This window comes from Melghiribacillus thermohalophilus, from assembly GCF_004342905.1.
Taxonomy (GTDB): domain Bacteria; phylum Bacillota; class Bacilli; order Bacillales; family Alkalibacillaceae; genus Melghiribacillus; species Melghiribacillus thermohalophilus.
The window spans coordinates 1-55,112 of sequence record NZ_SMAN01000022.1 but is presented as its reverse complement, the minus strand read 5'-3'; the positions used below and the strand labels follow the sequence as shown (position 1 = coordinate 55,112).

Sequence of the window (55,112 nt, the reverse complement as noted above, 5' to 3'; positions counted from 1 at the left end):
ATGCGTATTCGCATGGAATGTCAGCAACCAGCCTAGCATTTGAAAGCAATCATACGATAGAGGAAGAATCAAGCACATTTTGTTGCGGAGAACCATAAAATTGTTTAAAAGCCAGCTCATTCCAGGCAGCTGGCTTTTTTTTCAGTTAAAAAACATTTGAAAAAACTTAAAACCAAGGTATATCCCGACAATCCCTGCAACTCCAGCCAGTGCGGGGGGAGCAGGAATAGGCAGTCTTAAAAGTGCAAACAAAAAGCCTACAAACAGTCCTGAAAACAAGGATAAAATAACTTCTTTCATATAGTTGTCCTCCTGAGTGGTATCCGAATATATTCTAGATCCAGTCATAAATCTCATTCCAGATCATATCATACCGCATTCTTCCCGGATCAGCCAGTTTTTAGGTAAGGCCGATGCGCCGAAAATCCGAAAAATGGCTGGAAGACCTGCGAGGAGGCTGCTTTCGCTGCAGAGGACCGATACAGCCAGGGTACTGTGCGCTGCAGCAGAATCCATAGGAGATGATACAGATCCGCTCATGTTTAAAAGTTCCGAATCAAGACAAATATCCCCTGCTTTAATAGCAGGGGGCATAGGTAGTGTACTATTCGTTCCTGGTTCTGATCAGCCATTTAATCGGATAAGCTTCGGTTTCCCAGTATACATACAGCTGAAACGGGCTTCATATCTTTTGACTTGATATCGATATTTTCAAACCCGGCTTCCTCCATATGTTTTTTTATCTGTGCAGCCATTTGTTTTGCGGTTTGATCAGTAGCTCCCTTTTCCCTCGGCTGGATGGTCGAGGCGAGCAGGCCGCCGGGGTTCATGATATGGTTTAAATGTCTGAGGGCTCGTACCGGTTCATTCCAAAAATGAATGGAATTAACCGAGTAAATCTTATCAAATTTCACTGAAAAGGCAGGGAGTTCACTAACATCGCCAATCCGGAGTTCGAGAAGATGATTTTCAATGGCTTTTCTGTTTCTTTTTTTCGCCTCTTTAAAGGAGACTTCAGACAAATCTAACCCACACACAAATCCATCGGGAACAAAACGAACCACCTGTTCAATGCCTATCCCCGGTCCATAGCCAATTTCTAGTACATGGTCATCTGACTTTAAATTGAGCAGTGAGATCGTCCATTCATTCAGTTCCCGGTTAGAACGGGCCATGATTTTACTAGCCATCACCCCAAGAAAACCACGGGGGTTTTTAAATTGCTCAAAAAATTTTTTCACCTTTCTTCCTCCCTCAAACCAGAATACCTGTTAAAAACGTGAATCAACAGCTCCCGATCCTCAGGATAAGATAGATTTAACGTTTCCGTTTCATCTTTCGTCTTCCAGTCCCTTGATGAATTAATTCATCCGGATCCTGAATGACGGATTTTCCGCCGATGACTTCTGCCCAGAAATAATGAACGATAACCTGTATGTGTTCGGTGTATGTCCTTTTTACACACAGTTTTTTCAGGATGTTTACCCGATAGCCTGTTTCTTCAAACACTTCTCTCTCGCAGCATTTCTCCGGGCTTTCTCCAACCTTCATTCCTCCCGAGGGGATGGACCACGTTTTTTCTTCATCTGGCTTTCCCTGAAGAACCATCAGTCATTTTCCTTCATCGTTGATACATACCGCCGCCGCACCTTCCCATTTGTCCATTATCCCATTTCCATCTCCCCATTCCCATCAAGTTCAACAGACGAGAATTGTTCTTCCTGGATGATCTGATAACGCGGGTCAAGAACAGATTGAAATGCCTTCCACAATTCCTTTATTTCTTGATCTTCATTGACCAGCCTTTGTCCTTTTTCATAGCTTTCCTGATTTGGATAATACTGAATTTCCAGCCACCTTGATGGGTTTTTTTCGTCGTGGAGAAAATGAACCCTATATTGGACATACTTTGTATAAAGGGAATGGGCTTTTTTTTGAACAGCCCAAAATTGTTCAGTTTTTTCAGGATGAATATAATATTGATACATTTTTACAAACATGACCCTTCTCCTCCTTTCTAAACAACAGATGCCATTAGACACCGTTTTAAAGGGCGAATATTTCCCGGGAAATTGTCGATTCACCTATAATATGGGTGACAGAAGCCTGGATATCGATTCCTTAAAGCGGATCTTAAGGGGGCGCTGTCTGAATGATTCGAGTGTCAGTTCTCTGGCCAGTTCCATATCCTGATGAAAAATATCCGTTAGTTTTCTAGCCGTCTCCTTATGATAAATAAAGGCATTGACTTCAAAATTCAGTCGAAAGCTGCGGACATCAATATTCGCTGTTCCTACGGATGCGACTTGATCATCCACAACAATCATTTTTGAATGGATAAAACCATTATCATAAATATATATTTTAGCACCTGTCTTTAACAGCTCGCCTGCATAAGAAAGGGTCGCCCAGTACACAAACATATGATCAGGCTTATTTGGAATCATCACTCTTACATCAACCCCGGATAAAGAGGCAATTCTCAGGGCATCCAGGACACTTGCATCAGGGATAAAATAAGGAGTCTGGATATAGATTGATGTTTTGGCAGATGCAATCATTTTGATATACCCATGTTTGATCTGCTCCCACTCCTCATCAGGTCCGCTTGTGACAATCTGCATAGAAACATTGCCCGCTGGACGGCTTTCTGGAAAATAACGCTCCGCAAACCCCATTTTTCTTTCATCCGCTGCCTGGTTCCAGTCTAGAATAAATCGGGTTTGCATTGTATGAACGGCCCTTCCTTTTATCCGAAGATGGGTATCACGCCAGTATCCGAATTTCGATTTCAACCCGAGATATTCATCCCCGACATTAAAACCACCTACATAGCCAATCTGCCCGTCAATAATCACCAGTTTACGGTGATTTCGGTAATTCAGACGCAAATTGACCAGAGGAATCGGTGACGGGAAGAAGGCGGCAATTTCCCCCCCGGCCTGAATCAGTTGTTTAAATGCTCTTTTGGTAAGGGTTCTCGAACCCATATCATCATATAAAACCCGTACCCGGACGCCCGCTTTCGCCTTGTCCGTCAAAAGGGATATTAATTGCTTTCCCAGGTTGTCATTGCGGAAAATATAGTACTGCAAATGAATATGATCCTTTGCCTGTCTGATATCCTGAAATAGCTGATCAAACTTTTCATTGCCGTCCGTGAAAATTTGTATTTCATTATCCTGGGTCAATAGAGCATCATTGTTGATGAGATGCATGTATATTAAACTTCTGTAAGCTTCTACATTTTGGTCAATAAAACTAAAGTAACGGTATTTCAGTGCGTCTATTTGCTTTGAAATCATATGATCAATACCGATTTTATGGATGTCATCCCACTCAAAAAGCCGTTTTCGGCTTAAGTTTTGACCGAAAACAAGGTACAGGATAAACCCGAGCAATGGTACAAAAAACAAGACCAAAATCCATGCCCAGGTTGCGCTGGCATCCCTTCTTTCCATGAATATAACAATCCCTGCAAAAAAGAAATTTAAAATAAAAAATATGCTCAATAAGATCGTTAATACATTCATATATTGTCCCTTCCCTAACATGATGGTTAGCAAATTGCATGCAATAATGATAAGATGGATTGGTTATCATCCATACACAACCTATTTTCAAATCTAAAAGATCTTGGTCAGGAAATCTTTTCCCTGATATTATACCATTCGGCAAATTTTGAGGTAATTCCTGTTGCTTCATTCTGAAAAACCAAGAACATTCTTTTGACTGGAAAAGCACCATCTTTTTCCTGGATGTATATCATGTTACAAAGATATATGTCTAAGGAGGAGTATTCATGCCTGTAGCACAGGGAACCTTTTTTATTTATACCGTACGGCCTGGAGACACTCTATACTCCATTGCTCAGAGACTGGGAAGCGATGTTCAGAGAATCGAACAGCTCAATGCCCTTTATCCGCCATTTACAGACCCCGGTTTGATTTTCCCGGGACAGGATTTCATCGTGCCATACCTTTATAATCCTGCAAATCAGGTATTTTATTTTATCAAGCCAGGTGATACTCTTTACGAAATTGCTACCCGTTTTGGTTCAAATATCCAGCAGATATTAAGGTTAAACCCTCAGATCTCTAACCCTGATGTCATTTATTCCAATACACCTGTTGAGCTGCCAGTCCGCATATATGTCGTTTCATCAGGTGACAGTCTCGCTTCTATTGCCGTCCAATTCGGTCTGTCCATACAACAAATTATCGAGGTTAACCGGAGGCGTCCAGGTTTTTCCCCGGATGTTCTCTATCCCGGTTATGGTCTGATTATTCCTGTAAAGTCTTAATCGGTTGTTGTCATCAATCCTCAGGGACAAATTAGATCCACATAACATATAACATGTTTTCACATACCACCAAAAATCTATGGCTGAATGAAAACAAATCCGTTCAGCCTTTTTTAATGGAAAAGTGCAAATAGAAAACGTGTAAATTTTGTGAATTTTGATCAGAATAATCGTTCATGGTTAAAAAAGATATTATAATGAAATTGTAATAAATGACGTCCTCTGGGAGGTGTTGATAATGAAAGCAAATGTCGGAAATGCCGATCGGGTTATTCGCATCCTGATTGCTATTGTGCTTTTCTCACTCTATTTCATCCTTGAAGGAAACTTAAAGTATATAGGACTGATTGGATTCATACCGCTTTTAACTGCATTTTTCCGGTTCTGTCCCCTGTATGTACCTTTTAAAATCAACACGGATAAAGTCCAGAAGTAATGTCATCCCTGAAAACTAAATGTACCTTTATCTGCTGCTCTTATGTTGATCAGGGAGAAAAAACTGCCGATGATAATCGGCAGTTTTTTTATTATATCAGGCAAATTCGGATTGGTGGTCAAAAACATCATAAGAAATCGATATAGCCAGGTTCGAGATCGGGAACCAAATACAGGTTGGGTTTTCCAATAAATCAGTAAAAGAAATAAACCATCCGTCCTCTGTTACATTTCTCCTTTTATGCCAGCAAAATTTTCAGCCAGAAACAGACACCTTCACATATTTTCCTAGAAGGTTTTCATCCTAAATAAAAAGGAGGGATACTGGATGGCTGAAAGTTGTTTTTACTGTGGAAACGCCTTGAACCAGAACGATGCTGTCCATTATGTGTCGTTTATTCGGGAAAATAACGAGGAGGAACAAACCCTTTGTGATGCTTGTTACCACGAATGGCTTGAGGGAATAAAAGGATAGGAAGGAAAATGAGGACCCAATTTCGGGTCCTTTTTACCACTCGCAAACTGGTTAAAATTCAACATTTTTTAACAATTTTCCCCACCGTATAGGTAAATGATCCCTTAAAATAGAAATATAGGGATCAGGGGGGATGTCAAATGAAAGGTTTACGTGTGTCACTTCATGAACAGGAAAGAACGTTTCTTGCTGTAGTCGGGGTGGGTCTGTCCTTTTTTCTCTTCTTTTTTTATTTAAAAGATTCCATATTTTTCGCGATTGAAACCCGTCATTATTTGTCTTTACATACGATTTTAGAATTCATCAGCATTGCGATTGCCATATCGATCGCCATTCAGGGATGGATGATTTTTCCCCATCAATCCTCCAGATACCGGATTTTCATTGCTTCCACCTTCTTAGCCGTGGGGATACTTGATCTGTTACATACCCTTTTTTATAATGGGATGCCTGGTTTGTTCACCTTTGAAAGTTCTGTCCAAAAGGCCACCTGGTTCTGGATTACAGCCCGGTTAACCCAGGCCGTCTTTTTATTTATCATCATAGCACTGCCTAATAAAAACGTTAGCCGACCTTTTAAACCCGTGCTTTTTATGCTGTCTCTCCTTTATATTCTGGGCTGGTCTATTCTGATCATTCAATATGAGCATCAGCTTCCTATTTTAGTTCATGAAGGTGCTGGAACAACTCCTCTAAAAAACACCCTTGAATATGCCGTCAATATTCTGCACCTTTTGACCATTGTGGTTTTATTTCAACATTATCGGACCAGCAGAAAAAAATCCCACCTTGACTTAATTCTCGCTTTATCCTTTTTATTTATTGGGGAGATTGTCTTTACGACTTATTTAAGTGTATATGATTTCCAGAACTTTTTGGGGCATTTATATAAAGTGATCGGCTATGTCTACTTTATGAAGGGAATTTATGTAGCAACAATTAAAGAACCATATGATATTCAGAAAAAAACCGAAGAAGCTCTGAGAAAAAACGAAAAACAACTGAAGACGATCACTGCCTCCCTTGGCGAAGGGGTTGTCGTCCTGGACCAGGAGTACCGGACCATCTTCATCAATCCAGAAGCCGAACGACTTCTCGGATATAACCGGGGAGAGCTGATGGGAAAACAACTGCACAATCAAATTTATCAACATATTAAGGGAAGCCAGATCAGTCTGGTAGCTGATGAATGTCCGATACACCAGACCATTAAACACAAAAAAGCTCACAGGATTGAAGATGATTATTTTATCAAAAAAGACGGAAGCAAATTGCCTGTTGCCTACGTAGTATCGCCGATGATTGAGCATGGCAATGTGTTAGGCACCGTCATTGTTTTTCAGGATATTACCGAACGAAAAAAATATCACGAAAAAATAACGTATCAGGCCAATCATGATGCCCTCACTGAACTCCCAAACCGCCGCTATTTTATTGAGCGCTTAAAAAAGGATCTGGTTCAGGTAAAATCCGAAAACAGCTCCCTGGGCATTTTCTATCTGGATATTGATAACTTTAAAAATATTAATGATTCCATGGGGCATCTCATTGGGGACAAACTGCTGCAGGAAGTAGCCAGAAGGCTTCAGGCTATTCATCCAGATCAGTTTGTCGCCCGTTTAAGCGGTGATGAATTCGCCATCCTGTATACAGGTAATCCTTCCAGGGTTAAGCATGAAGCCAGAAAGACCATAACAGCCTTCCAGAAGCCGTTTATTTTAGAGAAAAAGGAAGTTTATGTAACTACCAGTCTTGGGATCAGTTTGTATCCCTATGATGGTGATGATGAAATGACCTTAATCCGCCATGCAGATATGGCCATGTACCAGGCTAAAAACAAAGGCAAAAATCAATTTTCGATTTACACAACAAAACTGAAAGAAGAACGCCTGTGGAGTACTCGAATTGAACAGCTGCTTCACAATGCCGTTGAAAATCATGAAATCAAATTAAATTACCAGCCCATTATCAACCTAGAAACAGAGGAGATTGAAAGACTGGAAGCCCTCGCCAGATGGGATCATCCAGAGCTTGGATATATTCCTCCCGGAGAATTCATACCGATTGCCGAAGAAAATGGTTTAATTATTCCAATCGGTCAGCAGCTGTTTAAACAAGCCTGTGAACAACTGACAAATTTGCATCAGAAAGGATATACCAGCATTCAAATGAATCTTAATCTTTCGCTGTTACAGCTACAGCACCCGGACTTTATTTCTTTTGTAAAAGCATTACTGAAACAATATAAGCTTTGTTCGAAGGATTTTGAGCTGGAAATCACGGAAAATATAGCGTTAAGCAATGATGAAATGGTCATTCAAACGATTCAATCGTTAAAATCATTAGGTTTCCGCATTGCCATTGATGATTTTGGGAGGGGCTATTCATCTGTTGGATATTTAAGAACCATCACAGTCGATACACTCAAAATCGACAAATCCTATATTTGGGATGTCAACGACGATGAACAGACTGCCCGTCTTACAGCAGCAATTATCAGCCTTGCCCGGACCATGGGACTGGAAATTGTTGCGGAAGGCGTGGAGACTGAAGAGCATCTCGAATTCCTTAAAACCCATTCATGTCACTGGGCACAGGGCTATTATTATGCTCCACCTGTGGGGAAGGAATTGATCGAAACCCTCTTGGAAAGAGGAGTAACATGGAAAAAACAAATGGAATATTAGAACCTTAACTATGTGCCTCTGTATGCTTACAGGGGCTTTTTTCTTAAATATAAACGGTTGAGCTAACAAAATGGTACATGAAGGATGTTTTATGCGGTGTTCCTGTACGGGGCTATTGAACAAATTTCTTCAACGTTTGCGGAGCTGCGATAAAATTACCAGTACAGCTGTATATTAAAATGATGCTCTTTGTTTTAAATTAAAAAGATCCCGGTCATGCTCTCCGATTTTTTGGTCATAGAATTTCAGGTCTTCTTTAGTCACCATTCTTAATTTGATTGCTTCCATTTCCTTTTTCATATGAGCCAGTTCATGAACCATGGCATCATGCTGGCTTCTCTGTTCAAGCTGGTTATCCCGGACCGATTGAATCATTTTTGTATTTTCTTCAAGCTGAGATTGAATAAGGGGAAGTTCCTGCTCCATGCTGGTAACTCGGCGATCCAGTGAACGAACGTCTGTTTTTAACTTGCTGATGTCTGATTTTAGGATACTGACATCCGATTTAAGCTGACTGACATCTGATTTGAGATTGCTGACATCCGATTTAAGCTGACTGACATCTGATTTGAGATTGCTGACATCCGATTTAAGCTGACTGACATCCGATTTGAGATTGCTGACATCCGATTTAAGCTGACTGACATCCGATTTGAGATTGCTGATATCGGACTTTAATTGACTGATGTCCGATTTGATTTCACGAATATCACCTTTCATAGACTGAAGTTCTTCTAATATCTGTTTTGCAATGGGCTCGTCCATGTTTTCCACCCTCCTTTCAAAGAGTCGTTTGGAATGATCCTATTTTAACATAAATATATCAATTGTGAACGAATTGAAAATTGACTTTCTGCCAATCAACAGCATGCAAAATTTTGATTTATTTTCCTGTTTTTTTTAACTTTCGCCTGTGAATATCATGTAAAATCTCATTTTGTCATATTTATCATTCATATTTGACCATCTAAGAAACATAAGGTCCCGTCACCCCCGCATAAAATACCACATTACCTGCAGGGAAGGGCATGTGTTGTCAGGAACATGATAAAACTGAAAAAAGGCCCTGCATCCAGGCAGGGACCTTTTTTATGAGCAACAAAACTGTAACTGGCGTCTGGATGTATCACGCTGATCGGTTCACCCTTTTGAATTCGCTCCATTGTCCAGTAAACGTTGAACCAGCCGCTTCCCGAAAAATGGGGTCCCCCCTAAAACTAAAATTTTCTTCATACTAATCCCCTTTTCGCAAACCATTTATATAATGCCTGGGTTCCGCTGTCTTCTTCCCCCTGGTCAGCCAGCTCCTCATACAGCTGTTTTGCCAGCTTTAACCCGGGTGTATCGATTCCCATTTGTTCCGCTTCTTCAAGGGCTATGCCCATATCTTTAATAAAATGTTTCACATAAAATCCTGGCTCAAAGTCCCCTTTTAACATTCTGGGAGCCAGATTGCTGAGGGACCAGCTGCCCGCTGCTCCTGTACTGATGCTTTTAAGTACCATTTCCGGATCTAGTCCGGACTTTTTCGCGTAGACCAGAGCTTCACAGACCCCAACCATATTGGATGCAATTGTGATCTGATTGCACATTTTCGTATGCTGTCCTGCACCGGCCGGGCCCTGTAAAACAATATTGGATCCCAGTACTTCAAAAATCGGTTTCACCACTTCAAATGCGTCCCGATCTCCGCCAGCCATGATGGCAAGGGTACCGTTTTTGGCTCCCACATCGCCGCCCGAAACAGGGGCATCCAGCGCATGAATCCCTTTTTCCTTTGCCTTTTTATAAATGTTTTCAGCCAGAGATGGCCTGGAGGTCGTCATATCAATGACATATGTACCCGGCTCTGCTTGTTCCAAAATCCCATCTGGACCAAAATACACTTCTTCAACATCCTTCGGGTAACCAACCATGGTAATCACCACTTCTGATTTGTGTGCCAGTTCGCCGGGTGAATGGCACCATTGGACCCCTTCCTGCAAAAGCTCATCTGCCTTCGATTTCGTTCGGGTATACACATACACCGGATAACCTTCCTTGATCAGATTTCGGACCATGCTTTTTCCCATCACGCCTGTTCCAATAAAACCAATCTTTTGTTTGCCCGCATTCATGTCTACTTCCCCTTTCCTGTGTTTTCGTGAGACTGTATTATACCCTTTATCTGGTTCACTCTCTAACCTTCGATTTATGCTGGTGATTTTCCTGTTTCAAAACACGGCCAGATTCAAACATTGCAATGGCTTATCATTCATTATATACTAGACGGGGTATAAGGAGGGATAAAATATGAAAAAAATAGCCCGTGCACTCCTGGGACTCATTTTTGTTCTTGGCGCCTGCAGCACAGGTCATAACGATTATGAAACGATTACCATGGATGAAGCCAAAAAAATAATGGATCACGAAAATGTGCAGGTGATAGATGTACGTACACAGCCTGAATACGATGAGGGACATATTCCAGGAGCTGTGCTTATTCCATTGCAGGAACTTGAAAGCCGTTTGGACGAACTGGAGCAGGATAACCCATATATCATTGTCTGCCGCAGCGGAAACCGTTCCCAGGAAGCCTCACAAATGTTAGTGGAAAATGGGTTTACCAAAATATATAATACTTCCGGCGGAATGAAAGAATGGAAATATGATATTGAAAAATAAAAAGAATTCGTTCGTGTAATTGGATAGTCATCCTAGATCCATTGAAAACGAACCTTTTTTTAAATGTTTCGTCAGAACTCTGTACACGCCGATATATAAAGAAAAACGTTCATCTGTTCCCTTTTCCATTAGAAAAATCATGTCCTTCTCCACTAGTGGTGAAGGACATTTGATTTGCCGTAAATTCAGCGTAATCTACCATATTTCGTAGGATCACCCAATTGAACATTAAGAGCAATTATTTTCTATACACATTAATCATCAATTGGATGAACTTGCTTCGGCCAAGTAACAGGAAATCAGGAACTATTGTTAGAAGCAGAAGCTGCTGATATGGCTGCGATGGAAGCAATCATAGCGGCCTGTTGTGCAGCCTGGATCATCGTTTCAATCGCGGCTGTCAATCCGGTTTCCACAAGGTTTGACTCCTTGAGTTTTTCATGTACGATGAAATGAATAGCTAATTTGATACTGACATCCCTTTGACCAAAGTGTTTTCCTGCCTCCAGATCCCTGGCAAGCTGTGGAATACGTTTGATTTCTTCATCTGCTCCTGGAATGAGCGCCAGCATCCCTATATCCGAGTAATGCATCGTTTTTATGTTCATGCCTGACTGTTTCAACTTCCCATATATCGTATCTGTTCGCCGGACCAGCTCCTGCATGTCTCGTTCAGGATCAAGAGACAATACATGGCTTAGAAACTGCAAATCATTTCCTTTGCGAAATCCCTTTACATGCAACTGTCGGTAAAACCCTTCCATGTCAAGTAGAATTTTCTCTACACCCTCCTCCCGTTCGGCCAGTAAAACCGCCAGCGGGTAATCACTTGTGGAGGTTAAAAAATAATGCTCTTTTTTCATGCCTTTATATATCAAAAGAGCTTTTCGAATTCGATCGTCAACATGTTCTTGATTGTTTCCTGTCAACAGTGCCATAGCAGATAAATAGGTAAAACTTCCCCTGCTGAAACCACCATCAGTCATTTTTTTATATAGACGGAGCAATTGTTGGAATTGTTCTTCAGCGTTATCAAAATGAACATCCAGCATAGCTGCAATGAGAAAGCGCAGGTAAGAACGTAGCGGGGAAAAGAAGCCAGACTCTTTTTTGATCCGATCGCTTACCTGTAAAAATCTTTCCAACGAAAAGGGGCGATCATTCATGACATAGATAGAGGCAATGATCATGATTATCCTGCGGTCCGATAACTTCCATTTCAACTTTTCACGCAATTGCCGATAGATGTCGTGATAGTCCTGTATTTTTTCCCTTTGTTCTGCCATAGACATCACTACCTTTTCATCGTCTATAAACATATGTACGATTTGGACCTGCTGTTCGTTTCATTCTTAAAAAAAGCCAAAATCCCTGCCGTCAATGATGAGATGGCAGGGATTGATCCGATAACCTATTTCTGATGTATATTCATTGAACAATTTTCCCCCCTATAAAACATATTCTCCAGTCTAAAATGCAGCAAAGTTATTCTATAAAGCTTTTACCATTCCGCCATCCACAACGATGGACTGGCCGGTCACATACGTATTCGCAAAAGATCCTAAAAAGAGAGCCATTCGTGCAAATTCTTCCGGTTCCCCGTAACGCCCGATCGGAATGGAAGCCTCTGTTTTTGCCCTTAGTTCTTCAACTGAAATCCCAAGCTGATCAGCCCGGATCTGATCCAGCGAAGCCACCCGGTCCGTGGCAATCCTTCCTGGCCCAAGGGTATTGATCAAAATCTGATGAGAAGCAAGCTCCTGAGACAGACTTTTGGCAAGACCCACAATGCCGGCTCGGAAGGTGTTGGACAAAATTAAGTTATCGATCGTTTGCTTAATCGAGGATGAAGCAAAATTGACAATCCGTCCCCGCTGCTGTTTTTTCATATACGGAAGCACTTCGCGTATTGTCCGGATAAAACTTAACAAATTCAGCTCAAAGGCTTTTTGCCAGTCATGATCGCCAAAGGACTCAAAGGTGCCCGCCGGCGGCCCACCGGCGTTATTAATCAGCACATCGACACTACCGTTCCAGTCCACCGCCTTTTGAATGAGCCCTTTGATATCTTCCTGTTTGGTCAGATCACAGACAGCATAATCGACATGTGCGTTTCCGCTTTTTTTTCGGATTTCATCTGCTGCTCTTTTTAATTCCTCTTCATTCCGGCTGGATATGAATACACGGGCCCCTTCCCTGGCAAATTCAAGGGCTGTTGCTTTCCCAAGCCCTTTGCTGGATGCAGTGACCACAACTGACTTACCTTCTAATTGCAGGTCCATATACCTCACCCTTTCTTTTTCTTTAAATCTACAACAGGATTTTTCAGCGGCTCAAACCCCTGAATATGACATTCCACCAGATCCCCGTCCTTGATCACAGCCGCACCTGGTGTTCCGGTAGAAATAATGTCTCCGGGCAGCAGCGTCATCACCCTGGAATGGAAGGATACCAGGAAATATGGATCGAACATCATATGTTTCACTTTGTTTTTACGATGAACGCTGCCATTGATGATTGTTGCTACTTCTACTTCAAATAAATCATCCAGCTCATCCGTGGTCCAGAGATGGGGACCGAAGCTGAAAAAGGTATCGAAGCTTTTGGAACGGGTTAAATATCTTGGATTTTGCTGCAAAATGTCCTCTGCGGTCATATCAATGATTGTTGTGTAACCGGCAATGACATGGGGGGCTTCCTCTACGGAAACATTTTTGCATGTTTTCCCGATGATGACGCCCAATTCCGCTTCTGCTGTCGTTCTGCTGGACTGCAGGGGGATTTCAATTGGATCATGGCAGCCAATAATTGTCGTATCCGGCTTCATAAAACTGGCAGGCTCTGTATGGGGAACCATTTCATCCAGGTCCGATGCATGTTCCTTATAATTAAGTCCGATTCCCCAAATTTTTGAAGGATGCCGGTAAAGGGGAGCGTAATCCGCATGCCCAAACAGGATCAAATCTTTCTCAAACTGGCTGTGATTCGTCCTTACCCACTGATTGAGCTCATCCAGCTTTCCAGATTTCAATAACGAAAAAAGATCTTCGGGCCACTGATGATCCATCCTTTGATTGATGCTCCGGATCGTGAGTAAACCCTCCTCTGTAACAACAGCAGCCAGTTCCTCTCCAGAAAATCGGATCGTGGCAAGTTTCACCTGAACCCCTCCTTCTTCGCTTTATTGACTGACAGATGTATCGGAATCCATCCTGTTCTGTTTAAACGATAGGATGAGCAGCAAGCCTAAGATCAGTAAACCAATCATATCTGTCACCCACCCTGGATAAATTAATAGCAGCGCTCCGATTCCGGTAATCATCCGCAGTCCTGCGGACAACTCAGACTGAAAATACCCTTCCGCCGTGACCGACAACAAAAATACGCCGAGCAGGGATGTAACGAGAATCAGCAGAACATTGCCTGCCGTTGCATCGACCATTAGCATTTCATGGGAAAATACAAACATAAACGGGACGATGAAACCCGCCAGTGCCAGCTTCAATGCCTGAAAGCCGGTTTTGGTCGGATCCCCGCCGCTGATCCCTGCACCTGCAAAGGCAGCGAGGGCTACCGGCGGAGTAATATTGGCGAAAATTCCGAAATAGAACACAAACATATGCGCAACAAATACGGCCGTCTCCGAAGAACCCGCCAATTCCCTAAATAACGGCAGTTGCAGCAATATCGGTGCTGTCATCGTACTTGTGATAATATATGTCGGAATACTTGGAAGCCCCATTCCAAGAATGATGGATGTGACCATGGTGAGCACCAGGGTGATCAGCAGCTGAATCAGGGCACTGTCTATAATTGCACCCAGTCCAACAATACTGTTAGCTATTTCCAGTGCCACTCCGGTGAGCGTGGCTACCCCCACGATAATCCCAACCGCACCGCAGGCAATTGCCACAGGAACGGTTGTTTTTGCCCCGCTCTCCAGCGCGTCAACAAAATCGTTCAATCCGATTTCCTCTGACTGCAAGTTTGCCTTTTTCCGGATTAGGTTAATCACCAGAGGTATGAGAACGATCAACAGCAATTCCCACCAGTCACTTCGCACATGAACAGCACTGGAACTTCCCAGGGCGGACATGATCTGGGGCTGAAAAATCAAAAACAGGGATACAACTGTCATAACCACCAGCATCTGTCTCGTACTGGCTATAATGATCGAGGCGACAATAGACCAAAAAGCTGCAAAGAAAGGTGTTTTTCCGGTAAATAAAAGATACAAGAGAAAGATCATTGGCACAATCAAGTGCCCTCGTTCCAGCAAGACCTCTTTCACTGCAGGCAAATCCTTCCGATCCATTCCCTGAAGTCCCTTCCTTGATGCCCTTAAATGGACCTGAAGCAATATGCCGAAGTAAAATAACAGAGCAGGGATAATGCCGGCCAAAATGACCTTCGTATAGGGGATACCAAGATTTTCTGCCATAATAAAGGCGGCTGCTCCCATAATTGGAGGAAGAATTTGTCCCCCGACACTGGCCGCGGATTCTACCGCCCCTGCAAAGTTTTTGTGATAGCCGGTCTTTTTCATCAGCGGTATCGTAAATGCCCCTGTGGTGACCACATTGGCAATGGCCGATCCATTGATCGACCCCAGGAAACCGCTGGAGATGACCGCAACTTTGGCTGGCCCGCCTTTCGTATGCCCGGCAATTGCGAGGGCCAGGTCATTAAACAGTTGCCCCATGCCGGATTTCGTTAAAAACGCTCCAAACAAAATAAACAGTATGATATAACTGGCAGACACTCCGACGGCGGTTCCCAGAACACCTTCAGTAATAAATACCAGATGAGAGATGACCTGTTTGGAAACATTCAGGACAATATTGGTATTTAACATCGGGTAAACGGAAAGTTTGACATAAAGACCGTAAATGAGAAACCCGAGACCAAGCAAGGTGAGTCCCCAGCCTGTCACCCGCCGGGTAATATCCAACAGCAGAATTATCACCAGAATGCCTACAACAAAATCCATATGGTTAATCTGTCCGCCTGTTTCAATAATTCTACTGGATGTGGCCAGCATATAGATGCCCACAAAAAGAGACAATCCTGAGGTCACATAGTCAAATACCGGAATCCTATCTTTCTTTCCTTTTTTCCATAAAGGGTATAATAAAAAACCGAGTGCCAGCAAAGCGTAAAGGTGAACACTGCGCTGCTGAATGTCCACCAGGGAACCAGCATAGGACGTATAGAGATGAAATAAAGCTAAACCTGCTGCCAGAACGGTTATAAACCGTTTCAGCCATTTTGGAAAATGTGTTCGTGTATGACTTTCCCGATCCAGTTCCTCAATTTTCACCTGTGCTTTTTCTTCCATTATCTCACCTCACATGTTCTTGGAAATCGTGTGAAAAAGATAGGAGGCAAACGGGATACGTTCTCTGCAAATAACATAGGAATTTTGCTGGTAGGGTAAGGGAAACATTTGTCGCTGATAGATCAGACGGTGCCCTGTGGTCTTTCCGCTTCTTACTGTCAGTTCATCTCCTACATAACGGTTAATGTTGACCATGTACACCCATCCGTCACGTATAAAGGAATTCGTTCCGGCATTGTTTGGGACACCCGCTCCAAACGTTTTGAATCGGGTAGAATCCAGATTAATATTTTCTCCTTCAAATTGAAAAAACTCTTCCCATTCCTCTTTTTCAACGGAATGGGTCCATCTTATCGAAAAGGACTTCTCCTCATTCATCCGGATGGCATAAATCATGTCTTCACCGAGACGAACAGCAAGCACATCGATATTCACGGTCCACAGTAAAACGGCTGCAATTGTTAAAACGAGAACCATAACCTTTAAATGTTTCATATGTTTAAAAAGGGCATCCGTCGAGATGCCCTTTTTTATCCATCCTCCTAATCTAGCAATCCGTTTTCTTCATAGAATTTTTCAGCACCTGGATGGAGTGGGGCTACAAGTCCATTCCCCATCTGATCACGGTCAAATTCTGTCAATGCATTAATAGAAATTTCCTCCGAACCAAGGTAATCATAAAGACGTTTTGTGAGGTCGTATACCAGATCTTCACTCAGATCAGGGGATACAACGATCATATTCTGGATACCCACCGTTTCAACCGGCTGATCCAGGTTATATTTCACTTCATCGTTAGCTGGAATGGTATATGTTTTGTAGAAGGGATAAGAATCGAGCAGTTTATCTGCCACTTCCCCTTTTATTTCTACAAACACCACTTCTGTCTGCTGCATGATGTCTGTTATGTTACTGTTTGGAACACCGGAAGTAAAGAAAGCTGCATCCAGATTTCCGTTCTTCATTTCCTGTACACTGTCCGCATATCCAGTATGGGTTACTTTCGCCAGATCATCATAAGTCATGCCAATGGCTTCCAGAACTTTCTTGGCACTTTCTTCCACACCTGATCCTACTTTACCTACCCCGACTCGCTTTCCTTTCAGATCTGTTATATCCTCGATCCCGCTATCCTTCAGGGCGACAACCTGTACCACATTCTGATATAATCCCCCAACAGCCTGAATGTCGATCTGATTTCCGTCAAATTTCCCTACTCCATTTACAGCATCATACGCTACATCGCTCATCACGATGGCCATCTGGTTTAAACCATCCTCAATGTTCTGGATATTCGCAACCGATGCACCTGTCGATTCTACGGTTACATTGGACACATAATCACTTTCTTCAAATATGGGTTTTAACGCACCGCCGATCGGGTAATAGGTTCCAGATGTTCCTCCCGTTCCAAATACCAGTGACTGTTCACCACTTCCTCCTTCACTATTATCTCCTTCAGCATCACCGCTGGTATCCCCTGTGCCACAGGCACCTAAAATCATGAACAACGCCAGCGCCATCATAACTGCCAACTTTCGCTTCATCCATATCAAACCCCCTTCGTTTTTGTTTATGATAACGCTTACAAACTACTTTTTGAATATTTAGAACATATTGGACATTTTGGTCTTTTTGGTCTCTGTTCAGCAACAGGATGACAGGGATTTCATATAGGAAAGAGGCGGTGAACATCTTTAGCTGGGTGAAAAGCAGAAGTACTGAACATGATCAAAAACTGTTCCAGAAGCTGGACAACAAAACCGAAATGTGTCACTTACTTTTTAAAATATACCGGTTTAATGGCCGCCCTACACCGCCGTATTGCAGATCCAGCTTAACCTTTCCCACTTTTTGCAGATAGTCCAGATATCTCCTGGCTGTTACCCTTGCTATGCCAATTCCATCCGCGGTCTCCTCAGCCGAAACCGATTCCTCCTGTTCCGACAGAAATAACATAATCTGCTTCAACGTCTGTTCATTAAGTCCTTTGGGTAAATTTCCCACGTTGCCGGAGTCTATGACAGAGCGAATGGCAGCTGATTCATTGCGGCGGGAGATCCATTGATCAAGCTGCTCCTGGCTTAACTCCCCTTCTCCGGACAGCCTCCATGCATACATTCTGTAATGGTTCAAAGCCCGCTCAAGCCGTTCAAATTTGAACGGTTTAATAATATAATCAATCGCCCCATGCTGAAACATTTTCCGGATGGTCAGCCGATCATTGGCAGCTGTTATGACAATGACATCGATATCCATATCGAGCTGCCTTAACTTCTGTAGTGTTTCAATTCCGTCTTTTTCAGGCATGTAAATATCCAGAAGTACAAGGTCTGGCTTGATTTCTATGACCTTTTCCATTCCATCGGCACCATTACTTGCAACACCGGCAATTTGAAATCCCTCAACCTTTTCAATAAACTGGCGATTGACTTCCTGAACCATCGGATCGTCTTCAATAAGCAGCACGTCAATTGGCCTGTCTTTGTTCATTCATGTTCTCCTCCATTTCCAGCGGAAACTGCAGATAAAAGCTTGTCCCTTCTCCCGGGTGAGAGATAACTTCAATTTTCCCCTTTGCCTTTTCTGCCATTTTTTGAACTAAATACAGTCCTATTCCGGATCCCTCGTTCTTCTTTGTTGTATATCCTTTTTCAAATATATGTTCAATTATTTCGCTGTTCATGCCCCGGCCATTATCCTCCACACTGATCTGGATCGAGTCCTTTTTCTCCACTATGGAAACATAGACGAGTTTTTCCTGTTTTTTGTCCCCGCGTAATGCATCAAAGGAATTTTCGATCAAATTTCCGAGAATGATCACAAAATCATTGCCATCCATGTGTGCCGGGTAGTTTTTCAGGCTCGTGTTTTCATCAATCTGCACCTCTATCCCCAGTTCGTTCCCCCGCTGCACCTTGCTGATCAGCAGACCGGCAACACTATAATCTTGAATATTCTTCGTCAAAAACCTGGATAGTTTTTTCTGCCCTTCTGTTACTTCAAATACATAATCAAGGGCCCTTTCTTTCTGATCAAGCTGAATGAGGCCGGCAATGGTGTGAAGCTTGTTCATATGTTCATGATTCTGAACCCTAAGGGCATCCACAAAGGCTTTTACCCCGGATAATTCCTCTGCCATTTTCGTGACATCCGTCTGATCCAAAAAGATGGTTAATATTCCGACCTTTTCTCCCTCGACCTGAACAGGTACCCGGTTTGTTAAGATGTGTTTGTCGCCGACAAAAACGATTTCATTTTCCAGATCGGACTGATCCAGCAAAAACTGACGCAAACTGCTGTAGCCTGCTAAATCTTCTGGTCGCTTTCCGATCACGTCATCATGGATTCCGAATATCTTTTTCGCTTTATCGTTAAAGACCACAATAACCCCGTGTCGGTCAACGGCAATAACTCCCTCATTCATCGCCTGGAAAATCGCTGTCCTCTCCTGCAAAATCCGGGCAATTTCATGGGGCTCAAGCTGAAAGGTCTGGTCTTTCAAATGTCGGGCCAGAAGCCAGGACCCGATGACCCCAAACAGCCCTGTCAGCAATAAGGTTAACAAAATTTCAGTTTGAATGTTGCTTAAAATTTCCTTGAGAGTTGGCATCACATTACCGACAACGACAACTCCGATCTGTTCATGCTGATCATTCATAATCGGAACAAAGGAACGGACGGACACCCCCAGTTCGCCCTTTGCTTTTGATACATAGCTGTGTTCCGCGAATGCCGCCCCTTCATCTTTTCCCGAGGAAATCGTCCCCAGCTTTTCCTCAATGGGATGGGAATAGCGGATCCGGTTCATGTTTAAAACGACAATGTAGTCCGCCCGGTTGATGGTTCTGATCTGGTCAATCATTGGGTTTAATTTTCTCCAGCCTTCCGTCTCGGTGATATAATCTTTGACTTCCGGAAGATTGGCTACCATCCGGCCAATCATCAACCCTCGTTCACCAAGTTCCCTTTCCCTGTCCTGGTAGATGTTACCGATTAAAATAATTCCCCCGATCATCAGGCAAAACAGGACAACACCAAAAGACAAGATCATAATTTTTAGTTTGATGGGCATTCGCTTCAGGGACATCGCTACCGACCTTTCGCAATTTTTACAATATTATAACAAGTTATGATAAACTGATGTAAACATTTGTTTAGGGTGGGGATCCAGGTGCGCACTTTTTTTGTGATCACTTTGATCATTTTAGCAGGTATTTTTTCTGCGATTTTTATCGGCTTTGATGTAAGCGATTCCACAGGCAACCATACATATGACGATGAACAGGAAATGCTGGATGAGCAAATCGTCATTCGCTTTAGCCATGTGGTCGCTGAAACATCCCCAAAAGGAGCCACCGTCCGAAAATTTGCCGAGCTCGTCTATGAAAAAACGGAAGGAAAAGTAAAAGTGGACGTTTTCCCAAATGGAGTGCTATATAACGACAATAATGAATGGGAAGCGATTCAGAGTGGTAGTGTGGAAATGATTGCACCAGCTTCTTCCAAACTGGCTCCCTATTATCCCCGCTTCCAGGTACTGGATCTGCCATTTATTTTTCCAAACGATCAGGCTGTCCGGGAAGCGTATGAAGGGAAAATAGGACAACAGTTAATGGGCGACATGAAGCACGACAATGCAAAACCTCTGACCTTCTGGTATAACGGCTTTAAGCAGATCACGTACAGGAAGCATCCTATTCTCAATCCTGAAGATTTTGAACGGACCCATTTCCGTACCATGCCCAGTGAGGTGATTAAAGAACAATTTCAAATGATGGGTGCGAGCACCAGCGTCATTCCGTTCAATAAAATTTACCGCAACCTGGAAGTTCAATTTGTGGATGGGCAGGAAAATACCATTTCAAATATTTACACAAAAAAATTTTACAAACATCAGCCTTATGTCACATTCAGCCAACACGGATATCTTGGATACGTTGTGCTCATCAACCGGGATTTTTGGGAAGCACTTCCCGAAGATCTGCAAATGAAAATCAGGGAAGCACTGGCTGAAGCAACGGACTGGAACAGAAGACATGCGATCGAAATCAATGATAGGCATACCCGGGCGTTAAAACGGACCGGTCAAACGGAAGTTCATTTCCTGACGCCAGAGCAGCGGGAAGAATGGGAAAAGCAGCTCGAGCCCATTTATGCGAAATTCAAGCCCATCATCGGTGAAGGTTTAATGGAGGAGGCCCTGAACATACGGGAAACATATTCCCGATAAACTTTTCTATAGTCGTTGGGGTTAAAATAAGAACTTATATCAGCAAACCATCTTCGGGACAAATGACATTGATCCGACATGCCAAAACCTATACCGTATAATACAGAAAGCCCCGGGCATGAATAAGCCATTCATGTCCGGGAACAATGAAAAGATTATTTCACCTGGGCGATGGCCTCGATTTCCACTTCCACATCTTTAGGAAGGCGGGAAACCTCCACTGCTGCGCGGGCCGGCATCGTCTCTCCGAAATATCTGGCATATATGTCGTTAAACTCCTGAAAACGGTTCATATCCTTTAAGAAAACGGTTGTTTTCACCACCAGATCGAGGGAAGATCCAGCTGCTTCCAGAATTCTCCTGAGATTGTTAATAACAAGATCCACCTGATCGCTGAATGCTTCAGGAATTTCCCCGGTTTCAGGGTTAAGGGGAATCTGCCCTGAAACGAAAATGAGATCTTTTGTTTTGATAGCCTGGGAATACGGGCCAATGGCAGCCGGGGCTTTTTCCGTCTGAATTCTTTCACGCATATGGTCCACTCCTTTTCAAACTTTCCCAAAGTTATCGTTCTCTTTTTATATTGGACAAAAGTCCGGATTAACCTGCAAATTTATTTTTCTAAAAATCCTTCACGCTGAAGAAAATCGATTATTCCGCTGATCAGCCCATCGGAAAGGGGCAATTCCGGATCGGAATAGGTCTTTACATTATCCTCACGATTGGCCGGGGCTTCCTTCAGAACGTGATTCATTCCTTCTATGATCAGCAATTTTGATTGAGGACTGGCTTCATGGAGCGTTCGCGCTTCTTTTTCAGATACCTGAATATCATGGGTTCCCTGAATAATGAGAACCGGGATATCCAGCTTGCGGATTTCTTCAGCCGGATCATACTGCATCCACGATGTTAAAAATTCCAGGATAGATGGACGGAACACGCTATACAGCTCCTGGCTAATATCTTCCACCGCCTCCTGCCGTTTTAACCGGGCAAGTATCGTCTTGCTTTCGTCATATAAATGTTCCGGGAGGCTTTCTTTTAGCTGATCATCAAGCACCTGATCAACAGGTTGGCCGGCACCGGCAATGGAGATGAACAAATCTGCACCTTCTATCTCAGCTGCTGCCATCCCTACCAGAGAGCCCTGGCTGTGTCCAAGGATACCTACTTTAGAAAAGCGTTCATCCGTTTTTAAGAGCTGGACCCATGCTACAGCATCATGAATAAAATGTTCAAAACGGGTATCCTCTTCCGGAATGGCTGCTTCGTGATTTTTACCGGCACCCCGTTTGTCGTAGCGGACACTGGCAACCCCTTGCTCAGCCAATTCCTCCGCAAGCATTTTTAAGCTGTTATTTTTACCGGGCATTGTGGGCGTATTGCCGTTTCTGTCAGTTGGTCCAGACCCTGGAATAATGAGAACCACAGGATGCGGACCATTCCCATCCGGAAGTTCCAGCTCACCGTATAGGGTTCCATGATCTGTATTTACCGATAAAAATTGTTCAGCCTCGTCTTCTGATGGGGATGATGTCTGATTTTGTTTCGTTAATTCAAACGGAAACGACATGCCATTCTGAGTAAAAGTTCCGGTTATGGACTCCTTCTCCCTTTCCCCGGTAAAAGTGAGCGTCTGACCCTGAATATTCATCGTAAAATAAACGTCCGGATCGCTGATGTTCACATTTGAAAGGGGGTAATCCTGTATGCCCTGAACAGGGATGCTGATGGTTCCTATCCATTCCTTTTCCTTCTCCAAAGTAACCTGAATATTCAGCGGCTGATCGGGTACCTGAATCAAGCCTTGATACTCTCCCGAAAGGCTATCTCCGGCAGTATCCTTCTTTTTTTCTTCATCAGGTTGTTTGCTGCATGGCGATAACAGTGTAATCACCGCCAGCAACAAAACGATCAGTGTGTACTTTTTTTTCATGTTTGAATCCTCCTGTTGAAATCCGTATAGCTCTTATACGGTATAAAAACAGCGGGGGTTTCTTTTTTATGATGGTGGAGGAAAGCCAGGAGAATATTGATCCATTTTTCCGGTACCCCCAAAGCAGTATGACTGCCCACCTGCCATTCAGTCCTCCGTCATTTGAAACGGGGGCTCGATATTTTCGGATAACCAACTGTTCTGTCATATGTTTCCGTGATCGGTGGACACGTTGATTAAACCAAATCAAGCGATTCTTGATGCTATGCAATTGTAAAGGAAAATGCCGTTCCAATCACATGCCTCGGGTAACGTTTGCCTCTTTTAACGCAGGACGGTCTGCAATCACGGTTACATTCGGATGATGTTTCAGGATGGTGGCAGGAAAATCGGGGGTGACCGCTTCATGAAAAAATCTGAACATCGTGGCTGATTTATGAGCGCCTGAAGCCAGAAGCAAAATTTCCTTACTGTTCATAATCGTCGCAAGTCCCATGGTAATGGCGTGATAAGGTACATCCTGAAGGGAATGAAAATAGCGGGAATTTGCCTTTCTGGTGGACTCTGAAAGTTTCACCACATGGGTACGGGAATTTAGCGGGGTTCCCGGTTCATTAAAACCGATATGGCCGTTTTGACCGATTCCAAGGATTTGCAGATCTACTCCTCCGTGCTTCAGAATCAGTTCTTCATACCTCTCACATTCCAGGTCCAAATTTCTTGCCGTGCCGTCAGGAAGGTGAGCATGTTTTTCCTGAATATCAATATGCTGAAAAAAATGGTGATTCATATAATAATGATAACTGTTCGGATGGTCAGGCGAAAGGTCTGTATATTCATCAAGGTTAAAGGTGATAACGTCCTGGTAGGGTGTTTCATTTTTTCGGTGATCTTCCACTAACCGTTTATACAAACCGACAGGTGTGTGGCCTGTCGGAAGGCCAAGGGTGATCTGCGGCTGTTTTAGAACCCTGTCAATCACTTTTTCTGCTGCAAGAATGCTCATTTCCTCATAGTCTTTTGTTTCAACGATTTCCATTCTGTATCACACCTTTTTCTGATATGCTAATCGCCCCCGGCAAAAGGTCATTATGACATCGAAATCATCATTCACGATGACAAAATCGGCATCTTTCCCAGGAGAAATGCTTCCTTTACGGTCATATATACCTAACTGTTTGGCAGGATTCACGCTTGTTATGGCAATGATGTCTTCCATGCGGCAACCAGTATAATTTCTCATATTTTTTGCCGCTTTGTTCATTTTTAATACACTACCTGCAAGGGTTCCGTCGAAGAGTCTGGCTTCCCCATATTTGAGTCTGACCCGCTGGCCGCCCAGTTCATACGTACCGGCGTCCAGCCCTTTTGCCCTGATCGCATCCGTAATCAATATGATTCTGTTCTTTGTTTTTTGCTGAAAAGCAAGACGAATCACATCGGGATGAACATGAATCCCGTCTGCAATGATTTCTGTGTACAATTCGTCTTGTAATAGGGCAGCGCCGACCACTCCCGGTTCCCGGTGATGGAGGCCGCTCATCTGGTTATACAAATGGGTCACCTGTCTGGCACCCTTTTGGATTGCATGCTGTACGGACTCATAGGTGGCGTCGGAATGGCCGATGGACGCAATGGTGCCTTTTCTGGAGATATATTCTATAAATGGCAAACCCCCTGGCAATTCCGGAGCAGCTGTTACGATTCGGATGGCCCCATCCGCTAATTTTTGCCAGCGGTGGAAAAGGCCGATGTCTGGATTTTTTATGTGAGAAACCGACTGGGCTCCCGCTTTTTTCTTGGAGATGAATGGACCCTCCAGATGAACTCCCAGCACTTCTGCACCTTGATGATCATTTTGCCATCGGATAAACTGTCCCACATTTTGAAGGGCTTTTTCAATTTTCCAGGATTCCTGAGTCATGGTTGTTGCCAGAAAACTGGTCGTTCCTTCTTGTGGAAGAGAAATAGCAATGGTTTCAAGGGCTTCAGGAGTTGCATCCATCGTGTCTGCCCCATTTACCCCATGAATGTGAAGATCAATAAACCCCGGAATGAGGTGAAGGTCCGAGTCAAGCTCAATGATATCGGCGGAGGGCTGTTCGATCAGGTCATGCACATTCCCCACCCGCGTTATTTTTGACCCCTGGATTTCTACAAATCCCTTTTCAATAGTCCGCTGTTCACTGTAAACAGTCATATTTTTCATCATGAGGTGGTGACTTTTCATGATTTCCCCCCTGTATTCGTCGTCTTTTGCGTACAGCAACAGTTCCCCGTTCTCATCTAAATCATTCCATACGACAAGACATACTTCCTCTTTTTTATCATACCCCAAATACCATGGTGCCTGTCACTTGTCGATTCAGATTTGAATCTATCTTTGGGATTCTAAAAAAAGGCGAACAGGTTAGATTTTTCAAGGAAATTGAGTTCGTCTCGCCAGTGACAGGCACCGTCTGTGAATGGTAAAATAACAAAAAATTCTAAATTTGGAGTGATGGATATGAAAATCGTCATCCAGGGAGCGGGGGCACTAGGTTCCTATTTCGGTGGAAGACTCCAGGAAGCGGGTCAAGAAGTCACTTTTCTTGTGCGTCGAAACAGGAGTACACAGATCCGAAAAAATGGGCTGGCTATTCAAAGTGTAAAAGGAAATTATAGGATTGATCCGCTCCATATCATTGAAAGTCCAGAAAATATTGAACAAACGGATCTGGTCATAACTGCGGTTAAGGGCTACCATCTGAGAGGGGCCATCGGAGATTTGAAAAAACTGGTACAAAAAGGAGCCAGAGTATTACCCCTTCTTAATGGGATGGAACATATTGAAATGCTTCAAAATGAATTGGGTAAGGAAAATGTTCTTGGCGGACTGGCGTTTATTATCGCTACCCTTGATGAGAAGGGTCATGTAGTACATACGAGTGATCAGCATCGGATGGTGTTTGGGAAGCTCCACCCTTCTCAGAAAGAACTGTGCGAGGAATTAGAAAGCATTACACGCCAAGCAAATATGCAGGCGGAGTATGCTGATGACATTTTGCAGGCTTTGTGGGAAAAATATATCTTTATTACGGCATTTTCCGGCGTAACCACGGCTGCTAATCTACCCATCGGACCTGTTAGAAACACACCTGAAACTCTGGATGTTTACAAGAATGTCCTGAAAGAGATGGCTGATCTGGCTCAGGCCTATGGGTACCCCATAGCCGAAGACCAGATGAAAAAGGCCATGGATTCAGCCTTCCGTTTTTCAGAAGATAGCACTTCCTCCATGCATCAGGACAGACGAAAAGGATTGACACTGGAAGTGGAGCACCTGCAGGGCGGAGCATTACGCATGGCTGAAAAAAAGGGGCTCAAACTCCCTGTCATCAAAACCATCTATGGCCTTATCAAACCATTTGAAAACAAATAAATCATATGGGTGCCAGTTACCGGTCGAATGGTGTCGGGATAAAAAAGCGCTTACTGAGCATGAAGCGCTCCTTTATCAGTCACAATGCGGTGCCATTCACCGGTTGTTTTTTGTCGATACCGCCTGCTTCGCCAGCTGATTATTTTTCACAAACATATAAGCCAGGGCACTGAAAATGATCACATACCCGACAACGCTCAGCAGATCGGGAACCTGATTAAACACTACAATACTGAACACCGCAGCAAACACAACTGTCGAATAGAAGAAAATCGAAATTTCTTTTGCAGGTGCATATTTATAAGCCAGGGTAATTCCGAACTGCCCCACCGTCGCTAAGGTTCCTGCAAGCAGCAGATATACAAGCTGCCTGGTTGTCATCGGTTCATAAAAAAGGATGACAAAGGGCAAAAGCACAACAGTGGAGAAAAATGAAAAGTAAAAAACGACGGTATAATACTTTTCCTTTTCCCCAAGCACCCTCAACACCGTATATGCTCCGGCTGCAAAGACGGCCGACAGCAGGCCAATCATATACGGTACGACATCGATGGAAAACTGAGGCTTAATAATAAACAGTGTTCCCACAAACGCAACAATCACTGCCATAATTTGATATCTCATCGGCTTTTCCTTCAAAAAAACAGCCGCAAAAATAATCGTAAAAAACGGGCTTAATTTGTTTAACATATCGGCATCCGACAGGACGAGATGATCAATGGCATAAAAATAAAAAACGATTCCCATTGTTCCCAGGGATGAACGAAGCAGCAAATATTTCTGATTTTCCCTCTTTCCAAAAAACCGTTCTTTATAATATAAAACAAATCCAAAAGAAATCACTGCCGAAACCGCATTGCGGAACAATGTTTTTTGAATCGACGGTAAATCCCCTGACAGCTTCACAAAGGCAGCCATGACAGAAAATCCAAATGCGGATATCAACAGCAGTATAATTCCTTTATTTTTGTCGCTCATCTTCTCCACCTCGCAGATCCTGATCCAGGCACCCATTTCTGTCCATCAAGCGCCAGTCACCTGTCGAATTTTAACAAAAAATTAGAGGGATGTCACTTTCTTTAAAGATCTGTATTGTAAAAAGAGCAGTCGTGACAGCATATGCTTTGCATTTTATCGTATTTGTCACTGAGCAAAGACATTTTATTTTTAAAAATTTACAAATAACCATTGACGAAGTGGTGTAAAGTCGTTATAATCATTTTCAAATTATCAAAAATGCCAGATAATTTAGAATCATTTCCCGGGATAATAAAAATTGGGGGGACCTGGAAAAAAGATACCTTTATACTTGATCATTCAACACTTTGCCAATGATTCCAACGGATTGTAAGTGTATAGGAGCGTGTACCACTCGTTACCAAAATAATGCGGCAGTCTGCACACTATTAGACTGAAGATTCCGAGTGGCACCAGTATGGTTTCGCCTCACCAATCGTGGCTCAAAAGAAGGACTCGATTGAGAGGCGGCTTTTTTTATCCGTTAAAACAGCAGGGCTTAAAAGCAAAAAAGCACCAGAGCAATCATTCCCAAAGTACGATAACGTTTAGTGGAATTCCGTCAGAACCCTAACAATCCTGACGGTAAACCAGTTCCAGATCGGGAACTGAACTTTTCAGCTGCATCAGAATCGACAGGCGTTCATCGTTAACTCAGCACTTATCAATTGCTTTAAATAACCTGGGGGCCAGGTAAAACTATTGCGGAGGGTGTGTTCTCTATGAATAAGGTAGTAGAATTCATGAAAGCAGAAAAACTGAAACCGAAGCCTGATCCGACAGCGCTGCAGTTTGGCAAACATTTTACGGATCACATGTTTGTGTTGGATTATAGCCAGGACAGAGGGTGGCACTCGCCACGAATCGCTCCATACGAACCGCTGACACTGGATCCGGCTTCACTTGTATTTCATTACGGTCAGGCAGTTTTTGAAGGGTTAAAAGCATACCGCTCGCCCGATGGCAGGGTACTTCTTTTCCGACCGGAACAAAACGTCAAGCGCCTGAACGATACATGCAAACGAATGTGCATCCCGCCACTGGACGAAGAAGCTGTACTCGAAGGTCTCAAACAGCTGATTGAAATTGAACAGGACTGGGTTCCTGATCAGGAAGGAACCGCTCTGTACATTCGTCCATTTATTGTCGCGACTGAACCTTATTTAGGCGTTCGTCCATCCAATGCCTATAAATTTTTAATCATTCTTTCGCCGGTTGGCGCGTATTACTCATCCGAGCAGCTTTCACCGGTGAAAATTTACGTGGAAGACGAGTACGTCCGTGCAGCAAAAGGCGGGGTCGGCCACGTCAAAACCTCCGGAAACTACGCAGCCAGCCTTCTCGCCCAGAAAAAAGCTCAGGAACTCGGATACGACCAGGTGTTATGGCTTGATGCAAAAGAGAAAAAATATGTTGAAGAAGTGGGCAGCATGAACATTTTCTTTAAAATCAATGGGGAGGTCATTACCCCTGAACTGAACGGCAGCATTTTAAAGGGGATTACCAGACAATCCACCCTTGAACTGCTCGATCACTGGGGCATTCCAGTCCGTGAAGAACGCGTTTCGATGATAGATCTGTATCAGGCTTATCAGAAAGGAGAGCTTGAAGAAGTGTTCGGAACTGGCACGGCCGTCGTGATTTCTCCTGTCGGGGAACTGAACTGGAACGGCAGAAAAATGGTCATCAATCAATTTAAAACCGGTGAATTGTCCTATAAAATCTATGACTCCATCACTAATATTCAATATGGAAAACAGCATGACCCATTCGGGTGGACGGTTGAGATTAACTAATTTCCAGAATAAAAGGCTACTGAGGCAAAACCGTATAAGGTAATGAAAAATCCGAACTATATTCAATTAACATGTGAATTAGTTCGGGTTTTTATTCGTCAACATGCTTCGCTTTCCGCGGACAAGGCCTCAACTTCCTCAACTGCACACCTATTCTGTCTTTAGGGATTTTCGGCTCGTGCTGTTCCGGTAGACGTCCAGGCCTTATGACTATGCAAGGGTTTTGTTCGTCTTTTCTGCCGTTCTTTCATTTTTTGTCCCATCCCCCTTCTCTATTTTGTGAAAGCCGTTTTCTCCTGTATGAGACCGGATACCTCGAGGAAAAATATTTTTTCATTAATGATCCAAACTTCCTGATTTCCTCTTCCCTTTGAGCCCGCATGATATGCACGATCTATGGTAAAATTGAATATAACGATTTGAAACGGAGGTTTAGAAATGAAAATCGAAATCTGGTCTGATTTTGTTTGTCCCTTTTGCTACATCGGAAAAAGAAGGTTGGAAAATGCACTGAAACAATTTCACCATAGGAATCAGGTGAAAATTGAATTGAAAAGTTTTGAGCTCGATCCTCAGGCTCCGGTTAACGATCACCGAAGCACCTATGAAGTCCTCGCAACCAAATACGGTATGAGCATTGAACAGGCAAAACAGATGACAGAGAGAGTAGCCGAGCAGGCAAAGAGCGTCGGGCTCACCTTTCATTTTGATCAGATGAAGCGAACCAATACGTTTAATGCCCATCGTCTGGCCAAATATGCCGAAAAGCTCGGAGAAGAAAAAAAGCTGACAGAAAAATTATTTTATGCCCATTTTACAGACGGAAAAAATATTGGTGATCCCGAAACACTCATTTCCCTTGCAGTGGAATCTGGTCTGGACCAGAACCAAGTGAAAGAGTTGCTGGAGGATAAGACCGCTTACGCAAAGGAAGTCCGTTCTGATCAGGAAGCAGCCCGCAGGTACAACATCACCGGAGTACCTTATTTTATCTTCAATCACAAATACGCCATTTCCGGGGCACAGCCCCTTGAAACATTTGTCAGCGCGCTGGAAAAAGTGTGGAAGGAAGAAACCGATGGCCTAAAGGACCTCTCAAGCAATTCAACTCAAAGCGCCCTTTGCACAGATGAGAACTGTGAAATTCCATCAAATTAAATTAAAGAGCCGCCAGCACAGCGGCTTTTTCTGCTTCTATCCTTCATTTTCTCTCTAACACATGTTTATAATGATCTTCCCATTTCCACACATCCGGTTGCCCTAACTCTATGAATTTTTGTTACAATATAAGCTGCATCACGAAAATCACACTTACATAAAGGAGTACATCACATTGACCTGGGAAGTATTGAACATTATCGGCACCATTGCTTTTGCCATCAGCGGGGCGATTGTTGCCATGGAAGAAGAATATGACATACTGGGGGTTTATATACTCGGGATGACAACGGCCTTTGGCGGAGGAGCTATTCGAAACCTCTTGATCGGCCTCCCCATTTCAGACCTCTGGAACCAGGGAGCGTTATTTATATTGGCCATAACAGTGATCACGATTGTTTTTCTGTTTCCATTTGGTGCTCTTAAACAGTGGAAAAAATGGGGGACCTTCACGGACGCCATCGGACTTTCCGCGTTCGCCATTCAAGGAGCCCTCTATGCTGCATCAATGAATCATCCGCTCAGCGCTGTCATTATGGCTGCTCTCCTTACCGGAAGCGGCGGCGGGGTTATCCGTGATGTCCTGGCCGGACGAAAGCCCCTGTTATTACGAGGGGATATATATGGTGTATGGGCAATGCTGGCCGGGTTGCTGATTGGAGTCGGAATGGTCAACCAGACATGGGGACTGTATGCTTTATTCGTATTGATTGTCATTCTCCGCATGCTCACAGTGTACTTTAAATGGTCCCTGCCTTACCGGTCATTAAAAGATGCTAATTATTCCCGGAAAGAACGTTAACCCAATCCAACCTCTATTCGTGTTTATCCTGTTGAAGCAAAACGCTGCCTGCCACTGATTTTCAAAGGGGGGAACCATTCCCCTCTTATGACCGCAATGTTTTCAGGGACAGGATATACCAGGTGAAATAAGCGGCAACCAGTAAAAGGAGAACGCGTACGGCAACGAGAGGTACAACAAAAAACGCCGAATAAATCATGGATACCCACAACAGCACAATTCCCGTCACCTTTGCTTTTAACGGAATTCCTCTCTTTTCTCGAAAGTCACGGATATATTTCCCAAACCATCTGTTATTTAACAGCCAGATATATAAACGATCGGAACTGCGAACAAAACACGCAGCTGAGAGCAGCAGAAAAGGAGTGGTCGGGATCAGGGGCAGAATAATGCCAATGATTCCAAGCCCTAAAAACAAAAAACCTGAGCCAATCAGCAACATTTTCGCGGCCATCTTCATCGATGATTCCCCTTTGTAACTATCATTTGATTCAATTATAACGGATAACTCCCGCAAGTGTGGATTCATCCGCAAGTCACTACTTTTCTTTGTATACATGTCAATCCCATCCGTACAAAATTATTCAGTTTTCCCTGCTGACTGAATATAATCGATATAGAACGATTTTCCTCTTTCCTGTCTTCCTTCGACAAAAAACTATATTCCTGTACGATAATTTGTTACGATAGGGAAAAGGAAAGCTCATACATGAAATAACACAGCCAGAAAAGAAAGCTTGACAAAAAGGGGAATGTTTGCATGAACTGGTACTTTTGGGAGAAAATCAGTACAGAAACATGGATCGATCTTGGAATATCTATAGGCATTTTTCTTTTATTTTTAATCTTCCGGAAAATATTCAGCAAATATTTCTATAAACTGCTTTTACGCACGATGAAAAAAACACCTGTAGATTTCCTCGAACAATTGTTTATCGCTTTTGAACAGCCGCTCCGCTGGCTTTTTATTATCATTGGGATATACGTTTCTGCGCATTATTTTCCATATTTGAGCGTGGAAAATCAATTATTCCGGAGTCTGATTTCTTCGGGAGTCATCGCTATTATTACCTGGGGGCTGTTTAATCTTGCTTCCAGCTCATCTGTTTTGTTCAGAAAACTGGGTGAGCGGACGAACATTAAAATCAATGAGACTTTAATTCCAATTATGTCCAAAACCCTTCGCTTTATTATTGTCGCCATTAGCATAAGCGTCATCGCTCAGGAATTTGGCTACCATATCAACGGCTTTATTGCCGGACTTGGACTGGGCGGAGCAGCTTTTGCCTTAGCGGCACAGGATGTCATTAAAAACTTGTTCGGCGGCGTGGTGATCATTGCGGAAAAACCGTTTCAAATAGGAGACTGGATCAAAACGCCCAGTGTAGAAGGAACCGTTGAGGACATCACGTTTCGCAGCACCAAAGTGCGTACCTTTGCCCATTCTCTGGTGACGGTCCCGAACTCCACACTTGTCAATGAGCCTATTACCAACTGGAGCAAAATGGGCAAAAGACGGATCACCTTCCATCTCGGAGTTGAATACGGTACACCGAAAGATAAGATGAAAACCGTCATCCAGCGGATTGAACATCTGTTACGAAACCATGATGCCATTCATCAGGAGACCATTTTTGTCACCTTTGACCAGTACAACTCCAGCAGCCTGGATATATTCCTATACTTTTTCACCAAAACGACCGACTGGGGCGAATTTTTGAAAGTTAAAGAAGAGATCAACTTTTCCATTATGGAAATCCTCGAAGAAGAAGGGGTCTCTGTCGCCTTTCCGTCCAGGACCGTGTATATCGACCGTGCCCCGGAAAGAATTCATTATCAGAAGCCTGCTGATTCATAAACATCTTGGCGGCTGGCGCGAACCTGTTAAAAAAGATTAAAAAATCATCCCGCAAATGGGATGATTTTTTTCTGCATTATTCTTTCCTGTCAGCCCACCTCTCTGGCGGCTCGCTTCTTGTTTCTGTAACTCTGGTAAATCGGATACAGAAAAGAAAGCAATGAAAGAATAATCAGGACAAGCGCAATTTTGTTTTCAATGAAGATCATCAGGCTACCATTGGAGATGGTCATGGATTGCCTGAAAGCCTGTTCCATCATCCCCCCTAGAATGAACGCCAGAATAAACGGCGGGGCTGGAAAGGCAAACATGCGCATCAGAAAGCCGATCACACCGAATGCCAGCAGCAAATATAAATCAAACGTATTAAAACTGATCGAATAAACCCCGATCACACTGAACATGATAACCATGGAAATCAATAAAGGCCTTGGAATGGTGAGAACCCGGGCGATATACGGAATTAGTGGAAGATTCAAAATCAATAAAAAGATATTTCCAATATACATACTCGCAATCACACCCCAGAAAATTTCGGGGCGGTCTGTCATCAAGAGCGGCCCAGGCTGAATGCCCATTACCAGCAGTGCTCCAAGCATAACCGCAGTCGTCCCCGATCCCGGAATCCCTAAACTCAGCAGGGGAACAAAGGCTCCACTGGTTGCAGCATTATTAGAAACTTCCGGAGCAGCCAGACCTTTGACTGATCCCTTCCCAAACTCTTCGGGTTTTTTCGAAATCCGTTTTTCCGTAATATAACTGATAAACGATGCGATTGTTGCACCTGCTCCGGGTAAGATTCCAATGATAAACCCTAATATGGAATGCCGGCTGATCGGACCACCCATTTCCTTAGCATCTTCTTTCGTCAATTTCAGACTGCCGATTTCTTTCGCGTTTTTCATTCCTTTTTGCTTCCGGTTTATAATTAAGTACCCTACCTCAGCGAGAGCAAACAAGCCAAGTGCTATCACCAGAAAATCAATTCCATCCAATAAGTTTGCACTGCCGAAAGTAAAACGGGCCGTTCCGGTCTGGGGGTCAATCCCGATGGTAACAATCATAAAGCCAACCACAGCCGAAATCAGCGCTTTTAACGTCGATCCCTCAGACAAACTGGCAATGGCCGTTAGTCCTAGCAGCATAAGAGCAAAATAGGCTGGCGGACCAAAAGAGATTGCCACACTGGCGAGTACCGGTGCAAAAATCATAAGCAATATGACACTAATTGTTCCTCCTGCAAAGGAAGAAATGGCAGCGACGGCTAATGCTTTCCCTGCTTTTCCCTGCTGGGCCATGGGATATCCGTCAAAGGATGTCGCTACGGTTCCGGAAATCCCCGGCGCATTTAGCAAAATAGAAGACGTAGAACCGCCAAAAACCGCACCGTAGTAGACGCCTGCCATCAGCACGAGAGCCAGAGCCGGATCCATTCCATAGGTAAGCGGGATCATAATGGCAATCGCACTGATCGGTCCCAGACCCGGCAGCATCCCTATAAATGTTCCAATAAATACGCCGATCAAAACAAATAAAATACCCTGTAAGCTAAAGGCGACCTGTAAACCAGATACAATGCCTTCCAAAACACCGTCCATGATATCCCTCCTTTACACCGGTAAAATTCCAGACGGCAAATGGATTTGCAGTAAATAATTAAATATTCCATATAAAATAACGGGAAATAAAACCGAAACTACTGCATTGGTCACATGCCTGTCATACCCCAGAAACCAGGAAGTCAAATAGATAAACAGAGCCGTCATCATGACAAAGCCAATGATTTCAAGCAGCAAAATATAAACAAATACCATGCCCATTACAACCAGAATGGCAATGGCATCTTTTTTAGGGATTTGGCGTTTTTTCTTTTGTTCTTCGCTGTCCTGATCCTTTGCAAAAAAGAGTGCAACAGATAAAATCGCGAGCAGCCATCCCAACACTTTCGGAATGAAATCTGCATCTACAGGAATATAGGGGTAAGACGGCAACTGATAACTGAAAATTAAATAAACCATAGCGACCAAAAACAAGATGATGCCAGCTTTTCGATTGACATTCTGCAACATGAATAATCCCCCTTTCGCCATCGATAAAATACGGATGAAGCCAACGGCATTGCCGTTGACTTCATATAAAGGCATCTTTTATTCACCTAACAAATTCAATTCTTCCAGAATAGACTCCAAACTTTCTTTCTCTTCATCAAGGAATTGTTTATACTCTTCACTTCCCATATACATTTCATCCCAGCCGTAGTTCGCACGAATTTCTGCAAAGGCATCCGAATCACTCAGTTCTTTAAACTTTGCTTCATAGTAATCAACAGCGGCCTGATCCATTCCTGGAGGTCCAAAGAATCCGCGCCAGTTAATGAATACTTCATCAATTCCCTGTTCTTTAGCTGTCGGGAAGTCCGAAAGTGTATCTCCATCTAGACGCTCTTCGGAGGTTACAGCAAGTACACGAATGTTTCCGGCTTTGGCCTGTTCAACAACCTCAGCTACACCGGTTGAATATACATCAGCACTGCCGTTTAAAATCTGTGTAATCCCGTCTGCATCCGGAGCAGATACGTATTTAATTTTGGTAATGTCCACACCGGCTGCTTTTGCAAACCGAACGAACTGAATGTGGTCCATGCTTCCTGGAGAAGAAGTTCCAACTACCGTAATGCTTGACGGATCTTCTTTCATATCTTCAAACAGTTCATTCAAATCTTCCCATGGGGCATCCGCATTGACAGCAAAGGCACCGTAATCCGCAATCACATTGGCAATTGGTGTGAAATCCTCATGACCGTATTCAGACTGGCCGCTTAAAGGCACCAGCAAAATTGGTGAAGAAGACACGAACAAATTGTGGTTACTGCCTTCTTGATTGGCGATATAGGCCCAGCCAACAGCTCCGCCGCCGCCCGGCTTATTCACAACACCGATGTCCTCTGAAATGATTCCCTCTTCCTGGAATACCTGGGCTGCCATTCGCGCTGTAGTATCCCATCCTCCCCCAGCACCGGCAGGAGCTACGATTTCAATAGACTGTTCGGGCTCCCATTCACCTGACGTTTCATCACCATCAGTGGTATCATCACCCGAAGAATCGTCATTTCCGCAGGCTGCCAGAAACAGAGCCAGCATGACGAACAAAGATAAGGATAAAAACTTCTTCATTCAAAAGTCCCCCTTTTCTGTTTTCAAAACTACTATCACTCATTCTAAAGCGAAACTCTATCCATGTAACCGTTTTCAAAATAAATGAATTAAAGAATTTTTTTATTATTTTGTTCATTTTGTTCACTGGTGATGGCACCTTACTTCCGGGAGATTGCAGGTACCAGTACCTTCCATAAACCTTTCCAGAAAAAAACACTCCAGAAATCTTCTAGAGTGTCCTGTCTTTGCGAAAATATTTCCGTTCCGGCCTTCCGACAATGCCGTATTCTAGTTCGGCATAACATTGATTGATCGAAATTAAATATTCCAGATACCGTCGGGCTGTTGTCCGGGATGCACCCATTTCCTCCCCCATTTTTTCCGCTGAAATCCCATCATATTTTTTTAAAATGTCCACTACTTTCTGCAGCGTTAAAGGATCTATTCCCTTTGGCATCTCTCGCTCCTGTTCGGGAACGCTTGCCCGGCCAAAATATTGATCAAGAAATGCCTGATCCACCTCTTCTTTTCGCTCAAGTTCTTCCTTAAATTGCTTAAATTTTTCTATGGTCTCCAGAAACCGCTCCATGCTTACCGGTTTGATGATATAATCAAACACTCCTTTTTGCAGGGTTTGCTGCACCAGGTGCTTATCGGTTCCGGCACTAATAATAATAATTCCGAGATCCGGCTGGATGGCTTTCAGTTTTTCAATAATATCGATCCCCAGCTGATCAGGCATATATATATCCAGAAGCATCAGATCAACCGGATGCTGCTTGAGCTGATCCAGTGTTTCCTCTGCATTTAACGCTTTAAACACAACTTCAATGTCGTCCGCTTTTGATAAAAAGTCTTCGTGAATGGAGGCAATCCGAAAATCATCCTCCGCTATGGCCACTTTCAACATTTAACTCCCCTCCTTCACATTCATCACTTGCTTCGGCAAATAAACCGTAAACACCGCTCCTTCATCTCTTTTGCTTTTTACTTCAATAGATCCACCCAGGTCACGGACCACTTCCCGGACATTCCATAGTCCATACCCCCGATTTCTAGATGATCCTTTCGTAGAAAATCCCCGCTCAAACATCTGCTCCTCGATCTCTTCAGATACACCCGGACCATGGTCACTGATTTCAAAAATAATATCATGTCCGAGATCCGTTGCAAAAAACGTCACCTGCTTATCCTGCCTTTGGCTGACCGCCTCCATGGCATTATCCAGAAGGTTGCCGAGAATCGTAATGAGTTTTGACATGCTGATATGTTCCGGCAAAGGGGCAAGGGAACTGTTTTCATCGATGAGAAAATCGATTTTTTTCTCCGAAGCTTTCCCGAGTTTTCCTAACAGAATAGCCTGGACCGTTTGATCTTCTATGTTGCTAAATAGAGTCCTGGTCTGAATGTTATGCTGCTCCGATTCTTCCTGAAGCAAAGCAATCGCTTCGTCATAACGTCCCAGCTGCAGAAGCCCCGATAACACATATAATTTGTTCGTATATTCATGGGTCTGGGCCCGAAGATCCTCTGAATAATTTTTTACCTCTGATAGGGTGTTCAACATCTCCTGGATTTCCGTTTTATCCCGAAAGCTGGCCACCACTCCGACCACGTCATCCCCTTCAAATATCGGTGTCCGATTCACAATGACCACTTTATCCTTCAGCATGATTTCTTCATCGGCATCAGGCTTGCCCGATTTCAGCACATCATACATTTTCGTATTGGGCAGAACCTCCTCAATATGCTTATATTTGGCATCCTCGGTAAGTCCAAGCATTTTCCTCGCCGAATGGTTCATAATGGTAATTCTTCCTTCTCTGTCTATGGCGATAATCCCCTCTTTGATGGAACGGAGAACTGCTTTCCGATCCCGGTAGAGGGAGGCAATTTCATGGGGTTCAAGCCCCATCATATCTTTGCGGATGCTCTTCGTTAGAAAAATCCCGCCGACCACACCGAGACCCAGCACGAACAGTGACATAGCCGAAATCTTCATCACCCGGTCAAACACCATATCCCGGATATCCTCCTGCATAAAGCCGACTGAAACAATCCCAATAATTTCCCCTTCATCGTTAAAAATCGGTGCTTTTCCTCTGAGCGACGGACCAAGAGACCCGACCGCTTCCGACTTGTAATACTGCCCGTGAATCAGTGCCAGATCATTATCTCCTCCAACCATTTTCCGTCCAATTTTATAAGGCTGAGGGTGAGAATAGCGAATACTTTCGGTGTTCCCCACCACAATAAACTCAGCCCCAATCTTTTCCCGGATTCGCTCAGCAATGGGCTGAATAATCTCAGAAGGCTTCTCCGTCTCAAAAGCTTCGATCACTTCCGGCATAAAGGAAATCGTGGTCGCTACATTCAGCGCCCGGTCCCCAATATATTCCTTTGTCTGATTATATTCAATATAGCTGTTAATCACTGTCAAGAGAGCGGTTACAAAAATAACGAGTGACACGATTAACGTTAAAATTTTCGTCTGCAGCGACATTTGTTTAGCCATCGAAAGAGGTCCCCCATGATTGAAAGTTCTGCTCTATTGATCTGTCAAAATATTTGATATTTATTATACCTGTTTGGACAGGGGATGTGTATTCTTTAAGATGGTTCACGCAAGAAAAAGATTTCCAGTTTGAGTTTAGCCATAAAAAATCATCCCGGATTACCGGGATGATTGAATTGAAACTATTGTTTTTTCATCACCCGATAAATCTCCACTGCCGTCACGAGGTCAGCCATGGCAAAGCCTACGGATTTAAAAAAAGTTATTTCGTCGTTGTCTTCCCGTCCAGGTACCGCACCCAGAACGAGATCGGCGAGTTCACCTTCAATCGTTTCTTCTGAAAACTCGCCCTTTTCCATAGGAATCAGAAAATCACCCGCTTCTTCCATGCAGCCTTCAAAGGTATCACACATGATTTTGTCTGCCTTCTTCAGCACATTCACGTCCACTTCCTGCATGCTCGGTTTAAAGGATCCGATCCCGCTGATGTGGGTACCGGGCTTTATCAGATTCCCGTCAAACACGGGTGTCACGGAATTGGTGGCAGTGATGATCATATCCACATCTCCTGCCTTTTCATCAGGGTCTTCCACAACCTCTACTTTCCCGTTAAACGCTAGCTCATCCAAAATATAGGCTTTCAGGGATTCCGCTTTGGATCTCGTCGGGTTATACAGATAAACCGTCTCCAGCTCCCGGACTTCCAGTGCTGCACCGATTTGCCCCCGTGCCTGCTCGCCACAGCCGATGACCAGACATGTCCGGGTGTCTTCTCTTGCCAGATACTTCGCCGCCACACCGCTGATGGCACCCGTACGCATCACCGTCAGCCATGACGCATCCATCAGTGCCACATGCGCACCCGTTTCCGCATCGGTGAGCAAAATCTTGCTCTGCAGTGACTTCATCCCCCGATTCCGGTTTTCCGGAAACACACTCACGATCTTCACCGCCGTATACCCGACCTCTTCTGAATAAGAAGGCATATACAGCATCGTCCCGTTCTGTTTGTCGATATTCATTGCCGTCCGGATCGGCTGTTTGTTGTTCCCTGTCCGGTAAATTTTCGCCGCCTCTTCAACCGCAGCCAGGCACTGTTTCATGGTAACATGTTTCTTGATCTCTTCGTCTGTGATGACAAGCATAGGATCACCTCGTTAGACTTCTATTATTAACGTACATTAATTAAGCGCTGTATGTTTTGTCAAATCTTTTGCGAATCTCCTTTACATGAATGCGCTTCCCCTTTTGCACCCAGACAAAAAGGCACATGAATAATCGATTATTGATTTGAAAAACTCAGGCAGGAAAAATGTCACATTAACCGAATGTATGAAAGATATATACATCAAATCCCTTTCGTCTACGCATACCTCCCTTTACCGTGTTGTTTTCAAAATCGCAAAATAAATCAAAAACTTTTCATCCGAAATGGATATAATCAATTCAATCAAGGAGGAATTCTGATGAGTGTGGACTATTTTAAAAGAATTTCCAGTGCGATCGATTTCATGGAAACCAACATACATGAAGAGATCAGTCTCGAGAGCATATCCCGTCATGTAGGGCTGTCACCCTTTCATTTCCACCGAATCTTCCACTCCATACTGGGTGAGACCATCACCGAATACGTCAAAAAGCGCAGGCTGTCTCTCGCTGCCCGGGACCTTTTCATCACGAACAAACGAATCATTGACATCGCATTTGACTATGGCTATGAGTCACAGGAGGCTTTTACCAGAGCCTTTAAAAAGATGTTTGGTGTGACCCCCGGCGCATTCCGAAAACACCAGGAAAACTACCAGCTGCTCTATCATTTGACGAAACGAAAACCATTTACCGACAAAAACATTCATCATTTAAAAGGAGTGAATCAAATGGAACCAAAATTTAAGAAGAAAGAGGCATATCACATTGTAGGTTTGCAAATGCACAGTTCCCGGGCCCATGAAATTCCAAACATGTGGGATGAACTGGATCAGGTGAAGGATCAAATTCAGCACAGAGTCTCTCAAACGATCTATTTAGGCGTAATGGAACCGACGGGAGTCAATGTAGAATTTAATTATATCGCTGGAGTGGAGGTATATGAACTAAAGGATATTCCTGAAGGTATGGTGGGAAAATCCTTCCCTGCCAATGAATACGTCGTGTTTACCCACAGAGGAACCACAGAAACCCTGCAGGATACGTTTCAGTATATTTACGGAACATGGTTTCCAAAAAACGGCTATGACAGAGGAAATGGACCTGAATTCGAACTATACGATGATGCCCGATTTTTCGGACCAATGAACCCGGATTCTGAAATCGATATTTATATTCCGATAAAAAAATAATACCAGGGGCCTGACGGGACCATGCATGTTGTCGTCCCAAATCGTTTGAATTCCTCCCTGAAATAGATGAAAAACATAAAACCTATGTGATTGGTTTAACCCATGTCCGTCCATAGTAGTGGCAGCAATGAACCTGATCACTTATAGGCACTGCTTCGTACACTTCATCAGCAAGTGCTCACACCATGGTGGTCAAAAGAGTAGAACAATTAGGGGTTCTGAAACCGAATGCCTACCCCCAATCCACTCTGGACAACTTTAAACAGCGATTCATTAAGGATTCTGATTCTATAGAAATGGATACTCTCTGTCAGAAGCTGAATAGTCTCCTGTTGGAGGAAACAACGACTGATGCTGGTCGTCTTGCTGACAAAAAAAGCAGGCCTGTGCCTGCTTTTTTTCCATTCATTTGTCTCTGCCCTTCGTTTTTTCTATGCGTCAAGTAACTGCCCCTGCCTACAAAACCTTTCTCTTTCTCCCGTGTTTGCATTGATCATATAGATGGCATCGTGATTTCTCACTTTTACGTGAATGTTCCAGAGGGGAACATATGCGACAAACATTTCCTGGATTTGATGAATCGGCTTTTTTAACAAATAAGAACGATTCATTTGCCTGTGCTGTACATGCTTGACATATCGCAGTGCGTCATCTTGATCGTGAATCTTCTCTGGCACGAGCTGATCTTTCCGAACATCGCTTTCTTCCAGGGGAGGAACTTTCCCAAACAATCCCCGGTATCCATACACCGCATCCACAAAAATAACATTGGGCATTTTTTTCGGTGGGAAAGGGGGCCGTTCCGCGATTACCAGCGTTTTCGCTATCCAGAACGGGTGATAGATCTGTTCACAGGACAAAACATATTCCTTTAAACGTTCCCTGTTCATCTCCTTAACCCACTTTAGCTTCAACGGCAAATATTTATAAGCATACGCCAGTGCTTCATTCTTTGTAAGTAAAGAACCCTGCTGAATGCATGTAATTCGCTGAACGCTTGATCTCCCTGTTTTCATACCGTTCATCCTTTAATGCCATTAATGGGTTTCTTCAGACATGCCATGGTAAAAGTCCACCCGATCCTGTATTTCTTTTGGGGGGGCTTCTGTCATCACACTGACGATCATCGTCAGCAACAGAGAAACTGGGGCTGCCACAATCGGTTCCGCGTTCGTTGGAAGTACCTGGGTCATCACCAATATTAAAAACGTAACCGCTCCGCTTAACATTCCAACAAGTGCGCCGGTTTTGTTTGCACGTTTCCACCAGATTCCAAGCACCAGTGGGAAGCCAAAGGACGACAACAAAAACCCGCCGACCCATCCAACCATTACCGCAATGATCCCCGGTGGATGAATGGCAAAGATGATTCCGATTACACTGGCGACAATCATGACCATCAAACCGAGACCGGTCACAAACCGCTCACTGGCATTCTTGTTGATATGTTTTTTATAAATATCATGGGCCACTCCTGCCGAAATAGCCAGCAACATTGCATCAGCCGATGACATAATGGCAGCCATGATACCAGCCAGCATAATCCCGCCTAAAATGGGTGGCAAATAATGTTCTATAACCGAAACAAATACCATATCGGTATTCTCCAGCGATCCGATAACATCCAGGGCTGCCCCTGCCCCTGTCACTACAAATCCAGCTAAAAACAGCAGGATATAAAGAATTGTCGCTCCCATAGCCGAACGACGGGCAATTTTTTCATCTCTGGAAGCAAAATTACGCATAACCACAGAAGGGGAAACGATTCCGAACCACAAAAAAGCTATAAATAATCCAAAGTAAGACATCCATGGCAAATTAACATCCCCAAAGGTTGGACTGGCAGCAAGGGCACTGTTCAGCAGATTCGATAACCCACCATGATCTACAAGAATAAATCCTGCCAGCAAAAGAATTCCGATCAGCATGATGGCTCCCTGTAAGAGATCGGTATAGGTAATGGCCCACATCCCACCTAATGCGGCATACAGCGTAAAGCCAAGACCGAGTACAATAACAGCGGTAGTATAATCAATGCCAAGCACATACGATCCGATAATGCCGGAAGCAGTTAATTGAGGAATCATATAAAAAGTCATCCCGATTACGACAACCAGCGCAGAAACAATCTGCACCGATTTTCCATAGCGCTGATAAAAAAAGTCAGGAACCGTTTTAACCCCGGATCTGCGAATTTGCCCGGCGATTAAAAACATCGCAAAAGGAAAAATCGCAATCACGCCAAAAGCATATGTCAGGAAGAACGGAAGGCCATTGGCCACTCCTCCCCCAACGGCTCCCATCAGGGAACTGGAACTGGCAACCGCCGCAAAGGCAGCAAAAGAACCGACAAAGGTATTGATGCTCCTCCCTGCCGTAAAATAATCGCTTTCAGACTGACGGGCACGTTTATAAAAGTAAATCCCAATCAGCGTCATCACAATTAAATAAATGAAAAGAATCACGGATTCCGTTACCCTCATGTGAACTTCCTCCTCTCAAATTCCAGAAATCCATTCCCTACTGCTGCTGATCCAATTTTTCAATCCAGATCACATAAATCACACCGATGAGTACCCAGAAAAACAAACCAATAAACATGAGCCAGCCCACAAGGGAAATCCCACCCAGGTACACATCAGCCGGCCACCAGATAAAAACCAGGGCTGCGTATACAGCCAGCACAATCGTGAGGATGATTCCAGGATCTTTTACTTTTGACCTTTTCACATCATCACCCCCTTGTTGTTTTATTACAACTATATTTTATTATAATTAGAAATAATCATTATTTTCAAACAACTATACAAGCCCCTTTTCATATGTATCCCGCGACGAATGACCTGACTTCATTGCAACTATGCCCAGAAACATAAAAGAAGTGCCATACTGTCCAGGCACTTCTCCGCACAAAACCGATTATGTCCTGTCCTGATACACCGTCACTGCCGTCACAAGATTGGCGATGGCAAAGCCTGCAAATTTAAAAAAAGTGATTTCATCGGGTTTATTTGATCGAACTTGTTTTCTGGATCTTTTTGATAACATATCCTACTAAAATGAGCCCCATCAAAAGGAAAAATAACGTCACCAACAACCCCGCAGTAACCCCAAAGTTCACATAAATATAAACAGCTGCAAGGAGCATCACAAAGGTAAATACACAAGATGCTCCCAGTTCTTTATAAACCCTGGGAAAATCTCGCCGTCTTCGTTTTTCATATATGATCAAAGCTAAGCCCGCAAATATAACAACACTTAGAACAACCAACCCTATCTGGTATCCATCTTCCACATCAATCCCCCCTTTTAAATGGATGTTAACATAAACTAAACGTAATGATAACATGGAAGGAATTCGTTCAACTAACCCTTCTTAGTTGAAGAAGGATAACAACAAATTTAAATGAACAAATGTCGTCCAGAATTAATCCCGGCGTTAAATTTATACAATCATCATACAGCCTTTCATGAATGGATCGATCATGTTTCTCCATGGTGTTTGATAGCATTACCTTCATTCAGGAACGATCGGGGTGTCAAATGAAAGGGTTTGATTGCGCTGAGAGAATTTTTTTGCAAACCATGGTGTTAAGTGGAGAAAAATAGAGAAAAGATCGGAATACCCCTGATAAGATTTATACAGTTTCGTCTGTATAGATAATTTGTACAAAATTATTCAAATTTCACATTTGAATCAGACACTTAAATAGGTTTAAAATTCATGAATTGCTAAAAAAGCATGAAAAATCGCTCCCTGTAAAAATGACACCATGTAGCAAACAAACAACTAAAGGAGTGTTGTACGACGTGTTTCAAGTGAACTGGAAAAGTCTTGGGATGATAGCCGGAGTATCTTTATCCCTGATAGCAGCCGGCTGCGGACAGGAAAATATAGACGATACGGCTGACAGCGGAGAAGATCAAACCGAAACCATCAGCATTAGCGAAAAAGTCGACTACACCATTACTGGAATTGAGCCTGGTGCCGGCATTACCCAGGCAACGGACAACGCACTGGAAGAGTATGAAAACCTTGCCGGCTGGGAACAGATCAATTCCTCCACAGTCGCCATGCTGTCCGAATTAGATGATGCGATTCAAAATGAAGAGCCTATTATTGTCACAGGCTGGTCTCCTCACTTCAAATTTGCAAAATATGACTTAAAATATTTGGAAGACCCAAGAGGGGTTTATAGGGATGTCGAATACATTTCCACCATTGTCAGAAAAGGTTTAAAAGAAGACATGCCTGAGGCCTACACGATTCTAGACCGATTTCACTGGGAGCCGGCGGACATGGAAGAAGTCATGCTTGCTGCACAGGAAATGGAATTTGAAGACGCTGCCCGGCAGTGGGTGGATGAAAACCAGGACAAAGTAGATGAATGGACAGAAGGCGTCGAACCTGTCGACGGTACATCCATCGAATTAGTTTTAACCCCCTGGGATACCGAGCGCTCTTCAGCCCATGTAGCAAAAATCGTGCTGGAGCAGATGGGATACGAAGTAAAACTCACGCCAGTAGACCCATCCATTATGTTCCAGGCCATTGCCAAAGGAGACGGTGATGCTTCCCTTGCACCATGGATGCCAGCGACCCACGCCGCTTTCTATGAAAAGTATGAAGGCGAGTTTGAAGACCTGGGCGAAAACCTGAGAGGCGCCAGAATCGGCTTAGTTGTACCATCCTATATGAACATTGATTCCATTGAAGATTTAGAACCGGCGGAGTGATAGAAAAATAAACGAGTCTGGCTCTAAAATATGAGTCACCCGTTTTCATATGATTTTTCCTTGATAGCCGATATCTTATACAAAATATTGATCAAGAGTCCCGGTGCGCGGATCCTGATATCTCGCAGGTGAACTCTGATTTCCTGCGCGTAAGCCCTGATTCTTCGCGCGTGAACTCTGATATCTCGCGTGTGAGTCCTGATTTTTCACGAATGAGCCCTGATTCTTCGCGCGTGAACTCTGATATCTCTCGCGTGAGTCCTGATTTCTTGTGCATGAGCCCTGATTCTTCTGATATCTCGCGCGTGAGTCCTGATTTCTCACGAATGAGCCCTGATTCTTCGCGCGTGAACTCTGATATCTCGCGTGTGAGTCCTGATTTCTTGTGCCCGAACTCTGGAATAGAAAAGTACATAAAATTGCAAAGAAACATACACAACTTTGCCAGCCCATATTACTCTATTTTGATTGAGAGAATGCGTTTGTCACGAAATAACTGTCACCCGTAAAGCATCCATCCCATGTTTATCAATGTATTTTCATCCAATTGATTTTAATGAATCGATTGTAAACTCTTCCTAACAAATATCGTTCTTTGATTTTTCAGAATGTCTTCCTTTCATCAAATAAATCCATAAACACCAGCCGGTGATGCCGTTCACCGCGCTGATGTGATATCTTTTATTCTTTATTCCTCTCCAGCATCCATTCTGGTTTGCCAAATCCTTTGAATTCTTCATCAATAACAGCTTCAAACTCTTCTGACTCGACTGCCTCTTTAATATCCTGAACAAAGGGCTTATCAAGATCACGAGTGTTCACCACCACGCGGTTACGGTATTTATCCGGCATCGTTTCAAGGACGAGAGCATCCAGCAGATTCATTTTAGCAGCCAGTGCATAGTTCCCGGGAACGGCAGCAAGATCAGTACCTTCAACAGCACGTGGCAATTGGCCGGCTTCAATCGGTTTGAATTCAAGATTTTTCACATTTTCTTCCACATCTCTTTCCGAGGCTGTCAACGGGTCAAAGGAGGAGGCCAGTGTGATCAGCCCTTCACTTTCCAGAATCAGCAAGGCTCTGGCCAGGTTTGTCGGATCATTGGGAACAGCAATCTGACTTCCTTCTTCAATTGCATCCAGGGAATCAAAACGATTGGAGTAAATGCCCATTGGGGCTGTTGGAACGACAATAACTTCAGACAGCTCCAGATCATGCTCTTCCGCAAAGGATTCCATATATACTTTATGCTGGAACAGATTCGCATCCAGATCGCCGCTGGCAAGGGCCAGATTGGGCTGAATATAGTCGCTGAATTCGACGACTTCGACGGTATATCCCTTTTTCTCCAGTACAGGCTTAATGCCTTTTGTCACCATATCACTATAAGGGCCGGAAGTTGCTCCAATGGTCAGCTCCTTTTTCTCTTCAGCTGTGGTTTCCCCATTTCCGCACGCGGATAAAAATCCAAGAGTAACAATAACTATGAAGGTAAGTCCAATACGTTTCATTGAAAAATTCCTCCTTCTTAATCTATCGTTTATCGGTTAATCGGGCGATTCGGTCGCCCAGAAACTGAATCAGCTGAACAAGGCAAATCAAAATGACAACGGTTGTGATCATAATGGTATTGTCGTAACGGTAGTAGCCAAAGCGAATGGCAAGGTCTCCGATCCCTCCTCCGCCTACAATACCTGCCATGGCTGAGTAGCCGACCAGACTGATTGTAGTGATGGTAATGCCATGGATGATTCCGGGACGGGCATCGGGAAGAAGCACATCTTTAATAATCATCCATGGACTCGCCCCAACGGAAATAGCTGCCTCTATGACTCCCCGATCAATTTCCCTCAGTGAAGATTCCACAATCCTTGCAAAAAATGGTATGGCAGCAATGGATAGGGATACTGAAGCAGCTGTCGGACCGATCGTAGTCCCTGTTAACCACCTGGTAAAAGGGAGTAAAGCCACCAGAAGAATAATAAACGGTACCGACCGGACCATATTCACGACAAATCCGGCGGCGGATTTTACAACGGGATTCTCCAGAAACAGCCCCCGATCCGTCACAAATAAAAGGATCCCGAGGGGAAGTCCGCCCATAATAGCCACAGCGAGGGAAATAGAAACCATGTACATCGTTTCCAGAAATGCTTGATTCAGTTCCGGAACAAGCTCTGCCAGCCGGTCAAGCAGCATGTTCAATCACCTCCAGCCCGCCGGTCCGCTCATGCATAAAATCAATGGCCCTTTTGACTTCAGATTCATCACCGATCAACTCCAGAACAAGAATCCCCAGAGGCTTGTTCTGAATATACTCGATCTTCCCGTGGATAATATTTCCTTTCACCCGAAAGGATTGAAGCATATCCGAAATCACCGTGTCACTGGCCGCCTCTCCTCTGTACTGAAGGCGGACCAGTGTTCCCCGGCGATTTTTCACCAGATGCTCCGGAAGCTCAAGCTGCAGGACACTGTCGATAAAGGAACGGGTCAGCGGTTCCTCTGGACGGGCAAAGAGCTCATACACTTCCCCGCACTCAATGATTTTACCGTCCTGCATGACAGCAATCCGGTCACAGATTTCCTTGACTACCCCCATTTCATGGGTAATCAGGACAATGGTAATGCCTAGCTCCTGATTAATTTTCTTCAATAGGAGCAGAATTTGCCTGGTCGTACCCGGATCAAGGGCCGATGTTGCCTCATCGCACAGCAGAACATTCGGATCATTGGCCAGTGCCCGGGCAATGCCCACCCGCTGCTTCTGCCCCCCGCTGAGTTGAGACGGATAAGCATCCCTCTTGTCTTGAAGACCGACCATCTCCAAAAGATCATCCACTTTGTTCCGGATTTCCTGTTTCGATTTTCCTGCCGCCTTCAGAGCAAAGGCTACATTATCAAACACCGTCTTGGAGCGTACCAGATGAAAATGCTGAAAAATCATACCGATTTTCTGCCGCGCCCTGCGAAGTTCCTGCCTGCTCAGGCTGGTCAAATCCACCCCATCAATTTTCACATTTCCTGACGTTGGCCATTCCAGCATATTGATGCACCGGAGCAACGTACTCTTTCCGGCACCGCTGTAGCCGACAATTCCGAAAATTTCCCCATCATTGATCGTCAGGGAAACATCTTGAACCCCCTTCACCTTTTGTTTGCCCGATTCGTAAATTTTGACCAGATTTTGAATCTCAATCAACCGTATTCACCCCTATTCTATGTAACTAAAAAAGCCTTTCTGTCCGATAAGAGAACAGAAAGGCTATACGACGCACTTCCGTGTTCTCTCATCTCTCAAAGCCGTCACTCGGCTTTGCAGGAATTGGCACCGTTCAGGCTGAATTTGCCTGATGGTTGCCGGGCTTCATAGGGCCAGTCCCTCCGCCTCTCTTGATAAGAGATTCACTTCGCATATGCAGTTTTAACCATATAACGCATGAAAGCTGTAAATGATGTAATCATTTTAAATCAGTTCAGGAATGCCGTCAAGTTATTTTTCAAAACATTCGATACAGACTGCGCGGATTTGCTGGTTCGCTCCTGCTGATCGCGTTTCATATTCTGTTATTTCTGATTCTACCCCCAATTCCCAATCAGATGCCCTCATTTCCACCAGTCATCCGGGTAAGCATCCTGGATTTTCGGGCTGAGAATTCTTTTTAAAAGTATGGCTATTCATTCCTGGTTTCCCGATATATTTCTATATCTTGAGAAAACAAAGCTGAGTAACCGAATATAGACCGTTCATCTGTTCTGATTTGAAAAGCCCAGCGATTATCAAAAGACGGATAAGTGATTAGCAATTGTATATTTTCATCATTATATGTTTTCTCTAAGGTTTGTTCTAACTGAACTTTGGAATAGGATAGTAATCCAAGGTAGATCAATAATATACTTAAACCCATTCCAATCACTAACCTTTTCTTTCTCAAAAAAAAGCTGAGGGTGATCGTTATAAACAGCAGTGTTAATATAAAATAATCCACGCTTCTTATGATATGAAAACGGAATTCTTTCATAGTAGATGGATAGTATAAGGCTAAACCATTTCCAATAAAATCAATCAAAAGGTGACCAATGAATATAACTACAGAAAACACGATCCATAGCTTTACCCAATCAATTTTTTTAAAAAACCAGCGTGACACTAAAGCCATTAAAAGACCGAAAACTGGAACAAACCATATGGAGTGTCCATAAAGATCACCAAAGAACTTTGTGATATCAGGGGCGATTGAGGCAATACCAGATATAGTCAAAACAAAGATTTGATCTCTATTCGATTCCACATCTTTACTTAGAAAAAAATAACCTATACATAAACCTACTAAAATATGAAGAATAGAGTGAAGTAAATAATCCATTCATGTCACCTCAGTTAAACCGTATCGTCTTCTGAAAATGGACCCGGATGATCTTCATCATCTGCCAGCTGAAAATCTGGAACGAAATGAATAGAAAGATAATTTTCGTAATATGACGAATAGGATTGCTTGCAGCAAAAAAGGAAATAGAAAAATTACTAGAACTCAAAACCATCCAGGAAATCCTCTGTCCAAGTATCAGGAAGATTGTATCATAAATTGTGATTCCGTTCCTTTATTAGGAATTTATTGCACAAATTTAAAACCTGAACCGATTTGGTATCGGTACTGCGAACAAATTGACTGCTAACAGATGGAATACTAAGAGTAATCAAAGAAACTGTTCCCGTTCAAGAGGAACAGTTTCTCTATTTTTATATGAAAATTACCTTACAGATATACGCCGACACCCGGACCGAATGGAATTCCGGTAAATGCGAAGATCAAGAGCAAGACAATCCACACACCCAGGAAGATTAAACTGTAAGGAAGCATGAGGGAAATGAGTGTTCCGATTCCGGCTTTCTTATCGTACTCTCGCATGAAAGCCAAAACAATTAAAATATAAGGATTTAGTGGAGTGATGATATTCGTTGATGAGTCTGCGATTCGGTAAGCAGCCTGGATAAACGCGGGATTGTAATCCAAGAGCATGAACATCGGAATAAAGATTGGTGCCATCAACGCCCACTGAGCCGAACCGCTGAAAATAATTAAGTTCAAAACCGCCGTTAGTAAAACGAATCCGATCACCACCGGTATTCCTGTCATATCAATGCTGGTTAAATATTCAGCACTGTTTACGGCGACCCATGTACCGAGGTTAGACCAGTTGAAATAGCTAATAAATTGAGCGGCAGCAAATATCAGCACGATATAACTTGACATATCCTTAATGGCTTCACCCATATATTTCGGAATGTCATCCATTGTCTTAATTTTCTGAACAGTATAGCCGTAAGCAACCCCTAATGTGATAAAGAAGAATAGCAGGATAGGAACAATTCCGCTTAAAAATGGAGAAGGGACAATTCGTCCATCTTCATTTCGCAACCGGCGGAATTGATTTGGGATAACCGGGATCAAACATGTCTAATCTTCCTCCATTACGACTAAAACTGACTTTAAAGCCACCCTTTGTCTATATTTTGTGTTTTTGAATTACCTGAACCATTTCATTCAAACGTATGTGATCATGGGAAAAACCTTAGAATTGATTGACATCAATGGTGTTATAATGAAACTGTGATCATGAAAAAGTGAGGGGGTCCATCATGCTATATGATGATCTTCAAGAAAAACGTGATCTGATTTTGAGGAGCGCAAACAAAAACGGAATACAAAAAATACGAGTTTTTGGTTCAGCTGCCAGACGAGAAGATGATCCTTCAAGTGATCTTGATTTACTCGTGACCTTTGAAGGAGGAAGAAGTCTTTTCGATCTGATCCGATTCAAAAACGAGATGGAAGAACTTCTGAATGTAAAGGTCGATGTCGTAACGGAACACTCCATTCATCGAAACATGAAAGATCGAGTGAAAAACGAGGCAATTGAGCTATGAAAAATGACAGAGTTTTTCTAACCCATATCCTGGAGATTCAGCCTCATTAAAAAAATCATCCCGAAAATGGGATGATCTTCTAGCTGTCAATCAGCCTTTATCTTTCAAACTCCGATACACCGCCACCGCCGTGACGAGATCCGCCATGGCAAAGCCGACGGACTTAAAAAAAGTGATGTCGCTTTCGTTTTCCCTGCCGGAGAGTTCACCCAGAACCAGATCGGTCAGTTTCCCGTCAATGTTGTCCTTCGAAATTTCGCCCTGCTCTATCGGGGTAAGGAAATCGCCGGCTTCCTCCATGCAGCCCTCAAAGGTGTCGCACACAATTTTGTCCGTCCTTTTCAGCGCATTCAGATCCACTTTCTGCATATCCGGCTTAAAGGAACCGATCCCGCTGATGTGGGTTCCGGGCTTTGCCAGAGTACCGTCAAAAACCTGCGTTCGGGAACTGGTGGAACAGATGATGATATCTGCATCTCTCACCTTTTCATCAGGACCGTCCGCAATCTCCACGTCCCCTTCAAAATGAAGCACCTCATAAATATAGGTTTTCAGGGACTCGGCTCTGGTCCGCGTCCGGTTGTACAGAAAAATCCGTTCCAGATTCCGGACCTCCAGCATCGCACTGATTTGCCCTTTGGCCTGCTCGCCGCAGCCGATCACCAGGCATGTCCGGGCATCCTCCCGCGCCAGATGCTTCGCTGCCACTCCGCTGATGGCAACGGTACGCATCACCTTGAGCCACGACGCATCCATGAGCGCCACATGCTCGCCCGTCTCCGCATCGGTAAGGAGGAGCTTGCTCTGAATCGACTTCAGGCCCCGTTTCAAAAATACAAGTATTGACAGTCTAGGTTTAGAAATTTGTACAAAGCATTATCTGAAAAAGGTTTTTTTAGCAACCAATATTATAGATTTTGTAAATGCTTCTAAAGGTATTAAAGAAATAACAAGTAAATAAAAGGAATTATAAGAAAAACTAAGTTCTCCTCCAATCCATAATTCAAATAGCTCTAAATAAACATTAATTAACATATAATAAATTTTTAAAAATGTTAATATTTGTTTAATATATAACTACAATTGGGAGAGGTGAGAAAGATGACCATCCAAAAATTAGCTCAAGCAATTAGAAAAGATGTTTTAAATGACATCAAAATTTTAGAAATATCCAACATTCAATTAAGAATAAAAAAGCATATTTACATTAAATGAACAAAGGAAATTTTATTATCTCAGTTTTTCGATCAATTTCAATAAATATTTTTGCTGCTTTTTCATACTCGCGTTGATTAAAATGCAATAATGCAATTTTCTTTAATGCATATCTTTCTCCCCATTGGATGTTATTTTCGTTAAATAATGCAAATGAATTGTTATAATTTTCTAGGGCTGCTTGATATTTTTTTTCGTTAAACCTTATATCTCCAAGAATTATAAATGCAATACCTTTATACTGTTTTTCATGATTTTGAGAAATGATTTCATTACAAATTTCTTCTGATAATTTAAAATGTCCGTTATGATAATGAGACTTTGCCATACCGGTTTTTGATAAAAGAAAACCTTGAATGTGTTGGATTTCTTTATATAATTTTACGGCTTTTTCAAAATAATCTATCGCCATATCGTATAAACCCTGTTTTAAAAATAAATTTCCCATATTGTTATATATGTTTGCTATACTTTCATGCTCTTCAGTTAATTCAAAGAATTTTAATGCTTTTTTGTTATACTCTTTAGAACACTCATAGTCATCAAGCTCTTTATAGCATAACGCCAATAGCAAATATACCTTTCCAGACTTGACATGCACATCTGATGACTTATTTAAATTCTCAGCTTCTTTTAAGTATCTGATCGCTGAATGATATTCTCCAAAATTAATGTGAGCATGTCCTAAATTAATTAGTAAAGAGGTCTTCAAAACTCCTCCAATTTGGTTTTTGATCAATGCATCATAAGCTGTATCTAGCCATTGAAATGCTTCGTTATTTTTCTGAAGCTTTAAGTATAGAGAAGCTAAATCATTGATAGATCGGATCCATTCATTTATATAATTTGTCTTTTTTAACAATTTTATACTTTCCCTATACTTTTCTATAGCCGGTGAGGAGTCTGAACTATTATTATTTTCAGCCAATTTTCCCTCTGCCCAATATAAAATACCTTTTTCATAATTGCTAAGATTACTTTTTAATTCAAGGTTTAATTTTTTGTAAGTTTTTATCGATTCTGATATTTTCCCGGCTTCAATATTTGTTTCCAACTCTTTTAAATATTTTTTAAACATAGAAATTTTAAAAGAATTGTTCTTAGGTTCTTCTAATAATTCTTCTATTTTACACTCCAATTTTGATGCAATCTTTTTTAAAAGACTATAAGATGGGTGGACATTTCCCTTTTCTATTTGACTCAAATAACTTCTGGATACAATTCCTTTAGATAGTTGTAATTGTGTTAGACCTTTTTCTTCTCTTAACTCTTGTATGCGCTGACCAACAAGTGACAAGACACTATCCCTCCAATATGTTTAGTAAATCAATAAGAAAGGTGGCGTCAACATGCGTTTCGTTAAGAAACTAAAAAATCTACTAAATCTCAAGCTGCAAAATATGCCAAAAATTATCTGGTATTTAATCATCACTGGCTTAGTTATTTCGGTCACCAGATTTATGTCAATGCCATTTCTAGCAGTTTATTTTAAAAACAATTTAGGTTTTACATCTGCCAAAGTTGGTTTTTTATTAGCAGTTACTCCATTTACTTCAATGATCTTTAGTATTATAGGCGGCAGATTAAGTGATATTTTAGGTTCTAAACGGACCTATATATTGTCATTAATCTTGTCATCAATTTGTTTAATAAGTTTTATTCTTTTTAGTAGCTATCTAATATTAATTCTAGTTGCTGCAGTTTCAGGTATAGCATGGAGTTTATATAATACTTCAAACCAAACTTTACTATCTGAATATACCTCAGATAAAACTGTTTCAAATGTCTTCAGCTATAATTATTGGGTTATTAACCTGGGTGGGGTAGTAGGACCTCTCCTTGGAGTTTACCTATTAAACATGAGTATCATTTTACCGTTTCTAATTTTTTCAATTGTTCTCATATTAATATGTATTTTCTATATTTTTATATTTAAAAGCAATTTACTAAAATTTCAATACTTAAAGGAAATGAAGAACAGATGATGTATAAAAGTCTGTGTAAAATGATTTTTTACTGGAAAAAAAGAAAAAGGTAGGGTATTCTCAGATTTGCGACCAAACAAAAATGAGAAAGGAGACCCTACCTATGTCTAATA

At 43.0% G+C, this 55,112-nt stretch carries 52 protein-coding genes, 2 pseudogenes and 1 riboswitch; of the genes and pseudogenes, 15 read left to right on the top strand and 39 right to left on the bottom strand.

Annotated elements, in window-relative coordinates; translation table 11 throughout:
* Positions 1-141: 141 nt before the first annotated feature.
* The 6 genes and pseudogenes from EDD68_RS13000 to cls form a co-directional block, all read right to left on the bottom strand.
* A complete protein-coding gene (locus EDD68_RS13000) occupies positions 142-300 on the bottom strand; it encodes a XapX domain-containing protein (RefSeq protein ID WP_132372723.1) in 159 nt (52 codons plus the stop codon).
* Positions 301-363: 63 nt separating this feature from the next.
* Positions 364-540 (bottom strand): hypothetical protein, encoded by a 177-nt coding sequence (locus EDD68_RS15340; protein ID WP_165902185.1) that lies wholly within the window; start codon positions 538-540, stop codon positions 364-366.
* A gap of 92 nt (positions 541-632) precedes the next feature.
* The gene (locus tag EDD68_RS12995; protein WP_132372722.1) at positions 633-1,241 is read right to left on the bottom strand and encodes a class I SAM-dependent methyltransferase; all 609 of its coding nucleotides are present in this window, start codon (positions 1,239-1,241) and stop codon (positions 633-635) included.
* Positions 1,238-1,608, bottom strand: a pseudogene (locus EDD68_RS12990) (NUDIX domain-containing protein). The gene EDD68_RS12995 and the pseudogene EDD68_RS12990 overlap by 4 nt, the downstream one beginning before the upstream one ends.
* A gap of 56 nt (positions 1,609-1,664) precedes the next feature.
* Complete coding sequence (locus tag EDD68_RS12985) at positions 1,665-2,000, bottom strand: hypothetical protein (protein ID WP_132372721.1); 336 nt, start codon at positions 1,998-2,000, stop codon at positions 1,665-1,667.
* A gap of 84 nt (positions 2,001-2,084) precedes the next feature.
* Positions 2,085-3,533: a cardiolipin synthase gene (gene cls / locus EDD68_RS12980; protein ID WP_132372720.1), complete on the bottom strand. Its 1,449-nt coding sequence runs from the start codon at positions 3,531-3,533 to the stop codon at positions 2,085-2,087.
* 269 nt (positions 3,534-3,802) lie between these two features.
* Between cls and EDD68_RS12975 the strand changes: the two genes are divergently transcribed.
* The 4 genes from EDD68_RS12975 (at position 3,803) to EDD68_RS12965 (ending at position 7,900) form a co-directional block, all read left to right on the top strand.
* Entirely contained in the window at positions 3,803-4,303 is a 501-nt protein-coding gene (locus EDD68_RS12975; RefSeq protein WP_132372719.1) for a LysM peptidoglycan-binding domain-containing protein, read from the top strand.
* 238 nt (positions 4,304-4,541) lie between these two features.
* A complete protein-coding gene (locus tag EDD68_RS12970; protein ID WP_132372718.1) occupies positions 4,542-4,739 on the top strand; it encodes a YgaP family membrane protein in 198 nt (65 codons plus the stop codon).
* A 327-nt stretch (positions 4,740-5,066) separates the two neighbouring features.
* Entirely contained in the window at positions 5,067-5,213 is a 147-nt protein-coding gene (locus EDD68_RS15335; protein WP_165902184.1) for a hypothetical protein, read from the top strand.
* Positions 5,214-5,353: 140 nt separating this feature from the next.
* Positions 5,354-7,900 (top strand): bifunctional diguanylate cyclase/phosphodiesterase, encoded by a 2,547-nt coding sequence (locus tag EDD68_RS12965; RefSeq protein ID WP_132372717.1) that lies wholly within the window; start codon positions 5,354-5,356, stop codon positions 7,898-7,900.
* A gap of 174 nt (positions 7,901-8,074) precedes the next feature.
* Here EDD68_RS12965 and EDD68_RS12960 read toward each other — a convergent pair whose 3' ends face one another.
* Together EDD68_RS12960 and EDD68_RS12955 are read right to left on the bottom strand one after the other, a co-directional pair.
* Complete coding sequence (locus tag EDD68_RS12960) at positions 8,075-8,665, bottom strand: hypothetical protein (RefSeq protein WP_132372716.1); 591 nt, start codon at positions 8,663-8,665, stop codon at positions 8,075-8,077.
* Positions 8,666-9,129: 464 nt separating this feature from the next.
* The gene (locus EDD68_RS12955; RefSeq protein WP_132372715.1) at positions 9,130-10,017 is read right to left on the bottom strand and encodes an NAD(P)-dependent oxidoreductase; all 888 of its coding nucleotides are present in this window, start codon (positions 10,015-10,017) and stop codon (positions 9,130-9,132) included.
* A gap of 175 nt (positions 10,018-10,192) precedes the next feature.
* Between EDD68_RS12955 and EDD68_RS12950 the strand changes: the two genes are divergently transcribed.
* Positions 10,193-10,564 (top strand): rhodanese-like domain-containing protein, encoded by a 372-nt coding sequence (locus EDD68_RS12950; protein ID WP_132372714.1) that lies wholly within the window; start codon positions 10,193-10,195, stop codon positions 10,562-10,564.
* A gap of 299 nt (positions 10,565-10,863) precedes the next feature.
* Here the strand turns inward: EDD68_RS12950 and EDD68_RS12945 are convergent, their stop codons facing one another.
* The 8 genes from EDD68_RS12945 to EDD68_RS12910 all read right to left on the bottom strand — a co-directional run bounded on the left by EDD68_RS12945 (position 10,864) and on the right by EDD68_RS12910 (position 19,977).
* On the bottom strand, positions 10,864-11,850 hold the full coding sequence (locus EDD68_RS12945; RefSeq protein ID WP_165902183.1) for a DUF4003 family protein: 987 nt from the start codon (positions 11,848-11,850) through the stop codon (positions 10,864-10,866).
* A gap of 204 nt (positions 11,851-12,054) precedes the next feature.
* A complete protein-coding gene (locus tag EDD68_RS12940; RefSeq protein WP_132372712.1) occupies positions 12,055-12,846 on the bottom strand; it encodes an SDR family oxidoreductase in 792 nt (263 codons plus the stop codon).
* 5 nt (positions 12,847-12,851) lie between these two features.
* Positions 12,852-13,724, bottom strand: a complete 873-nt coding sequence (locus EDD68_RS12935) for a fumarylacetoacetate hydrolase family protein (RefSeq protein ID WP_132372711.1) — start codon at positions 13,722-13,724, stop codon at positions 12,852-12,854.
* A gap of 21 nt (positions 13,725-13,745) precedes the next feature.
* Entirely contained in the window at positions 13,746-15,902 is a 2,157-nt protein-coding gene (locus tag EDD68_RS12930; RefSeq protein ID WP_132372710.1) for a TRAP transporter permease, read from the bottom strand.
* A gap of 9 nt (positions 15,903-15,911) precedes the next feature.
* On the bottom strand, positions 15,912-16,397 hold the full coding sequence (locus EDD68_RS12925; RefSeq protein ID WP_132372709.1) for a DUF1850 domain-containing protein: 486 nt from the start codon (positions 16,395-16,397) through the stop codon (positions 15,912-15,914).
* A 47-nt stretch (positions 16,398-16,444) separates the two neighbouring features.
* Positions 16,445-17,449, bottom strand: a complete 1,005-nt coding sequence (locus EDD68_RS12920) for a TAXI family TRAP transporter solute-binding subunit (RefSeq protein ID WP_132372708.1) — start codon at positions 17,447-17,449, stop codon at positions 16,445-16,447.
* A 226-nt stretch (positions 17,450-17,675) separates the two neighbouring features.
* Positions 17,676-18,395, bottom strand: coding sequence for a response regulator (locus tag EDD68_RS12915; RefSeq protein ID WP_132372707.1), 720 nt, complete (start codon positions 18,393-18,395; stop codon positions 17,676-17,678).
* Complete coding sequence (locus tag EDD68_RS12910; protein WP_243646869.1) at positions 18,373-19,977, bottom strand: ATP-binding protein; 1,605 nt, start codon at positions 19,975-19,977, stop codon at positions 18,373-18,375. The genes EDD68_RS12915 and EDD68_RS12910 overlap by 23 nt, the downstream gene beginning before the upstream one ends.
* Before the next feature lie 99 nt (positions 19,978-20,076).
* Here EDD68_RS12910 and EDD68_RS12905 point away from each other — a divergent pair, with 99 nt between their 5' ends.
* Entirely contained in the window at positions 20,077-21,135 is a 1,059-nt protein-coding gene (locus tag EDD68_RS12905; RefSeq protein ID WP_243646868.1) for a DctP family TRAP transporter solute-binding subunit, read from the top strand.
* A gap of 155 nt (positions 21,136-21,290) precedes the next feature.
* Here the strand turns inward: EDD68_RS12905 and EDD68_RS12900 are convergent, their stop codons facing one another.
* The 4 genes from EDD68_RS12900 to nagA all read right to left on the bottom strand — a co-directional run bounded on the left by EDD68_RS12900 (position 21,291) and on the right by nagA (position 25,301).
* The gene (locus EDD68_RS12900) at positions 21,291-21,668 is read right to left on the bottom strand and encodes a RidA family protein (protein ID WP_132372705.1); all 378 of its coding nucleotides are present in this window, start codon (positions 21,666-21,668) and stop codon (positions 21,291-21,293) included.
* Between the two features lie 80 nt (positions 21,669-21,748).
* Positions 21,749-23,071 (bottom strand): alpha/beta hydrolase, encoded by a 1,323-nt coding sequence (locus tag EDD68_RS12895; RefSeq protein WP_132372704.1) that lies wholly within the window; start codon positions 23,069-23,071, stop codon positions 21,749-21,751.
* A gap of 295 nt (positions 23,072-23,366) precedes the next feature.
* Positions 23,367-24,110 (bottom strand): glucosamine-6-phosphate deaminase, encoded by a 744-nt coding sequence (gene nagB, locus EDD68_RS12890; protein WP_132372703.1) that lies wholly within the window; start codon positions 24,108-24,110, stop codon positions 23,367-23,369.
* Positions 24,111-24,116: 6 nt separating this feature from the next.
* Positions 24,117-25,301, bottom strand: a complete 1,185-nt coding sequence (gene nagA, locus EDD68_RS12885; RefSeq protein WP_132372725.1) for an N-acetylglucosamine-6-phosphate deacetylase — start codon at positions 25,299-25,301, stop codon at positions 24,117-24,119.
* A 276-nt stretch (positions 25,302-25,577) separates the two neighbouring features.
* Here nagA and EDD68_RS12880 point away from each other — a divergent pair, with 276 nt between their 5' ends.
* On the top strand, positions 25,578-26,492 hold the full coding sequence (locus tag EDD68_RS12880) for a ketopantoate reductase family protein (RefSeq protein ID WP_132372702.1): 915 nt from the start codon (positions 25,578-25,580) through the stop codon (positions 26,490-26,492).
* A gap of 96 nt (positions 26,493-26,588) precedes the next feature.
* Here the strand turns inward: EDD68_RS12880 and EDD68_RS12875 are convergent, their stop codons facing one another.
* Positions 26,589-27,470, bottom strand: coding sequence for a DMT family transporter (locus EDD68_RS12875; protein WP_132372701.1), 882 nt, complete (start codon positions 27,468-27,470; stop codon positions 26,589-26,591).
* Between the two features lie 761 nt (positions 27,471-28,231).
* Here EDD68_RS12875 and EDD68_RS12870 point away from each other — a divergent pair.
* The 3 genes from EDD68_RS12870 (at position 28,232) to EDD68_RS12860 (ending at position 31,265) form a co-directional block, all read left to right on the top strand.
* Positions 28,232-29,305 carry a branched-chain amino acid aminotransferase gene (locus EDD68_RS12870; protein WP_132372700.1) on the top strand — a complete coding sequence of 358 codons (1,074 nt, stop codon included), beginning with the start codon at positions 28,232-28,234 and terminating at the stop codon, positions 29,303-29,305.
* Positions 29,306-29,743: 438 nt separating this feature from the next.
* Entirely contained in the window at positions 29,744-30,463 is a 720-nt protein-coding gene (locus EDD68_RS12865) for a DsbA family oxidoreductase (protein WP_132372699.1), read from the top strand.
* A 175-nt stretch (positions 30,464-30,638) separates the two neighbouring features.
* Positions 30,639-31,265, top strand: a complete 627-nt coding sequence (locus tag EDD68_RS12860; RefSeq protein WP_132372698.1) for a trimeric intracellular cation channel family protein — start codon at positions 30,639-30,641, stop codon at positions 31,263-31,265.
* An 85-nt stretch (positions 31,266-31,350) separates the two neighbouring features.
* On the opposite strand, the gene EDD68_RS12855 is transcribed toward EDD68_RS12860, so the two are convergent.
* Positions 31,351-31,725 carry a YbaN family protein gene (locus EDD68_RS12855; protein ID WP_132372697.1) on the bottom strand — a complete coding sequence of 125 codons (375 nt, stop codon included), beginning with the start codon at positions 31,723-31,725 and terminating at the stop codon, positions 31,351-31,353.
* Between the two features lie 300 nt (positions 31,726-32,025).
* Between EDD68_RS12855 and EDD68_RS12850 the strand changes: the two genes are divergently transcribed.
* Entirely contained in the window at positions 32,026-33,123 is a 1,098-nt protein-coding gene (locus EDD68_RS12850; RefSeq protein ID WP_132372696.1) for a mechanosensitive ion channel family protein, read from the top strand.
* Positions 33,124-33,212: 89 nt separating this feature from the next.
* Here EDD68_RS12850 and EDD68_RS12845 read toward each other — a convergent pair whose 3' ends face one another.
* The 6 genes from EDD68_RS12845 to EDD68_RS12820 all read right to left on the bottom strand — a co-directional run bounded on the left by EDD68_RS12845 (position 33,213) and on the right by EDD68_RS12820 (position 39,938).
* The gene (locus EDD68_RS12845) at positions 33,213-34,721 is read right to left on the bottom strand and encodes a tripartite tricarboxylate transporter permease (protein ID WP_132372695.1); all 1,509 of its coding nucleotides are present in this window, start codon (positions 34,719-34,721) and stop codon (positions 33,213-33,215) included.
* Between the two features lie 12 nt (positions 34,722-34,733).
* Positions 34,734-35,267, bottom strand: coding sequence for a tripartite tricarboxylate transporter TctB family protein (locus EDD68_RS12840; protein ID WP_341540281.1), 534 nt, complete (start codon positions 35,265-35,267; stop codon positions 34,734-34,736).
* Positions 35,268-35,270: 3 nt separating this feature from the next.
* On the bottom strand, positions 35,271-36,296 hold the full coding sequence (locus tag EDD68_RS12835) for a Bug family tripartite tricarboxylate transporter substrate binding protein (protein ID WP_132372694.1): 1,026 nt from the start codon (positions 36,294-36,296) through the stop codon (positions 35,271-35,273).
* Between the two features lie 211 nt (positions 36,297-36,507).
* The gene (locus EDD68_RS12830) at positions 36,508-37,188 is read right to left on the bottom strand and encodes a response regulator (RefSeq protein WP_132372693.1); all 681 of its coding nucleotides are present in this window, start codon (positions 37,186-37,188) and stop codon (positions 36,508-36,510) included.
* A complete protein-coding gene (locus tag EDD68_RS12825; RefSeq protein WP_132372692.1) occupies positions 37,189-38,793 on the bottom strand; it encodes an ATP-binding protein in 1,605 nt (534 codons plus the stop codon). It lies immediately after the preceding gene.
* A gap of 182 nt (positions 38,794-38,975) precedes the next feature.
* Positions 38,976-39,938, bottom strand: coding sequence for an ornithine cyclodeaminase family protein (locus EDD68_RS12820; RefSeq protein ID WP_132372691.1), 963 nt, complete (start codon positions 39,936-39,938; stop codon positions 38,976-38,978).
* Between the two features lie 321 nt (positions 39,939-40,259).
* Here EDD68_RS12820 and EDD68_RS12815 point away from each other — a divergent pair, with 321 nt between their 5' ends.
* Positions 40,260-41,132, top strand: coding sequence for an AraC family transcriptional regulator (locus EDD68_RS12815; protein WP_165902182.1), 873 nt, complete (start codon positions 40,260-40,262; stop codon positions 41,130-41,132).
* Positions 41,133-41,563: 431 nt separating this feature from the next.
* Here the strand turns inward: EDD68_RS12815 and EDD68_RS12810 are convergent, their stop codons facing one another.
* From EDD68_RS12810 to EDD68_RS12795, 4 genes are all read right to left on the bottom strand, one after another.
* Positions 41,564-42,148: a hypothetical protein gene (locus tag EDD68_RS12810; RefSeq protein WP_132372689.1), complete on the bottom strand. Its 585-nt coding sequence runs from the start codon at positions 42,146-42,148 to the stop codon at positions 41,564-41,566.
* Between the two features lie 21 nt (positions 42,149-42,169).
* Entirely contained in the window at positions 42,170-43,615 is a 1,446-nt protein-coding gene (locus EDD68_RS12805; RefSeq protein WP_132372688.1) for a sodium:solute symporter family protein, read from the bottom strand.
* Positions 43,616-43,652: 37 nt separating this feature from the next.
* Positions 43,653-43,862, bottom strand: a complete 210-nt coding sequence (locus EDD68_RS12800; protein WP_132372687.1) for a hypothetical protein — start codon at positions 43,860-43,862, stop codon at positions 43,653-43,655.
* Positions 43,863-44,139: 277 nt separating this feature from the next.
* Positions 44,140-44,481, bottom strand: a complete 342-nt coding sequence (locus tag EDD68_RS12795) for a hypothetical protein (RefSeq protein WP_132372686.1) — start codon at positions 44,479-44,481, stop codon at positions 44,140-44,142.
* 416 nt (positions 44,482-44,897) lie between these two features.
* Here EDD68_RS12795 and EDD68_RS12790 point away from each other — a divergent pair, with 416 nt between their 5' ends.
* Positions 44,898-45,869, top strand: a complete 972-nt coding sequence (locus EDD68_RS12790) for a glycine betaine ABC transporter substrate-binding protein (RefSeq protein ID WP_132372685.1) — start codon at positions 44,898-44,900, stop codon at positions 45,867-45,869.
* A gap of 681 nt (positions 45,870-46,550) precedes the next feature.
* Here the strand turns inward: EDD68_RS12790 and EDD68_RS12785 are convergent.
* The 5 genes and pseudogenes from EDD68_RS12785 to EDD68_RS12765 form a co-directional block, all read right to left on the bottom strand.
* Entirely contained in the window at positions 46,551-47,381 is an 831-nt protein-coding gene (locus EDD68_RS12785; protein WP_132372684.1) for a MetQ/NlpA family ABC transporter substrate-binding protein, read from the bottom strand.
* Between the two features lie 22 nt (positions 47,382-47,403).
* Positions 47,404-48,069, bottom strand: coding sequence for a methionine ABC transporter permease (locus EDD68_RS12780; RefSeq protein ID WP_132372683.1), 666 nt, complete (start codon positions 48,067-48,069; stop codon positions 47,404-47,406).
* Positions 48,059-49,072 carry a methionine ABC transporter ATP-binding protein gene (locus EDD68_RS12775; protein WP_132372682.1) on the bottom strand — a complete coding sequence of 338 codons (1,014 nt, stop codon included), beginning with the start codon at positions 49,070-49,072 and terminating at the stop codon, positions 48,059-48,061. Before EDD68_RS12775 ends, EDD68_RS12780 begins: the two co-directional genes overlap by 11 nt.
* Positions 49,073-49,157: 85 nt before the next feature.
* Positions 49,158-49,273: riboswitch (SAM riboswitch) on the bottom strand.
* A 271-nt stretch (positions 49,274-49,544) separates the two neighbouring features.
* Positions 49,545-50,237, bottom strand: coding sequence for a metal-dependent hydrolase (locus EDD68_RS12770; protein WP_132372681.1), 693 nt, complete (start codon positions 50,235-50,237; stop codon positions 49,545-49,547).
* Positions 50,238-50,627: 390 nt separating this feature from the next.
* Positions 50,628-51,314: pseudogene (locus EDD68_RS12765) on the bottom strand (AbgT family transporter); the annotation flags it as partial.
* 197 nt (positions 51,315-51,511) lie between these two features.
* On the opposite strand from EDD68_RS12765, the gene EDD68_RS12760 reads away from it, so the two are divergent.
* Entirely contained in the window at positions 51,512-51,799 is a 288-nt protein-coding gene (locus EDD68_RS12760; RefSeq protein ID WP_132372680.1) for a nucleotidyltransferase family protein, read from the top strand.
* A gap of 90 nt (positions 51,800-51,889) precedes the next feature.
* On the opposite strand, the gene EDD68_RS12755 is transcribed toward EDD68_RS12760, so the two are convergent.
* Both EDD68_RS12755 and EDD68_RS12750 read right to left on the bottom strand, forming a co-directional pair.
* Positions 51,890-52,630, bottom strand: coding sequence for an ornithine cyclodeaminase family protein (locus tag EDD68_RS12755; RefSeq protein WP_165902181.1), 741 nt, complete (start codon positions 52,628-52,630; stop codon positions 51,890-51,892).
* A 376-nt stretch (positions 52,631-53,006) separates the two neighbouring features.
* Positions 53,007-54,311, bottom strand: coding sequence for a tetratricopeptide repeat protein (locus EDD68_RS12750; protein WP_132372678.1), 1,305 nt, complete (start codon positions 54,309-54,311; stop codon positions 53,007-53,009).
* Between the two features lie 52 nt (positions 54,312-54,363).
* Here EDD68_RS12750 and EDD68_RS12745 point away from each other — a divergent pair, with 52 nt between their 5' ends.
* Positions 54,364-54,999, top strand: coding sequence for an MFS transporter (locus EDD68_RS12745; RefSeq protein ID WP_132372677.1), 636 nt, complete (start codon positions 54,364-54,366; stop codon positions 54,997-54,999).
* Positions 55,000-55,112 lie beyond the last annotated feature (113 nt).

What these genes read in the sequence shown, in the direction of transcription:
- EDD68_RS12815 (WP_165902182.1), top strand. Translation starts at nt 40,260, where the DNA reads ATGAGTGTGGACTATTTTAAAAGAATTTCCAGTGCGATCGATTTCATG.
- EDD68_RS12955 (WP_132372715.1), bottom strand. Translation starts at nt 10,017, where the DNA reads ATGAATGCGGGCAAACAAAAGATTGGTTTTATTGGAACAGGCGTGATG.
- EDD68_RS12820 (WP_132372691.1), bottom strand. Translation starts at nt 39,938, where the DNA reads ATGCTTGTCATCACAGACGAAGAGATCAAGAAACATGTTACCATGAAA.
- EDD68_RS12915 (WP_132372707.1), bottom strand. Translation starts at nt 18,395, where the DNA reads ATGAACAAAGACAGGCCAATTGACGTGCTGCTTATTGAAGACGATCCG.
- EDD68_RS12790 (WP_132372685.1), top strand. Translation starts at nt 44,898, where the DNA reads ATGACACCATGTAGCAAACAAACAACTAAAGGAGTGTTGTACGACGTG.
- cls (WP_132372720.1), bottom strand. Translation starts at nt 3,533, where the DNA reads ATGAATGTATTAACGATCTTATTGAGCATATTTTTTATTTTAAATTTC.
- EDD68_RS12895 (WP_132372704.1), bottom strand. Translation starts at nt 23,071, where the DNA reads ATGAAAAAAAAGTACACACTGATCGTTTTGTTGCTGGCGGTGATTACA.
- EDD68_RS12880 (WP_132372702.1), top strand. Translation starts at nt 25,578, where the DNA reads ATGAAAATCGTCATCCAGGGAGCGGGGGCACTAGGTTCCTATTTCGGT.
- EDD68_RS12745 (WP_132372677.1), top strand. Translation starts at nt 54,364, where the DNA reads ATGCGTTTCGTTAAGAAACTAAAAAATCTACTAAATCTCAAGCTGCAA.
- EDD68_RS12795 (WP_132372686.1), bottom strand. Translation starts at nt 44,481, where the DNA reads ATGTTATCATTACGTTTAGTTTATGTTAACATCCATTTAAAAGGGGGG.
- EDD68_RS15335 (WP_165902184.1), top strand. Translation starts at nt 5,067, where the DNA reads ATGGCTGAAAGTTGTTTTTACTGTGGAAACGCCTTGAACCAGAACGAT.
- EDD68_RS12845 (WP_132372695.1), bottom strand. Translation starts at nt 34,721, where the DNA reads ATGGACGGTGTTTTGGAAGGCATTGTATCTGGTTTACAGGTCGCCTTT.
- EDD68_RS12855 (WP_132372697.1), bottom strand. Translation starts at nt 31,725, where the DNA reads ATGAAGATGGCCGCGAAAATGTTGCTGATTGGCTCAGGTTTTTTGTTT.
- EDD68_RS12920 (WP_132372708.1), bottom strand. Translation starts at nt 17,449, where the DNA reads ATGAAGCGAAAGTTGGCAGTTATGATGGCGCTGGCGTTGTTCATGATT.
- EDD68_RS12900 (WP_132372705.1), bottom strand. Translation starts at nt 21,668, where the DNA reads ATGCGTGAAAGAATTCAGACGGAAAAAGCCCCGGCTGCCATTGGCCCG.
- EDD68_RS12930 (WP_132372710.1), bottom strand. Translation starts at nt 15,902, where the DNA reads ATGGAAGAAAAAGCACAGGTGAAAATTGAGGAACTGGATCGGGAAAGT.
- EDD68_RS12985 (WP_132372721.1), bottom strand. Translation starts at nt 2,000, where the DNA reads ATGTTTGTAAAAATGTATCAATATTATATTCATCCTGAAAAAACTGAA.
- EDD68_RS12870 (WP_132372700.1), top strand. Translation starts at nt 28,232, where the DNA reads ATGAATAAGGTAGTAGAATTCATGAAAGCAGAAAAACTGAAACCGAAG.
- EDD68_RS15340 (WP_165902185.1), bottom strand. Translation starts at nt 540, where the DNA reads ATGAGCGGATCTGTATCATCTCCTATGGATTCTGCTGCAGCGCACAGT.
- EDD68_RS12770 (WP_132372681.1), bottom strand. Translation starts at nt 50,237, where the DNA reads ATGGATTATTTACTTCACTCTATTCTTCATATTTTAGTAGGTTTATGT.
- EDD68_RS12945 (WP_165902183.1), bottom strand. Translation starts at nt 11,850, where the DNA reads ATGGCAGAACAAAGGGAAAAAATACAGGACTATCACGACATCTATCGG.
- EDD68_RS13000 (WP_132372723.1), bottom strand. Translation starts at nt 300, where the DNA reads ATGAAAGAAGTTATTTTATCCTTGTTTTCAGGACTGTTTGTAGGCTTT.
- EDD68_RS12940 (WP_132372712.1), bottom strand. Translation starts at nt 12,846, where the DNA reads ATGGACCTGCAATTAGAAGGTAAGTCAGTTGTGGTCACTGCATCCAGC.
- EDD68_RS12810 (WP_132372689.1), bottom strand. Translation starts at nt 42,148, where the DNA reads ATGAAAACAGGGAGATCAAGCGTTCAGCGAATTACATGCATTCAGCAG.
- EDD68_RS12830 (WP_132372693.1), bottom strand. Translation starts at nt 37,188, where the DNA reads ATGTTGAAAGTGGCCATAGCGGAGGATGATTTTCGGATTGCCTCCATT.
- EDD68_RS12925 (WP_132372709.1), bottom strand. Translation starts at nt 16,397, where the DNA reads ATGAAACATTTAAAGGTTATGGTTCTCGTTTTAACAATTGCAGCCGTT.
- EDD68_RS12805 (WP_132372688.1), bottom strand. Translation starts at nt 43,615, where the DNA reads ATGAGGGTAACGGAATCCGTGATTCTTTTCATTTATTTAATTGTGATG.
- EDD68_RS12950 (WP_132372714.1), top strand. Translation starts at nt 10,193, where the DNA reads ATGAAAAAAATAGCCCGTGCACTCCTGGGACTCATTTTTGTTCTTGGC.
- nagA (WP_132372725.1), bottom strand. Translation starts at nt 25,301, where the DNA reads ATGAAAAGTCACCACCTCATGATGAAAAATATGACTGTTTACAGTGAA.
- EDD68_RS12975 (WP_132372719.1), top strand. Translation starts at nt 3,803, where the DNA reads ATGCCTGTAGCACAGGGAACCTTTTTTATTTATACCGTACGGCCTGGA.
- EDD68_RS12960 (WP_132372716.1), bottom strand. Translation starts at nt 8,665, where the DNA reads ATGGACGAGCCCATTGCAAAACAGATATTAGAAGAACTTCAGTCTATG.
- EDD68_RS12850 (WP_132372696.1), top strand. Translation starts at nt 32,026, where the DNA reads ATGAACTGGTACTTTTGGGAGAAAATCAGTACAGAAACATGGATCGAT.
- EDD68_RS12760 (WP_132372680.1), top strand. Translation starts at nt 51,512, where the DNA reads ATGCTATATGATGATCTTCAAGAAAAACGTGATCTGATTTTGAGGAGC.
- EDD68_RS12970 (WP_132372718.1), top strand. Translation starts at nt 4,542, where the DNA reads ATGAAAGCAAATGTCGGAAATGCCGATCGGGTTATTCGCATCCTGATT.
- EDD68_RS12840 (WP_341540281.1), bottom strand. Translation starts at nt 35,267, where the DNA reads ATGCCTTTATATGAAGTCAACGGCAATGCCGTTGGCTTCATCCGTATT.
- EDD68_RS12910 (WP_243646869.1), bottom strand. Translation starts at nt 19,977, where the DNA reads ATGCCCATCAAACTAAAAATTATGATCTTGTCTTTTGGTGTTGTCCTG.
- EDD68_RS12865 (WP_132372699.1), top strand. Translation starts at nt 29,744, where the DNA reads ATGAAAATCGAAATCTGGTCTGATTTTGTTTGTCCCTTTTGCTACATC.
- EDD68_RS12875 (WP_132372701.1), bottom strand. Translation starts at nt 27,470, where the DNA reads ATGAGCGACAAAAATAAAGGAATTATACTGCTGTTGATATCCGCATTT.
- EDD68_RS12780 (WP_132372683.1), bottom strand. Translation starts at nt 48,069, where the DNA reads ATGCTGCTTGACCGGCTGGCAGAGCTTGTTCCGGAACTGAATCAAGCA.
- EDD68_RS12825 (WP_132372692.1), bottom strand. Translation starts at nt 38,793, where the DNA reads ATGGCTAAACAAATGTCGCTGCAGACGAAAATTTTAACGTTAATCGTG.
- nagB (WP_132372703.1), bottom strand. Translation starts at nt 24,110, where the DNA reads ATGGAAATCGTTGAAACAAAAGACTATGAGGAAATGAGCATTCTTGCA.
- EDD68_RS12785 (WP_132372684.1), bottom strand. Translation starts at nt 47,381, where the DNA reads ATGAAACGTATTGGACTTACCTTCATAGTTATTGTTACTCTTGGATTT.
- EDD68_RS12965 (WP_132372717.1), top strand. Translation starts at nt 5,354, where the DNA reads ATGAAAGGTTTACGTGTGTCACTTCATGAACAGGAAAGAACGTTTCTT.
- EDD68_RS12835 (WP_132372694.1), bottom strand. Translation starts at nt 36,296, where the DNA reads ATGAAGAAGTTTTTATCCTTATCTTTGTTCGTCATGCTGGCTCTGTTT.